This is a genomic window from Cupriavidus sp. 96C5-1 (assembly GCF_057798855.1).
Window position 1 is genome coordinate 1 of record NZ_JBYOJU010000004.1, and the last position, 56,730, is coordinate 56,730.

Annotated in this window: 52 protein-coding genes and 1 pseudogene (1 of these 53 only partly in view); 24 read left to right on the forward strand and 29 right to left on the reverse strand. The window is 65.4% G+C overall.

The window, feature by feature from the left end:
• The 3 genes from prpC to prpF form a co-directional block, all read left to right on the forward strand.
• A partial coding sequence (gene prpC / locus AC3FOF_RS06750; RefSeq protein ID WP_488726122.1) for a bifunctional 2-methylcitrate synthase/citrate synthase occupies nt 1-1,136 on the forward strand: 1,136 nt, incomplete at its 5' end.
• A gap of 109 nt (nt 1,137-1,245) precedes the next feature.
• Entirely contained in the window at nt 1,246-3,843 is a 2,598-nt protein-coding gene (gene acnD / locus AC3FOF_RS06755; RefSeq protein WP_488726123.1) for a Fe/S-dependent 2-methylisocitrate dehydratase AcnD, read from the forward strand.
• Between the two features lie 77 nt (nt 3,844-3,920).
• Complete coding sequence (prpF, locus tag AC3FOF_RS06760) at nt 3,921-5,111, forward strand: 2-methylaconitate cis-trans isomerase PrpF (RefSeq protein WP_488726124.1); 1,191 nt, start codon at nt 3,921-3,923, stop codon at nt 5,109-5,111.
• Nucleotides 5,112-5,264: 153 nt separating this feature from the next.
• On the opposite strand, the gene AC3FOF_RS06765 is transcribed toward prpF, so the two are convergent.
• Nucleotides 5,265-5,723, reverse strand: coding sequence for a GNAT family N-acetyltransferase (locus AC3FOF_RS06765; RefSeq protein ID WP_276268351.1), 459 nt, complete (start codon nt 5,721-5,723; stop codon nt 5,265-5,267).
• A 231-nt stretch (nt 5,724-5,954) separates the two neighbouring features.
• On the opposite strand from AC3FOF_RS06765, the gene AC3FOF_RS06770 reads away from it, so the two are divergent.
• A complete protein-coding gene (locus AC3FOF_RS06770; protein WP_276268350.1) occupies nt 5,955-7,076 on the forward strand; it encodes an asparaginase in 1,122 nt (373 codons plus the stop codon).
• Nucleotides 7,077-7,364: 288 nt separating this feature from the next.
• On the opposite strand, the gene AC3FOF_RS06775 is transcribed toward AC3FOF_RS06770, so the two are convergent.
• From AC3FOF_RS06775 to AC3FOF_RS06785, 3 genes are all read right to left on the reverse strand, one after another.
• Nucleotides 7,365-7,709 (reverse strand): hypothetical protein, encoded by a 345-nt coding sequence (locus tag AC3FOF_RS06775; protein ID WP_017225944.1) that lies wholly within the window; start codon nt 7,707-7,709, stop codon nt 7,365-7,367.
• 406 nt (nt 7,710-8,115) lie between these two features.
• Nucleotides 8,116-8,544, reverse strand: coding sequence for a PaaI family thioesterase (locus tag AC3FOF_RS06780; protein ID WP_488726125.1), 429 nt, complete (start codon nt 8,542-8,544; stop codon nt 8,116-8,118).
• Between the two features lie 60 nt (nt 8,545-8,604).
• Nucleotides 8,605-9,066 (reverse strand): PaaI family thioesterase, encoded by a 462-nt coding sequence (locus AC3FOF_RS06785; RefSeq protein ID WP_488726126.1) that lies wholly within the window; start codon nt 9,064-9,066, stop codon nt 8,605-8,607.
• A gap of 122 nt (nt 9,067-9,188) precedes the next feature.
• Between AC3FOF_RS06785 and AC3FOF_RS06790 the strand changes: the two genes are divergently transcribed.
• Nucleotides 9,189-9,791: a TetR/AcrR family transcriptional regulator gene (locus tag AC3FOF_RS06790; protein WP_276264466.1), complete on the forward strand. Its 603-nt coding sequence runs from the start codon at nt 9,189-9,191 to the stop codon at nt 9,789-9,791.
• Nucleotides 9,792-9,898: 107 nt separating this feature from the next.
• Here AC3FOF_RS06790 and AC3FOF_RS06795 read toward each other — a convergent pair whose 3' ends face one another.
• Nucleotides 9,899-10,384 carry a PaaI family thioesterase gene (locus tag AC3FOF_RS06795; RefSeq protein ID WP_488726127.1) on the reverse strand — a complete coding sequence of 162 codons (486 nt, stop codon included), beginning with the start codon at nt 10,382-10,384 and terminating at the stop codon, nt 9,899-9,901.
• Nucleotides 10,385-10,692: 308 nt separating this feature from the next.
• On the opposite strand from AC3FOF_RS06795, the gene AC3FOF_RS06800 reads away from it, so the two are divergent.
• The 3 genes from AC3FOF_RS06800 (at nt 10,693) to rrtA (ending at nt 14,454) form a co-directional block, all read left to right on the forward strand.
• Complete coding sequence (locus tag AC3FOF_RS06800; RefSeq protein WP_488726291.1) at nt 10,693-10,851, forward strand: DUF1289 domain-containing protein; 159 nt, start codon at nt 10,693-10,695, stop codon at nt 10,849-10,851.
• A 554-nt stretch (nt 10,852-11,405) separates the two neighbouring features.
• Complete coding sequence (locus tag AC3FOF_RS06805) at nt 11,406-13,865, forward strand: ExeM/NucH family extracellular endonuclease (protein WP_488726292.1); 2,460 nt, start codon at nt 11,406-11,408, stop codon at nt 13,863-13,865.
• A gap of 1 nt (nt 13,866) precedes the next feature.
• The gene (gene rrtA, locus AC3FOF_RS06810; RefSeq protein WP_488726128.1) at nt 13,867-14,454 is read left to right on the forward strand and encodes a rhombosortase; all 588 of its coding nucleotides are present in this window, start codon (nt 13,867-13,869) and stop codon (nt 14,452-14,454) included.
• A gap of 16 nt (nt 14,455-14,470) precedes the next feature.
• Here the strand turns inward: rrtA and AC3FOF_RS06815 are convergent, their stop codons facing one another.
• The 3 genes from AC3FOF_RS06815 to AC3FOF_RS06825 all read right to left on the reverse strand — a co-directional run bounded on the left by AC3FOF_RS06815 (nt 14,471) and on the right by AC3FOF_RS06825 (nt 19,659).
• On the reverse strand, nt 14,471-15,178 hold the full coding sequence (locus AC3FOF_RS06815) for an MOSC domain-containing protein (RefSeq protein ID WP_488726293.1): 708 nt from the start codon (nt 15,176-15,178) through the stop codon (nt 14,471-14,473).
• Nucleotides 15,179-15,425: 247 nt separating this feature from the next.
• On the reverse strand, nt 15,426-17,894 hold the full coding sequence (locus AC3FOF_RS06820) for a penicillin acylase family protein (RefSeq protein WP_488726129.1): 2,469 nt from the start codon (nt 17,892-17,894) through the stop codon (nt 15,426-15,428).
• A gap of 331 nt (nt 17,895-18,225) precedes the next feature.
• Nucleotides 18,226-19,659 carry an aldehyde dehydrogenase family protein gene (locus AC3FOF_RS06825; protein ID WP_017224555.1) on the reverse strand — a complete coding sequence of 478 codons (1,434 nt, stop codon included), beginning with the start codon at nt 19,657-19,659 and terminating at the stop codon, nt 18,226-18,228.
• A 205-nt stretch (nt 19,660-19,864) separates the two neighbouring features.
• Here AC3FOF_RS06825 and AC3FOF_RS06830 point away from each other — a divergent pair, with 205 nt between their 5' ends.
• Complete coding sequence (locus tag AC3FOF_RS06830) at nt 19,865-20,458, forward strand: hypothetical protein (RefSeq protein ID WP_488726130.1); 594 nt, start codon at nt 19,865-19,867, stop codon at nt 20,456-20,458.
• Between the two features lie 267 nt (nt 20,459-20,725).
• Here AC3FOF_RS06830 and AC3FOF_RS06835 read toward each other — a convergent pair whose 3' ends face one another.
• Complete coding sequence (locus tag AC3FOF_RS06835) at nt 20,726-21,625, reverse strand: LysR family transcriptional regulator (protein WP_488726131.1); 900 nt, start codon at nt 21,623-21,625, stop codon at nt 20,726-20,728.
• A gap of 430 nt (nt 21,626-22,055) precedes the next feature.
• On the opposite strand from AC3FOF_RS06835, the gene AC3FOF_RS06840 reads away from it, so the two are divergent.
• Nucleotides 22,056-22,898 (forward strand): NHL repeat-containing protein, encoded by an 843-nt coding sequence (locus AC3FOF_RS06840; RefSeq protein WP_488726132.1) that lies wholly within the window; start codon nt 22,056-22,058, stop codon nt 22,896-22,898.
• Nucleotides 22,899-23,205: 307 nt separating this feature from the next.
• Here AC3FOF_RS06840 and AC3FOF_RS06845 read toward each other — a convergent pair whose 3' ends face one another.
• From AC3FOF_RS06845 to AC3FOF_RS06915, 15 genes and pseudogenes are all read right to left on the reverse strand, one after another.
• On the reverse strand, nt 23,206-24,816 hold the full coding sequence (locus AC3FOF_RS06845) for an ABC-F family ATPase (protein ID WP_035806471.1): 1,611 nt from the start codon (nt 24,814-24,816) through the stop codon (nt 23,206-23,208).
• A gap of 239 nt (nt 24,817-25,055) precedes the next feature.
• Nucleotides 25,056-26,030 carry a muramoyltetrapeptide carboxypeptidase gene (gene ldcA, locus AC3FOF_RS06850; RefSeq protein ID WP_276264873.1) on the reverse strand — a complete coding sequence of 325 codons (975 nt, stop codon included), beginning with the start codon at nt 26,028-26,030 and terminating at the stop codon, nt 25,056-25,058.
• On the reverse strand, nt 26,027-26,689 hold the full coding sequence (tadA, locus tag AC3FOF_RS06855; protein WP_276264872.1) for a tRNA adenosine(34) deaminase TadA: 663 nt from the start codon (nt 26,687-26,689) through the stop codon (nt 26,027-26,029). Before tadA ends, ldcA begins: the two co-directional genes overlap by 4 nt.
• Nucleotides 26,690-26,716: 27 nt before the next feature.
• The gene (gene queD / locus AC3FOF_RS06860; protein WP_017228512.1) at nt 26,717-27,193 is read right to left on the reverse strand and encodes a 6-carboxytetrahydropterin synthase QueD; all 477 of its coding nucleotides are present in this window, start codon (nt 27,191-27,193) and stop codon (nt 26,717-26,719) included.
• A 25-nt stretch (nt 27,194-27,218) separates the two neighbouring features.
• Nucleotides 27,219-27,866 (reverse strand): 7-carboxy-7-deazaguanine synthase, encoded by a 648-nt coding sequence (gene queE / locus AC3FOF_RS06865; protein WP_276264871.1) that lies wholly within the window; start codon nt 27,864-27,866, stop codon nt 27,219-27,221.
• Nucleotides 27,867-28,036: 170 nt separating this feature from the next.
• Nucleotides 28,037-28,714 (reverse strand): annotated as a pseudogene (locus tag AC3FOF_RS06870) (LysR substrate-binding domain-containing protein); the annotation flags it as partial.
• A gap of 49 nt (nt 28,715-28,763) precedes the next feature.
• Nucleotides 28,764-29,960, reverse strand: a complete 1,197-nt coding sequence (locus AC3FOF_RS06875) for an MFS transporter (RefSeq protein ID WP_488726133.1) — start codon at nt 29,958-29,960, stop codon at nt 28,764-28,766.
• Nucleotides 29,961-30,168: 208 nt separating this feature from the next.
• Nucleotides 30,169-30,750 (reverse strand): TetR/AcrR family transcriptional regulator, encoded by a 582-nt coding sequence (locus AC3FOF_RS06880; RefSeq protein WP_035813909.1) that lies wholly within the window; start codon nt 30,748-30,750, stop codon nt 30,169-30,171.
• 149 nt (nt 30,751-30,899) lie between these two features.
• Complete coding sequence (locus tag AC3FOF_RS06885; RefSeq protein ID WP_035813907.1) at nt 30,900-31,406, reverse strand: DUF1993 domain-containing protein; 507 nt, start codon at nt 31,404-31,406, stop codon at nt 30,900-30,902.
• Between the two features lie 155 nt (nt 31,407-31,561).
• A complete protein-coding gene (locus AC3FOF_RS06890) occupies nt 31,562-32,176 on the reverse strand; it encodes a PqiC family protein (protein WP_017228506.1) in 615 nt (204 codons plus the stop codon).
• Entirely contained in the window at nt 32,173-33,774 is a 1,602-nt protein-coding gene (locus tag AC3FOF_RS06895) for a PqiB family protein (RefSeq protein ID WP_488726294.1), read from the reverse strand. Before AC3FOF_RS06895 ends, AC3FOF_RS06890 begins: the two co-directional genes overlap by 4 nt.
• A gap of 49 nt (nt 33,775-33,823) precedes the next feature.
• Nucleotides 33,824-34,567, reverse strand: a complete 744-nt coding sequence (locus AC3FOF_RS06900; RefSeq protein ID WP_488726134.1) for a paraquat-inducible protein A — start codon at nt 34,565-34,567, stop codon at nt 33,824-33,826.
• Entirely contained in the window at nt 34,564-35,175 is a 612-nt protein-coding gene (locus tag AC3FOF_RS06905) for a paraquat-inducible protein A (protein WP_017228503.1), read from the reverse strand. The genes AC3FOF_RS06900 and AC3FOF_RS06905 overlap by 4 nt, the downstream gene beginning before the upstream one ends.
• 297 nt (nt 35,176-35,472) lie before the next feature.
• Nucleotides 35,473-36,138 carry a DUF3313 domain-containing protein gene (locus tag AC3FOF_RS06910; protein ID WP_488726135.1) on the reverse strand — a complete coding sequence of 222 codons (666 nt, stop codon included), beginning with the start codon at nt 36,136-36,138 and terminating at the stop codon, nt 35,473-35,475.
• Nucleotides 36,139-36,661: 523 nt separating this feature from the next.
• Nucleotides 36,662-37,255, reverse strand: coding sequence for a TetR/AcrR family transcriptional regulator (locus tag AC3FOF_RS06915; protein WP_488726136.1), 594 nt, complete (start codon nt 37,253-37,255; stop codon nt 36,662-36,664).
• Nucleotides 37,256-37,557: 302 nt separating this feature from the next.
• Between AC3FOF_RS06915 and AC3FOF_RS06920 the strand changes: the two genes are divergently transcribed.
• On the forward strand, nt 37,558-37,905 hold the full coding sequence (locus AC3FOF_RS06920) for a hypothetical protein (protein ID WP_017228499.1): 348 nt from the start codon (nt 37,558-37,560) through the stop codon (nt 37,903-37,905).
• Between the two features lie 422 nt (nt 37,906-38,327).
• A complete protein-coding gene (locus tag AC3FOF_RS06925; RefSeq protein WP_488726137.1) occupies nt 38,328-38,729 on the forward strand; it encodes a hypothetical protein in 402 nt (133 codons plus the stop codon).
• Between the two features lie 346 nt (nt 38,730-39,075).
• Here AC3FOF_RS06925 and AC3FOF_RS06930 read toward each other — a convergent pair whose 3' ends face one another.
• The 3 genes from AC3FOF_RS06930 to AC3FOF_RS06940 are packed head-to-tail and all read right to left on the reverse strand — an operon-like array spanning nt 39,076 to nt 40,772.
• Nucleotides 39,076-39,489: a putative toxin-antitoxin system toxin component, PIN family gene (locus tag AC3FOF_RS06930; RefSeq protein ID WP_276263358.1), complete on the reverse strand. Its 414-nt coding sequence runs from the start codon at nt 39,487-39,489 to the stop codon at nt 39,076-39,078.
• Nucleotides 39,479-39,928, reverse strand: a complete 450-nt coding sequence (locus AC3FOF_RS06935) for a type II toxin-antitoxin system Phd/YefM family antitoxin (RefSeq protein WP_488726138.1) — start codon at nt 39,926-39,928, stop codon at nt 39,479-39,481. Before AC3FOF_RS06935 ends, AC3FOF_RS06930 begins: the two co-directional genes overlap by 11 nt.
• Nucleotides 39,897-40,772 (reverse strand): LysR substrate-binding domain-containing protein, encoded by an 876-nt coding sequence (locus tag AC3FOF_RS06940; RefSeq protein WP_017228495.1) that lies wholly within the window; start codon nt 40,770-40,772, stop codon nt 39,897-39,899. Before AC3FOF_RS06940 ends, AC3FOF_RS06935 begins: the two co-directional genes overlap by 32 nt.
• A gap of 100 nt (nt 40,773-40,872) precedes the next feature.
• Between AC3FOF_RS06940 and AC3FOF_RS06945 the strand changes: the two genes are divergently transcribed.
• From AC3FOF_RS06945 to AC3FOF_RS06965, 5 genes are read left to right on the forward strand one after another with little or no spacing between them, the layout of a single operon-like run.
• Nucleotides 40,873-41,751: an HpcH/HpaI aldolase/citrate lyase family protein gene (locus AC3FOF_RS06945; protein ID WP_488726139.1), complete on the forward strand. Its 879-nt coding sequence runs from the start codon at nt 40,873-40,875 to the stop codon at nt 41,749-41,751.
• Between the two features lie 36 nt (nt 41,752-41,787).
• Nucleotides 41,788-42,792, forward strand: a complete 1,005-nt coding sequence (locus AC3FOF_RS06950; RefSeq protein ID WP_276263355.1) for a tripartite tricarboxylate transporter substrate binding protein — start codon at nt 41,788-41,790, stop codon at nt 42,790-42,792.
• Between the two features lie 25 nt (nt 42,793-42,817).
• Complete coding sequence (locus AC3FOF_RS06955; RefSeq protein WP_488726140.1) at nt 42,818-44,014, forward strand: CaiB/BaiF CoA transferase family protein; 1,197 nt, start codon at nt 42,818-42,820, stop codon at nt 44,012-44,014.
• On the forward strand, nt 44,007-44,897 hold the full coding sequence (locus AC3FOF_RS06960; protein WP_488726141.1) for an amidohydrolase family protein: 891 nt from the start codon (nt 44,007-44,009) through the stop codon (nt 44,895-44,897). The genes AC3FOF_RS06955 and AC3FOF_RS06960 overlap by 8 nt, the downstream gene beginning before the upstream one ends.
• Nucleotides 44,898-44,922: 25 nt before the next feature.
• The gene (locus AC3FOF_RS06965; protein WP_488726142.1) at nt 44,923-45,888 is read left to right on the forward strand and encodes a tripartite tricarboxylate transporter substrate binding protein; all 966 of its coding nucleotides are present in this window, start codon (nt 44,923-44,925) and stop codon (nt 45,886-45,888) included.
• A gap of 111 nt (nt 45,889-45,999) precedes the next feature.
• On the opposite strand, the gene AC3FOF_RS06970 is transcribed toward AC3FOF_RS06965, so the two are convergent.
• Both AC3FOF_RS06970 and AC3FOF_RS06975 read right to left on the reverse strand, forming a co-directional pair.
• Nucleotides 46,000-46,821: a sulfite exporter TauE/SafE family protein gene (locus AC3FOF_RS06970; protein ID WP_035813879.1), complete on the reverse strand. Its 822-nt coding sequence runs from the start codon at nt 46,819-46,821 to the stop codon at nt 46,000-46,002.
• 383 nt (nt 46,822-47,204) lie between these two features.
• Nucleotides 47,205-48,449, reverse strand: a complete 1,245-nt coding sequence (locus AC3FOF_RS06975) for a sigma-54 interaction domain-containing protein (RefSeq protein ID WP_488726295.1) — start codon at nt 48,447-48,449, stop codon at nt 47,205-47,207.
• Between the two features lie 439 nt (nt 48,450-48,888).
• On the opposite strand from AC3FOF_RS06975, the gene AC3FOF_RS06980 reads away from it, so the two are divergent.
• The 7 genes from AC3FOF_RS06980 to oiaK all read left to right on the forward strand — a co-directional run.
• The gene (locus AC3FOF_RS06980; protein WP_017227524.1) at nt 48,889-49,755 is read left to right on the forward strand and encodes an MBL fold metallo-hydrolase; all 867 of its coding nucleotides are present in this window, start codon (nt 48,889-48,891) and stop codon (nt 49,753-49,755) included.
• Nucleotides 49,756-49,852: 97 nt separating this feature from the next.
• Complete coding sequence (locus AC3FOF_RS06985) at nt 49,853-51,529, forward strand: bifunctional protein tyrosine phosphatase family protein/NAD(P)/FAD-dependent oxidoreductase (RefSeq protein WP_488726143.1); 1,677 nt, start codon at nt 49,853-49,855, stop codon at nt 51,527-51,529.
• Nucleotides 51,530-51,695: 166 nt separating this feature from the next.
• Nucleotides 51,696-52,424: a transcriptional regulator NanR gene (locus tag AC3FOF_RS06990; protein WP_017227523.1), complete on the forward strand. Its 729-nt coding sequence runs from the start codon at nt 51,696-51,698 to the stop codon at nt 52,422-52,424.
• Between the two features lie 377 nt (nt 52,425-52,801).
• Complete coding sequence (locus tag AC3FOF_RS06995) at nt 52,802-54,157, forward strand: MFS transporter (protein WP_017227522.1); 1,356 nt, start codon at nt 52,802-52,804, stop codon at nt 54,155-54,157.
• A gap of 48 nt (nt 54,158-54,205) precedes the next feature.
• Nucleotides 54,206-55,036, forward strand: a complete 831-nt coding sequence (gene apnO, locus AC3FOF_RS07000; RefSeq protein WP_017227521.1) for a D-apionate oxidoisomerase — start codon at nt 54,206-54,208, stop codon at nt 55,034-55,036.
• A 68-nt stretch (nt 55,037-55,104) separates the two neighbouring features.
• The gene (locus AC3FOF_RS07005; protein WP_488726144.1) at nt 55,105-56,349 is read left to right on the forward strand and encodes a ribulose-bisphosphate carboxylase large subunit family protein; all 1,245 of its coding nucleotides are present in this window, start codon (nt 55,105-55,107) and stop codon (nt 56,347-56,349) included.
• On the forward strand, nt 56,346-56,730 hold the 5' portion of the coding sequence (gene oiaK / locus AC3FOF_RS07010) for a 3-oxo-isoapionate kinase OiaK (protein ID WP_488726145.1). It continues 995 nt past the right edge of the window; 385 of the gene's 1,380 nt are visible here — the first part of the coding sequence; the start codon lies at nt 56,346-56,348; its stop codon lies beyond the right edge, outside the window. The genes AC3FOF_RS07005 and oiaK overlap by 4 nt, the downstream gene beginning before the upstream one ends.

Below are 56,730 nucleotides of genomic sequence, written 5' to 3' on the forward strand. Positions count from 1 at the left end.
CCGCCCCGAAGCCGAAGAAATCCGTCGCCCTGTCGGGCGTGACCGCCGGCAATACCGCACTGTGCACGGTCGGCCGTACCGGCAACGACCTGCACTACCGCGGCTACGACATCCTCGACATCGCCGAGACCTGCGAGTTTGAAGAGATCGCCCACCTGCTGGTGCACGGCAAGCTCCCCACCCGCGCCGAACTGGCCGCCTACAAGGCCAGGCTGAAGGCCCTGCGCGGCCTGCCCGCCAACGTCAAGGCCGCGCTCGAATGGGTGCCCGCCAGCGCCCACCCGATGGACGTGATGCGCACCGGCGTGTCCGTGCTCGGCACCGTGCTGCCGGAGAAGGACGACCACAACACCCCGGGCGCGCGCGACATCGCCGACCGCCTGATGGCCAGCCTCGGCTCGATGCTGCTGTACTGGTACCACTACAGCCATAACGGCAAGCGCATCGAAGTCGAGACCGACGACGACTCCATCGGCGGCCATTTCCTGCACCTGCTGCACGGCCAGAAGCCGTCGGCGCTGTGGGAGCGCGCCATGCAGACCTCGCTCAACCTGTACGCCGAGCATGAATTCAATGCCTCGACCTTCGCCGGCCGCGTGATCGCCGGCACGGGCTCGGACATGTACTCGTCGATCTGCGGCGCCATCGGCGCGCTGCGCGGCCCCAAGCACGGCGGCGCCAACGAGGTCGCGTTCGAGACCCAGAAGCGCTACGACAGCCCGGACGAGGCCCAGGCCGACATCACGCACCGCGTGGAGAACAAGGAAGTGGTGATCGGTTTCGGCCACCCGGTGTACACCACCGGCGACCCGCGCAACCAGGTCATCAAGGAAGTGGCGCGGCGCCTGTCCAAGGACGCCGGCTCGATGAAGATGTTCGACATCGCCGAACGGCTGGAAACCACGATGTGGGACATCAAGAAGATGTTCCCCAACCTGGACTGGTTCAGCGCGGTGAGCTACCACATGATGGGCGTGCCGACCGCCATGTTCACCCCGCTGTTCGTGATCGCGCGGACCTCGGGCTGGGCCGCCCACATCATCGAGCAGCGCATCGACAACAAGATCATCCGCCCCAGCGCCAACTACACCGGGCCGGAGAACCTGAAGTTCGTGCCGATCAAGGATCGCAAGTAATCTGCCCGGCTGCCGGTTTGCTCCCCTGTACCGCCCGTGGGAGAGGGGGTAGCCGGCCGCAGAGCACGGCCGCTACCCCCTGATCGTCACTCTCTTTCTTCCCTACAAAATGAACACTGCAAACCGCAAACCGCTGCCCGGCACCCAGCTGGATTTCTTCGACACGCGCGCCGCGGTCGAGGCGATCCGGCCGGGCGCCTATGACAAGCTCCCGTACACCTCGCGCGTGCTGGCCGAGAACCTCGTGCGCCGCTGCGACCCAGCAACACTGACCGATTCCCTCAAGCAGATCATCGAACGCAAGCAGGAGCTGGATTTCCCCTGGTTCCCGGCACGCGTGGTCTGCCATGACATCCTTGGCCAGACCGCGCTGGTCGACCTCGCCGGGCTGCGCGATGCGATCACCGCCCAGGGCGGCGATCCGGCCAAGGTCAATCCGGTCGTGCCGGTGCAACTGATCGTCGATCACTCGCTGGCCGTGGAGTGCGGCGGCTTCGATCCCGACGCGTTCGCCAAGAACCGCGCCATCGAAGACCGGCGCAACGAAGACCGCTTCGACTTCATCAACTGGACCAAGAAAGCGTTCAAGAACGTCGAGGTGATCCCGCCAGGCAACGGGATCATGCACCAGATCAACCTGGAGCGGATGTCTCCGGTGATCCACGCGGTGGACGGCGTGGCCTACCCGGACACGCTGGTCGGCACCGACAGCCACACGCCGCACGTCGACGCCCTGGGTGTGATCGCGATCGGCGTGGGCGGACTGGAGGCCGAGAACGTGATGCTCGGACGCGCCTCGTGGATGCGGCTGCCCGACATCGTGGGCGTGGAGCTCTCCGGCAAGCGCCAGCCCGGCATCACCGCCACCGACATCGTGCTGGCGCTGACCGAGTTCCTGCGCAAGGAAAAGGTGGTCGGCGCCTATCTCGAGTTCCGCGGCGAGGGCGCCTCGAGCCTGACGCTCGGCGACCGCGCGACCATCTCCAATATGGCGCCCGAATATGGCGCCACCGCGGCGATGTTCTTCATCGACGAACAGACCATCGATTACCTGCGTCTCACCGGCCGCGACGACGCCCAGGTCAGGCTGGTGGAAACATATGCCAAGGAGGCCGGCCTGTGGGCCGATACGCTGAAGCACGCCGAATACGGGCGCATGCTGCAGTTCGACCTGTCGTCGGTGGGCCGCAACATGGCGGGCCCGTCCAACCCGCACAAGCGGCTGCCGACATCCGAGCTGGCCGAACGCGGCATCGCCGGCAAGTGGGAGGAAGTCCCCGGGCAGATGCCGGACGGCGCCGTGATCATCGCCGCGATCACCAGCTGCACCAACACCAGCAACCCGCGCAATGTGATCGCCGCAGCCCTGCTGGCACGCAATGCCAACGCGCGCGGCCTGACGCGCAAGCCGTGGGTGAAGAGCTCGCTGGCGCCGGGCTCCAAGGCCGTGCAACTGTACCTGGAAGATGCCAAGCTGCTGCCGGAGCTGGAACAGCTCGGCTTTGGCATCGTCGCCTTCGCCTGCACGACCTGCAACGGCATGTCGGGCGCGCTGGATCCGGCGATCCAGAAGGAGATCATCGAGCGCGACCTGTATGCGACGGCCGTGCTCTCGGGTAACCGCAACTTCGACGGCCGCATCCACCCCTACGCCAAGCAGGCCTTCCTCGCCTCGCCGCCGCTGGTGGTCGCGTACGCCATTGCCGGCACCATCCGTTTCGACATCGAGCGCGACGTGCTGGGCACGGACCAGGACGGCAAGCCGGTCCGGCTCAAGGACATCTGGCCGAGCGACGAGGAGATCGACGCGATCGTGGCCCAGAGCGTGAAGCCCGAGCAGTTCCGCAAGGTCTACGAGCCGATGTTCCGCTTCACCGTCGACAACGGCGAACAGATCAGCCCGCTGTACGACTGGCGTGCGCAGAGTACCTACATCCGCCGCCCGCCCTACTGGGAAGGCGCGCTGGCCGGCGAGCGCACGCTCCAGGGCCTGCGCCCGCTGGCCGTGCTGGGCGACAACATCACGACCGACCACCTGTCGCCGTCGAACGCCATCCTGCCGGACAGCGCCGCGGGCGAGTACCTGGCGAAGATGGGCCTGCCGGAGGAGGACTTCAACTCCTACGCCACGCACCGCGGCGATCACCTCACGGCGCAGCGCGCGACCTTCGCCAACCCGACGCTCCTCAACGAGATGGCGGTGATCGACGGGAAGGTCAAGAAAGGCTCGCTGGCCCGCATCGAGCCGGAAGGCCAGGTCGTGCGCATGTGGGAAGCGATCGAGACCTATATGGACCGCAAGCAGCCGCTGATCATCGTCGCGGGCGCCGACTACGGCCAGGGTTCCTCGCGCGACTGGGCCGCCAAGGGCGTGCGCCTGGCCGGCGTGGAAGCGATTGCCGCCGAAGGCTTCGAGCGCATCCACCGCACCAACCTGGTCGGCATGGGCGTGTTGCCGCTGGAGTTCAAGCCTGGCGTGAACCGCGCCACGCTAGGCATCGACGGCACCGAGACCTACGATGTGATCGGCGAGCGCAAGCCCAGGGCCGACCTCACCCTGGTGATCCATCGCAAGAACGGCGAGCGTGTGGAAGTCCCCATGACCTGCCGCCTCGATACCGCGGAAGAAGTGTCGATCTACGAAGCCGGCGGCGTGCTGCAGCGTTTCGCGCAGGACTTCCTCGAATCGTCGAAGGCCGCCACGTAAGCACGTACAGGCGTACCGTGCATCGTGTTCGGGCGGTACGGTGACGTACCGCCCGCTTTCACCAGGACAATATTTCCATGGCCCACGTACCCCAGATCAAGATTCCCGCCACCTATATCCGTGGCGGCACCAGCAAAGGCGTGTTCTTCCGCCTGCAGGATCTGCCCGAAGCCGCGCAGGTTCCGGGCCCGGCCCGCGATGCGCTGCTGATGCGCGTGATCGGCAGCCCGGACCCCTACGGCAAGCAGATCGACGGCATGGGCGCCGCGACTTCGAGCACCAGCAAGACGGTCATCCTGTCCAAGAGCAGCAAGCCCGGCCATGACGTCGACTACCTGTTCGGCCAGGTATCCATCGACCAGCCGTTTGTCGACTGGAGCGGCAACTGCGGCAATCTTTCCGCTGCCGTGGGGCCCTTCGCCATCAGTGCCGGGCTGGTCGACGCCAGCCGCATCCCGCACAACGGCGTGGCCACCGTGCGCATCTGGCAGGCCAATATCGGCAAGACCATCATCGGCCACGTGCCCATCACCAATGGCGCGGTGCAGGAGACCGGTGATTTCGAGCTCGATGGCGTGACCTTCCCCGCCGCCGAAGTGCAGCTGGAATTCATGGACCCGGCGGCCGAGGAAGACGGCGCCGGCGGCGCCATGTTCCCCACCGGCAACCTGGTCGACGACCTGGAAGTTCCGGGTGTCGGCACGCTGAAGGCCACCCTGATCAATGCCGGCATCCCGACCATCTTCCTGAACGCGGAAGCCATCGGCTATAAGGGCACCGAGCTGCAGGACGCCATCAACGGCGATCCCAAGGCGCTGGCGATGTTCGAGACCATTCGCGCCCATGGCGCGGTGCGCATGGGCCTGATCAAACACGTCGATGAAGCCGCCACCCGGCAACATACGCCGAAGGTCGCCTTTGTCGCCAGGCCGGCCGACTACATTGCGTCCAGCGGCAAGCAGGTTGCCGCCGGCGACGTCGACCTGCTCGTGCGCGCCTTGTCCATGGGCAAACTGCATCACGCCATGATGGGCACGGCTGCCGTGGCCATCGGTACCGCCGCGGCGATCACCGGCACGCTGGTGAATCTGGCGGCCGGCGGCGGTGCGCGCACCGCGGTACGCTTCGGCCATCCCTCGGGCACCTTGCGGGTGGGCGCGGAGGCCAGCCAGGTCAACGGCGAATGGACCGTGACCAAGGCCATCATGAGCCGCAGCGCCCGCGTGCTGATGGAAGGCTGGGTGCGGGTGCCCGGCGACGCGTTCTGACCAATGCGTGCACAAAGGTGGGAACCTGCCTCCGGCCTGCGTGTAGTTCCATTTGATCCTATGTGTTCTGGCGACGCGTCATCTGCCAGCCCTTGAGGCTGCCACGTGGCTGACCGCATTGGCACGGCCCGGCTCCTGCCGGGCCGTTTTCGTTCAGGCTGCGGCAGGCGCCTTGACCACGAAACCCCGCTCGCGGTCGCCATCGAAACCGGCGGCCAGATAGAGCCGGTGCGCATCGTCGCGCTGCGCACCGGACAGCAGCATCGCCTTGCAGCAACCCGCCTGCCACGCCAGCGCCAGCACATGGCGCAGCATGGCCAGGCCGATGCCGCGCCCACGCCAGGCCGCGGCGGTCACCACATGCTCGAGCAGGCCGATGGGACGGCCCTGCAAGGGCAGGCTGGGAATGACGGCCAGCATGCAGGTGGCAACAAGCTGGTTTTCGCACTCCGCCACCACCAGGCGCACCGCCTCGCTCCCCAGCACCTGCGCTAGCGCCAGCGCTGCCGGGGAACCGTCGAAGTCCGGATCGCCGGGCCGGAGTTCCCGGTAAAGCCGCAGCAAGGCATCCAGGTCATCGTGCCGCGCGAGGCGAAAGATCGTGTTTGTCATGGCAGGCATTTTCTCCAGGGCTGGCATAGTTTGACCACCTTGTCGCGCAGCCCACCCTCGGGAAAACCCCATGTGCTCAATTGTCGACACATTTGCCCGCCCTCTCGTATAGTGCTCGGTCCGCCGGACTGGCACCTGTAAGACAGCACCTGTACGGCGGATTGCGTAGACCCGATAGACGACGCAGACACCCAAAAGGTGCTGCCCAGTCGTGCCTGTACGAGGAGAATCATGAAGCGTTTTGCCCGTCTCACCACCCTGAGTGCCCTGCTGCTCGCCGCCAGCCTGACCACCGGCGCCGCCCATGCCCAACTGGCGCCGAGCGCCGCCGCGCCGGCCCAGGCCAGCGCCCCCAGCGAAGCCCGCAAGGCCAATATCGTCATCATCGGCACCGGTGGCACCATTGCCGGCGCCGGCGCTGCCGCCACCAACACCGCGGCCTACCAGTCGGCCGTGGTGCCGGTGGACAAGATCATCGCCTCGGTGCCCGAGATTTCGAAGATCGCCAACGTCAAGGGCGAGCAGATCTTCCAGATCGGCTCGGAGAGCTTCAACAACGAACGCCTGCTCAAACTCGGCAAGCGCGTCTCCGAACTGCTCAAGCAGCCCAACGTGGACGGCATCGTGATCACCCACGGCACCGACACCATCGAGGAAACCGCCTACTTCCTCAACCTGACGCTGAAGAGCGACAAGCCGGTGGTGGTGGTGGGTTCGATGCGCCCGGGCACCGCGCTGGGCGCGGATGGCGCGCTCAACCTCTACGACGCCGTGCTGGTAGCCTCCAGCCCCGAGTCCAAGGGCAAGGGCACGCTGGTGGTGCTGAACGACGAGATCCAGACCGGCCGCGACGTCACCAAGAGCAACACCTTCAAGACCGAGACCTTCCGTTCGCCGTTCGGCCCGCTGGGCTACGTGGTGGAAGGCCGCACGCTGTACTTCCGCCTGCCCGCGCGTCCGCACACCATGCAGACCGAATGGGACATCGACAAGATCGACAAGCTGCCTGAAGTTGCCGTGGTGTACGCCTATGGCAACGTCAACCCGGCCAGCGTGGAAGCGGCGGTAAAGAACGGCGCCAAGGCCATCGTCTATGCCGCCACCGGCAACGGCAGCGTGGGCGACTACATGGTCGAACCGCTCAAGGCCGCGCGCGCCAAGGGCGTGCAGATCGTGCGCGCTTCGCGCACCGGCAGCGGCGTGGTGGTCCGCAATGCCGAGCAGCCGGACGACAAGTACGACTGGCTGGTGACCGACGACCAGCTGCCGCAGAAGGCCCGCATCCTGATGGCACTGGCGCTGACCAAGACCAGCGACACCAAGGAACTGCAGAAGATCTTCTGGAAGTATTGAACCAGGACGAGTACCTCGCGGAAGGCGGCCGCACCATGCCGCCCCGCGCTGACGGCTGGCCGGTCGCATGGCGACCTGCCAGCCGTTTTCCATTCAAGCCGGTCCCCTGCAAGCCAGGCCATCGTCGAAGCCGTTGCCTGCAATGAACCGAAATGGCTTGTGACAGGGAGTTTTGGTGTTGGGTCTCAAAAAATGGCGGTTAATTGCATTAGAGCCATAAACGACAACCTGCCGTCGCGGTGATCGATCGTCATGAGCGCAATCCCGGCCCCAGGCTTCACCGCGCGGTCATCGCTGACCCGCCAGCGCCAGAAGGAGCTTCTGCAGTAACTGCTCATGCTTCTCCAGCGCTTCGTCAAGCGTGTCGGCTCCATAGCTCTCGTTGCCTTCCGCCACCCGCCCGACGACACGCGTCACGAACAATGGGGTGTCCCTGGGAGGGGGTTCGGAAACCCCGCGAAAGCGGGTTGTGATCGCGATGCCAAAGTCTTCCAGCAGCGTGCGACGGAATAACACGTCGTTTTCGGCCATCCAGCGCGCCCACTCGGTCTGGTCCGATACCTGCACGGGCTGGTTCTTTGCATCCAGGATATAGAAGCGAGCCCATTTGGGCGACGCCGGTCGGGATCTCATACGGATGTCTGGCCAGCAGCCGGCTCAGCCTCGGGCGATCCGCTCCGCCATGCGTTCCGGCAAATCGCGCCGAACGGAAGTCAGACTGAAGTCCATCGTCTTGCCTCATCTTCTGGTTAAGCCGATGCGGTCATTTTGCACCGTCCCGGGATCCGAAGACATCTCGCGCGGCTTGGCGAGCCATTCCCGCGCCAACGCACTCGCCTGTGGTTGTCCGGACCCACCATGGGTAGCCGCGCCGCCGCCCGCACCAAGCCAGACCGGCTTCCCTGCAAGCCGTCCCATCTCCGGCGCTTTCCCCTTCATTTGGCGGCAGCGCCGGAGACAGGCAACGTATTGCCGCAGGTGGCAAGATCTGGCCGTTAATTGTATTAATACCGTCGAAACGGAGACCGCATTGCCCGGATTATTTGGCCTCCGGACGCTCGGCCGGAACCAGGATGACGTCTCCGCTAGCCACCAGCCGAAGCTCGCCGTCGCGCTGCGCAAACACTTCCGCCCGCGCGAACACCTGACGCTTGCCCGCCCTGGTCACGCTGGCGCGTGCCACGAAAGCCTGCCCCACGGCGGGCGCCATGCAGTTGACCGAGTAATGCGAGGCCAGCACCGGCCCCACTACCGTCGTGGCCGCGTAGCCGCAGGCCGTGTCGATCAAGGCGCCCAGCACCCCCGCATGCAGGAAGCCCGCGTATTGCGTGGCCTCTTCCTGCCAGGGCATGTGGAGTTCCGCCTCCCCCGCTTCCGCGCGAATCACCTCGAAGCCAAGCCAGCGATTGAAGGCAGCGGTCTGATTGACTGTCCTGAGCACATCCAGTGAATAGCCATGGGTCGTCATTGCATCACCTGAAAGAGTGGAAAAACCAAAAACAAAGAAAGCCGGCCGGGCCGGCGACGATCACTGCAGGGCGCGGAATGTCGCGTTGGCCCGGGCGCATGCCACGCCATCGGCGGTTACGAAGGCCTGCGCAAAGCACAAGGTGCCGCCGACCTTGGTGAAGGCGGTTTCAAAATGCAGCCATTGTCCGATCCTGGCCACACTGAGGAAGTCGATCGACAGATTGACGGTGACCAGACTGCGCGGCTCGGCAAATTGCATGCCGCATGACAAGCCCATGGCGTTGTCGGCCAGGGCCGTGATCAGTCCGCCATGGGCAAACCCGCGCGCATTGGTGTGTACCTTGTCGAGCTTGACGGCCAGCACGATGGCCTGGTCCGAGCGGCTGGAGAAAAGCGGCTCCCACGGGTCCGTCAGCGGGCTGCGGCGGAAATGCCGCGTGAAGCCATCGGGTACGTCATCGGGTACGTCATTGGGAACGACGGCGGGAACAATGGCTTGCGTATCGGCATCGCCTGGCATCTGACTGTCTCCTGATCGGACTACGAGCCTGAATTCGGTTTCCGGCCCTGTTTTTAATGTAGACCAGTCTATATAATTCAGCCTGAATAGCAACCCCCTGCGACAACCGAGGACATCGACAGATGGCAGCCCAAGCCAAGCATCGGGACAAGATCGTCCGCTCCGCCGCTGTACTCTTCCGCCGCTACGGCTATGCAGCAAGCGGCACCAACGACATCGTCGCGCTCAGTGGCGCGCCCAAGGGCTCGCTTTATCACTACTTCCCGAGAGGTAAGGAGCAGATTGCCGAGGAAGTGATAGCGTACGCCGGAGAACTGGTGCGTTCGACGCTAGCCAGGCTGTGCGACGAGCATGATTCGCCGGGGGCCATCGTGCGCGCCTATAGCGCCTCGCTGGCGGGTTGGATGGCGGAATCCGGCTATCGCGACGGCTGCCCGATCTCGACCATCCTGCTGGAAATCGCTATCGAAGCCGAGGGCGTGGCGCAAGCGGGCAAGGCCGCCTTTGCCGCCTGGGAGGACGTGCTTGCGACGGCGTTCGAAGCGCGGAAGATCCCCCGCGCACGCGCCGTCGAGCTGGCCGGCCTGGCAGTCTGCTCCTGGGGGGGCGCCCTCGTCGTTGCCAAAGCCGCGCGCAGTAGCCAGCCTATCCAGCGCGTCGCCGAAACGCTGGCACGGCAACTCGATGATGCGGTGCGAGACGCCGGGCCGGAACAGACGGATTAAGGCGCGGCCCGGCTGATCGCAATGAACGCAAGCCGGTAGCGGCACCGCGCGCCTGCCCGGAACGGCCCGGGACCCGTTCGGAACGGCTTGAAACTGCCGGGAACAGATCAAAACAATGTGCTGCTCATCAACGCCTTGGCCACCAGTCCGGCCTCATCGGTGCCTTCGGCGTATACCGACACCTCGCTGACCACCTGGCGGCGCCCGCGCCTCACCACATTCGCCACGGCACGCAGGCTGACCGCGCGGGCGGCTTCGAGAAACTGGATGTTGAGCGAGCTGGTAGCGCCGCCGCGCAGATTGCCGGCATCGGCGCCGGAAGCGGCGGCGGCCGCGCCCGCCACGTCGATCAGGGTAGCAATCACACCGCCGTGGACGACGTCTCCCACCGTCACGTTGGCCGCGCTGAACGGCAGCAGCAACTCGACCTGATCGACGGCCAGTACATCCAGCCGGATGCCAAGAGCCCGCGCCACGGGGGAGCCCATCAGCACCTGCTCCACGGTTTGACGAATGCGCGCATCGACAAAAGCCGCGGAAGCGGCAACAGCAGCGCTAGCGGCGCTGGACAAGGCGGGAAACAGCGACGACATTGTGGGCTCCGGCTTGGAATGGTCATGACAGGCCCAGCTTAGGCGCCCTGCGGCAAGCACTCAATTACCTCGCAAGTCATTGGCGCGCAGCACGCGCAAGGAGGGGCATCGCCAGTCGCTGCGCCGTTCCCGGGCCATCGCCGGCAGCCGTTTATAATGTGCGGCCATCAGCCCCGCCTTCCCGCCGCATGCCGTCAAACCCGCAAGACACCAGCCAGCCAGCCCCCCGATCCAGCGCGCAGCCGGCGTCGCAAACCGATGCGCAAAGCGGCGAAGAAGGCCTCTTCGACCGCCCGGACAGCCCCTGCATCGGCATCTGCTCCACCCTGTTCGACGAGATCTGCCAGGGTTGCGGCCGCAGCGCCATGGAGGTCAGCAACTGGGTCTTCATGAACGACGCGGAAAAACAGGCGGTGTGGGAACGCATCACGCGCGAAGGCACCGCGCGGCGCTTCCGCCAGGACTGAACCGCCGCCGGCCGTCCTCAATCGCCAGCCACGGAAATGTCCCCCTCACGGGACCGGACAACCGCTAGCGCCCCCAGCGTGGTGCCGGCCGTGGAACACGCCGTATCGGGCACCTGCCCACGCCCCACTGAACGAAAAACCCAAAGCCCCCAGATGGCCTGTCCACTTGGACAGCGGGGCCTCCATCGTCATTGGCCCGATCCCAGGAGCCAACGCAAGCTCATCGGCCAATCTGCGCCGGTGACGCATCGAAATCTCCCCATTCGCTATCAACGGCATTGATTGTCACAGTATCCCGGCAAACTGCGTAAAAGCCCGAGGCGCGTGGAAGTGATGGTCACATCATGGCGAGCGCGCCGTCGGCCCGCCCCGGGCCGCGTGGCGGGCGCTGCCGCAAGGCTGGCGAATTTCAGAACCGGCTCAACGCCCGGCCGGTCCCACGCCTTCAGTCTGATGCAAGCAGGCCAGTCAAATGTATGCCAGCCAGTCATGAAGACGTCACTTCCGGCCCATAGCATCTGGCGCTTTGCAAAACCACCAGAGTGACCCACCCCATGCGCCTGTCCATCCTGAGCACCGCCCTGCTTGCCGTCACCATGCCCGCCCACGCCGACCTGATCATCAGCGAATACGTGGAAGGCACCTCCAACAACAAGGCAGTCGAGCTGTACAACCCCGACGCGACACCGATCGACCTGTCGCAATACAAGCTCCAGCAGTACAACAACGGCGCCACCGCGCCCACCACTTCCTTTGCGCTCAGCGGCACGCTGGCGCCCGGCGCCGTGTACGTGCTGGCCCATACGAGCATGGCAGCAACGCTCGGCAGCCGCCTGAACCAGGTTGCCGCGTTCACCTTCAACGGCGACGATGCGCTGGTACTCACCCGCGGCAGCACCGTGGTCGACCGCTTCGGCCAGGTCGGCGTGCAGCCTGCCGGCGGCGCCTGGGGTACAGGCACCTCCACCACCAAGGACAACACGCTGCGCCGCAAGGCCGGCCTGACCACCGGCGACACCGACAGCACCGGGGCCTTCGATCCGGCCCTGCAGTGGGACGGCTTCGGCACCGATGTCTTCACCGACCTCGGCTACTACAACAACATGCCGGCGCCGGTGCCTCCGGCCACGGCACAGTGCGGCGCGGCTGCCACGCTGATCGCGGATATCCAGGGCGCGGGAGCCGCGTCCCCGCTGGCCGGGCAGACGGTCGAAGTCGAGGCGGTGGTGACCGCCGACTATTCCGGCGCGGACGGCTTTAGCGGATTCTTCGTCCAGCAAGCCGACGCCAAGCGCCAGAACCGCCCCGGGGTATCCGAAGGCCTGTTCGTGTACGCGCCTTCGGCAAACGCCCGCGCCGGTGACCTGGTCCACCTGATCGGCAAGGTCGAAGAGAAATTCGGTCAGACACAGCTGACGCTCGGCAGCGCCGTGGCGGTTTGCGCGAGCGGCCAGTCGGTCAAGCCCGCAGAGATCTCCCTGCCGGTGAAGACCGCGCAATCGCTCGCGGCCTACGAAGGCATGCTGGTGGAACTCAAGCAGACCCTCACCGTCAGCGAAACCTATGAACTGGGCCGCTATGGCAGCGTGCTGCTGAGCAACGGCCGCCTGCCGATTCCTACCAATGTGGCACTGCCCAAGGACGGTGCAGCGGCCCAGGCCGCGGCCAATGCACTGAATCGCCTGGTGCTCGACGACGGCTCGAACAAGCAAAACCCGGCCGTAGTGCCCTACCCGGCGCCGGGCCTGAGCGCATCCAATACGCTGCGTGGCGGCTATACCGTCGGCTATGTGCAGGGCGTGCTGGAGATGCGCTATGGCGGCTGGCGCGTGCAGCCAGTGCCGGGCGCCGCCGCACCCGCCTTCCAGGCAACCAACCCCCGCACCAGCGCGCCGGCGCGCGACGCCCAGGCCGACATCCGGGTGGCTTCCTTCAATGTGCTGAACTATTTCAACGGCGACGGCAAGGGCGCGGGCTTCGACGACCCCAACAATCGCGGCGCCAAGACGCTGGCCGAATTCGAGCGCCAGGAAGCCAAGATCGTGGCGGCCCTGAAGGCCCTGAACGCCGACGTCGTCGGCCTGATGGAAATCGAGAACGATGGCTATGGCGAATTCAGCGCCATCAAGCGGCTGGTCAGCAAGCTCGGACCCGACTGGCGCTTCGTCGACCCGGGCGTGGACAAGCTGGGCGGCGATGCCATCAAGGTAGCCCTGATCTACAACAGCCGCACCGTGGAACCCGCCGGCAAAGCCGCCACGCTGGCCATCGACGACAAGAACCGCCAGCCGCTGGCCGGCACCTTCCGCATGATTGGCCAAACCCGCAAGATCACGGTCGTGGTCAACCACCTGAAGTCCAAGGGTTGCACCGGCTCCACAGGCGCTGACGCCGACCAGGGCGACGGCCAGAGTTGCTGGAACCCCACCCGCCTTGCCGCCGCCGGCAAGATCGCGGACTGGCTCGCCACCTCGCCCACCGGCGTCGCCGATGACGGCAAGCTGCTGATCGGCGACCTCAACAGCTATGCCAAGGAAGACCCGATCCGCCTGTTTGCCGACAAGGGCTACGGCGACATGGTCGCGAGCTTCATCAAGACCAGCCCCTACAGCTATGTCTTCGGTGGCGAAGCCGGCTATATCGACCATGCGCTGGCCGATGCCACCGCTGCCAAGCGCATCAAGGCAGTCCATGAGTGGCACATCAATGCCGATGAACCCATCGCGCTCGAATACTCGGTGGCCTTCAAGAGCGCGGAGCAGCAACAGTCGTTCTACGCGCCGGACGCGTATCGCTCCTCCGACCACGATCCGGTCCTGGTGGACCTGGCGTTGCGCGACGACAGCGCCAGCGTCAAGCCCGACGGCGAAAACACGGGTACCGGCAGCACGGGCGGCACCACCGCCAGCCAGGGCGGCGACACCGGCGGCGGCGCGTTCGATCCGTGGATGCTGCTGATCGCGGCAGCAGGCGCAACGGCGGCAGCGGCACGGCGCCGCTTCGCGCGGCGCTGAAATGAAGCCCGGCGGGCAGGCGGACACGGCCGGCTGGCTGCTGCTTGCGCTGGCCATGCTCGCCTTGCAGGCGGCGGGACCCGCGCTCATGCAGGTCCTGCGCTTCGACCGCGAGGCCATCCTCGCGGGTGAAGCATGGCGCCTGCTGAGCTGCCATTTCGTGCATCTCGGCTGGGCGCATTGCCTGCTCAACGTGGCGGGCATGCTGATGCTGGCCGCATTCCTGCCGGCGCGCCTGCGCGCCTGGCAGGTCGTCCCGCCGCTGGCAGCGATGACAGGCATCCTGCTGCTGGCCGGCGAGCCCGGCCTGCAGCGCTATGCGGGATTCTCCGGCATCAACTATGGCCTTGCCGTGATCGCGCTGCTGCCGCTGGCATGGCGCCGCGACGGCCTCGCGGCGATCCTGCTGCTGGCGATCGTCGGCCGTGCCGGCTGGCAGATCCTGGCCGGGCCATCCACCGTGGCGGCCGCCTGGCTGGGCGGCCCGATAGTGGCCAGCGCGCATGGGTATGGCATCGCCAGCGGCTTGCTGCTGATCTGGCCTGGCGCGCGCGCGCTGGCCGCGCTGCGCCACGGCCCGGTCCGCTGACCGCGGCAGGCGGGATTCAACCTCCCGCCAGCCGCCGCTCCATATCTTCCACCTCGCCCCGCTCCAGCCGCTGGCGCGCCAGCTTGCGCCAGCCCTCTGCCAGCGACGGCAGCGCCGCCATTGCGGCCAGCGCGCCGGCATCCAGCCGCTCCACATACAGCACGTGCAGCAGCCGCTGCAGGCTCCAGCCCGGGCAAGGCCGCTCGACCAGCACCAGGCTATCGCCACGGCTCAGTTCGCCCTCTTCCAGCACGCGGTAATACCAGCCGGTGCGCAGGCTTTGCTGGACCGCGCGCGCCATGCCGGCGTAGCCAAAGCGATGGTTCAGCTTCCAGCAGGGCTGGCGTGCCTGCGAGACTTCGACCAGGGCCCGTCCCAGGCGAAAACGATCGCCAATGCAGACGTTGGCTTCGGTCAGTCCCCCGCTGCTCACGTTCTCGCCGAATGCACCGGGCCGGGCGAGCACTTCGGCAGCCTGGCCGGAGAGCGTGCCCAGCTCCCGGCGCCAGGCCGGGTAGTGATCGAAGGCATAGTGATGAATGGCCTTTTCCGGGCCGCCATGGTGCCTCGGGTCACCCTGCCCGTCACCGGCCAGGCCCTGCGTAGTGACACGCACGGCGGATTCGACAGCCTGTTTGTCGATGCCGCTGGGTACGCCCTTGGGGCCGAAGGGGCGCACCTCGCCCAGCAGCACGCTCTCGATACGGGTGGCGAGCGGCGGCATCGCAGCCGCCGGCTCGCCGCTGCCGTTCGGCTGCGGGCGTGGTTGGTGCGGGGAAACGGAACGCGAGATGGAAGTCGGCATGGCGGCACGCATCCTGGTGGATCGATGCAAAGCGCCGATGTTAACGGCAAGCGGCCAGCCATGTACACCTTGTCCGCGCCAGGACCGGCCCGGAACCCGGAAAGCGGGCATGCCGGCGCAATCAATCACGCCGTGATGCATGCCCTTCCCTGCCCCGCGCCCGCCGCTATCGGCGCTTGCCAGCGGCCGGCTTCAGCACCAGGGTATCGAAGACCTCGTTGCCTGGCGCGCGGCGGCCCGGCGCCATGGTGATGTACTGCACGGCGGCCCATTTGTCGGTCCAGTCGCGGTAATGCGTGGACATCACGTTGCCCGACTGGCCGGTCGAGTCCATGAAGCGGGACTCGGACAGGTCGGACAGGTCGTAGATGGCACGCAGGCTGGCCGCGTGCACGCTCTCGAACGGAGCAGCCTCGTCGCGCAGGTTATGGCGCCCCGCGTTGATCGTGTAGGTGTCGCCGCCGCTGGGCACCTTGACGTTGAACAGCCCCGCCAGATAAGGCTGCTTGCCAAAGGGCTTGTGCTCCGAACGCGCGGCGTGGGCCGTACCCCAGCGCCAGCGCTCGGACTTGTCGCCGTAACGCCGGTCCAGGCCGGCGATGGCTCGGCGCCATGCGGTGCCGATGGCATCGTCGCAATCTTCCTGCGCGGGAGTCGTGCTGTCGTCGCACCAGAAAGCGCCGAGTCCGGTGGGATTGCGCAGCACATTCAGCATGGGCTGCTGCACGTTGCGCTGCTCCCACAGGCTGTTGAACAGGGCATCGCCCACCTTGTCCTGGAACAGCACGCGCGACAGCTCGCGCAGCCATGCGGTGGCGACCAGCGGCTCGGCCCGCTCGGGCAGCATATTGCCGTCCCATTTGCGCAGCGACTCGATCAGCGCGCGCTCGCGCGGAGCCAACGCCGGGTCCCTGGTAAACGACGCTGACAGCAGCAACGGCAAGGCGTCTCGCACGGCCAGCGACAGCGTGTCTTTCTGGATCGCGCCGAAGCTGTCCATGGTGTGCTGCGCGGTGGCGTCCAGCAGTGTGCGGATGCGCTGGTAGCGGTACGGCACGGTCCATTCGCTGGTGAGGAAGTAAGGATAGTCGTCTTCGACGATCTTCTGGTTGGCGGTGGCGATCACGCCCTCGGGCGGATTGAAGCTGCGCGGAAGCTGGTCGAACGGGATAAAGCCGGTCCAGTCGTAGCGCGCATCCCAGCCAGGCGCCGGCGCCAGCCCCTTCAGGTCGTTGTCGGCGCGCCGCAGCGGAACGCGGCCGGGCGCGATAAAGCCAATATTGCCATCCACGTCGGCGTAGACGATATTCTGCTGGGGCGAATGAAAATCGCGCAGGGCTGCCAGGAAACTGGCCCAGTCGGTGGCGCGGTTCAGCGCCAGCCCGGCTTGCAGGGTATGGTCATCCGCGCGCAACGCGGTCCACTGGAAAGCGATGACGTATTGCGCCCCGAGTGGCGCCGCCGCGGTCGCCACGGGTTCCGCCGCGTCGGAGATCACCGGGCCGTGGCGTGACTCGCGCACGCTCAGGACCACGTCGGGTGCGCCCTTGACATGGATGGTCTCGCTGCGCGTGGTGAAATCGGCCCAGCCGTCCGGGGTCTGGTAACGCTGTGTGCTGCCCGGTTGCAGGCGTTCGATAAAGAGATCCTGCACATCGGGCGCGGTATTGGTAAAGCCCCAGGCGATGCGCTGGTTATGGCCCAGCACCACGACCGGGGTGCCGGGCAGCGTCGCCCCGCTGACGTCCAGTCCCGGTGCCTGCAATTGAGCGAAATACCATAGCGCAGGGGCCTGCAGCCCCAGGTGCGGGTCGTTGGCCAGCAGCGGCTTGCCCGAGCGGGTGTGCGCGCCCGACACTACCCAGTTGTTCGAGCCCATGCCCTCCACATAGCCAGCCGGCGCCCGTTCTTCGACACGGGCCATGGCGGTGGCCAGCGGCGCCAGGTGCCGGTACAGGCTGCCATAGTCCATGGTGTGAACCGGCCGGTCGCCGGGATACGGCGCCAGCAACTCGTTGATGCGCGACACCGGCAATACCTGCGCCAGGCGCATGCGCAGCGTCTCCTGCGTCCAGTTGCCGCCCAGGTCCCAGGCCATCATCGTCTGCCAGCCTAGCGTGTCGGCCGGCTCCCAGTGCTCGGGCTCCGTGCGCAGGATCAGGAATTCCGGCGGCAAGGGCCCCTTGCGGCTGTCGATATAGGCGTTCACGCCGTCGGCGTAGGCCTGCAGCGCGGCGCGCGTTTCGGGTGAGGACCGGGCAAGGATGGCTTCGGCATTGCGCCGCACGCCCAGGGTGCGCAGGAAGCGGTCGGAATCGAGCGCGGCCGGGCCCAGGATTTCGGCCAGGCGGCCGGCCACGATGCGCTTGTTCATCTGCAACTGCCACAAGCGGTCCTGCGCATGGACGAAACCGAGCGCGAAATAAGCATCCTGCGCACTGGCCGCCTTGATATGCGGTACGGCATGCCGGTCGCGGACGATCGATACGCTCTCGCGCAGCCCGGGCAGGTTGAGCGTGCCCGCAGTCTGGGGCTGCGATGCCTGCCGATACCAGACGTAGGCGCCAAGCGCGCCCGCCGCCGCCAGTACGGTCAACATCAATACCAGCCAGGCCAGCCGTTTGAACCAGCGCATCGATCCCTCTCCCCGCGTGGCGACATGGCGCGCCCGCGTGTTTGTTTATAGCTTTGTCCCGTGTCTCTTGCGTCGCGTCCCGCGCCCGCGGATTCGCCGCACGGCTGTGGCTGGCGACGGGCGTCCGGAACCCGGGCATTATCGCCGAAGCCGCTGGCACGGGCTATCGGCGGCTGTCGCGGCGGTGGCGGCGGTGGCATTCCGGCCGGATGAAGCTGCGGCCCAAGGCAGCGAAAAAGCACTGGCGGCAGGCTGCGCCGCCCGGCGCCCCGGCAAGAAAAATGCCCGGACCAGCCGGGCATCGTTCATGGTACGGGAGCGGCTACCGGCCTCAGGCGGCCGGCTTCTTCAATTGCAAGGCCTTGTACTCGAGGAATTCCTCCAGCCCGTACTTGCCGGCTTCGCGTCCGTTGCCGGACTGCTTGTAGCCGCCAAACGGCGCCTGCATATTGAACGGCCCGCCGTTGATATCGACCTGGCCGGTGCGAATACGCCGCGCCACGCGGATGGCGCGGGCTTCGTCGCCGGACCACACACCGCCACCCAGCCCGTAGATGCTGTCGTTGGCGATGCGCACGGCATCTTCCTCGGTGTCGTAGCAGATGATCGACAGCACCGGGCCGAAGATCTCTTCCTGCGCCACCGTGGCCCTGGGATCGACGTTGCCCAGCACCGTCGGCTTGACGAAGAAGCCCTTGTCCAGCCCTTCGGGGGCCTCCGGTCCGCCAGCCACCAGTTCGGCGCCCTCGTTGATGCCGCGCTGGATGTAGCCGGTCACGCGATCCTTCTGCGCGGCGGAGATCAGCGGGCCGAGGCGGCTGGTTTCCTGCAGCGGGTCGCCGACGGTGAAGCTGTCGGCCACCTTCCTGGCGATGGCCTTGACCTCGTCGTAACGCGCGCGCGGCACCAGCATGCGGGTGTGCGCCGAGCAGGTCTGGCCTGAATTCAGGAAGCAGGCGCCGATGGTGCCCTTGACCGCCGCTGCCAGGTCCGCATCGTCCAGGATCACCGAGGCGGACTTGCCGCCCAGTTCCAGCGCCACGCGCTTGACGCTCTGCGCGCCCAGCTCCGACACGCGCTTGCCCGCCCGCGTGGAACCCGTGAACGACACCATATCGACTTCAGGATGGCTGGCCAGTACCTCGCCCACCACCGGGCCGTAGCCGGTGACCAGGTTGAACACGCCCGGCGGCAGCCCGGCGGCTTCGATCACCTCGGCCAGCACGAAGGCATTGAGCGGCGCCACTTCGGACGGCTTGAGCACCACGGTGCAGCCCGCGGCAAGCGCCGGTGCCACTTTCAGCGTGATCTGGTTGAGCGGGTAGTTCCACGGCGTGATGGCCGCCACCACGCCTACCGGCTCGCGCAGCACCAGGGAATTGCCGACCTCTTCCTCGAAGGGAAAGGTCTCGAGCAGCTTGGCGGCCTGCGCCCAGTTATAGACCGGGCCGCCCACCTGGATGGCGCGGGCGAGCTTGATCGGCATGCCGACTTCGCCGGCGATCAGTTGCGCCAGCTCTTCGCTGCGCTCCTTGAGGCCCTCGGCGATCTTGCGGATATAGCCCGCGCGCACGCTGGGCGGCGTCGCCGACCAGCTGTCGAAAGCGGCACGGGCCGCCTGGATGGCATCCTCGGCATCGCGCGCATGGCCCTCGGGAATGCGACCCATGACCGCTTCGGTCGTCGAATGGATCACGTCGATCAGTCCGGTGCCGTGCGGGGCAACCCACTTACCGTTGATAAAGAGTTTGTCTCGTTGTTGCATGGCCACAGTTTTCAGTTGGGTGAATAGGCGGGTGCAAATTTTGTTACTTTTATGGTGCACCACATTGTAGAGCGGATTGGCGCCTCGGTTTTTTTGCGGCGAGCAAGCTCGCCTAACAACGTGGCGATAATCGGCCAGCGAGTCGCCTTGAGCCCAGTGCGGCATACCGCACGGTACTGCCCGGCCCATAACAACGGAGCGAGACATGACTGACCCGGTTTTTCATAAGACCGAGCGAGGCCAGGACGAAATCCGCACGCGCGCGCGCAAGCTGGACCACAAGTTGCGCGCCTTGCTGCTGATCGTCAATGGCGAACGCCGGCGCAGCGAACTGCTGGCCCAGACCGGCGGCATGGGGGTAGGCGCCGAGGCCATTGAAGCTCTGCTGGAAGCTGGCCTGATTCGCGCGGCAGAGCAAACGGACCCGGCCCAGCCGCCTGCCGGATCGGACTCCAGCCCCGCAAACCCTGCGCAGGCCAATGTTCGCAGCACCGGCGACGGCAAGGCCGACGCCGCCGTAGCGCCTGCGCAAGACCTGCCTTCGTCCGCCGGTGGGCAAGTCCGCGGCACTTACCAGCAGCTCTATCACTTCTACACGGACGTCATCGGCCATCACCTGGGCCTGCGCGGCTACCTGCTGCAGGTCAAGGTGGAAAAAGCCGGCAGTCCGACCGAGCTGGCGGCGCTGCGCGACCCGCTTTACACGGCCTTGCACAAGGCCAAAGGCGAGATCACCGCCGGCGCCATCATCGGCCAGCTTGACAGGCTGGTGCGCGACGGCGGGCATGCATCGGCCTGAGTGGACGCGAGCCGTGGCCGGATACAAAAACGAGAAGGGCCGCACATGGCAGCCCTTCTCGTTGGCTCGACCGGCGCTTGCTGGAGCGGCTGAATGCGCCGGACGTGAAGATCTCCACTTCCACGAGTTGCGACACGAGGCAACGAGCCGCGTGGTGCGGATGCTTCCGCGGTACACACCACCAGAAGACGCCTCGCTTCGCCTTATGCTCATTGCGGGCGTAGTTGAAATGGTAACGGGCATCTGCCATGCGCCCTCGCTGACTCGCTAGACGCCAGGGCGAGCTTTGAGGATTCCAATCAAGCTGGTGACGGCTTCCCTGTCCTCTGCCAGGCGATACGCGATGCCTACGCGGATGCGAAGCTGCTGTCCTTCCAGCAACTCCTTGTAGACGATCCCCTTCCGCGTCATGGATTGCAGTGAGTGCGGAACCAGCGCAATACCTTGTCCGCCAGCGATCAAACTCAGCATGACGTGATAGTCGTCGGGCTCCGCCATACGCTCCGGGTGGAATCCCTTGCTTGCGAATATTCGCTCGCAGTGATCGTGATAGGCCGGGTTGAGCTTTCTGTCGAACCAAAACAGCCGGTCATGTTCCAGGTCAAGGAGAGAAAGCTTCCGCCGAGTCGACTCGGAATGATCCGATGGAATGCACGCGACCATCGGCTCGTCCAGCAGATGCTCGACGGTCAAGCCCTCGGTGCGCGACGGCAGTCCTATCACCGCCACATCCAGGTTCCCTCGATTCAGGTCGTGGACCGATCGCGCAGTGATCTGCCGCTTCACGTGCAAACGAATGGACGGAAATTGTGCCGCGAACGCGTCCTCGATCCAACTGAAAAGGCTTGCATCGATCACGGTAGTGATGCCGAGGTTCAACTCCATGCGGACTTCCGGAGAATCCGCAGCGAACTGTTTCGCCAATTGCTCCGAGTCATGCACCAGCGTCCGCGCCTTCTCAAGAAAGCGTTCCCCGGCTTCGGTGAGCCGCGTGCTTTGCCCGCCCCGAACGAACAGCTGTACCCCTAGGTTCTCTTCTAGCAGCTTGATCTGGCGGCTTAAAGGCGGCTGAGTGATGAACAGCCGCTTCGCCGCGCTGCGGAAACTCAGTTCTTCCGCCACCGCGATGAAGTACTCCAACTGCCTCAGCTTGAGCGAATTGCTCATGTCCATCTCCCTATCCCCACCGCGAGTCCCCAAAGGTATCAGCGAAGAAAGAAATAGCCAAGGTATTTGAGAATCATTACGGTTGAAACGTGGACAACAATGCAACGTCCATACGCATCGCCAGCCAGTGTCGGTGGCACGCGCGAGCGGATAGTGGAAACCATGTTCATGTTGCCGTCCCCGTGACGCTCAACGCGATGCTATCTGCCGAGGAAGTGCTTGCAGCACGGGCGAATGAGCAAGTAGTTACGGTTCTGCAGAACCTCTGCGCACCCACCAGCGCTTCAGGTGTAGGCGAATCTCCGGCTCACCGGCAGGCATTGCATTTTCTTTTGCCAACCCCTGGATGGCGGTGCATTCACGTTACACCCCAAGCCCCTCCCGGGCGGGATCATACGGCGACTGTGAAGTCGTCAGGAGCAATGCCAAGATGAAGCGTCGAACTCTTCTGCTCTTTCTCGCAACGAGCCCTTTCCTGTCTCCGCTGGCGCGCGGCGCATCGGCCGCCAAAGGGATGCTCTGGCAACGCGAGCGCACTGTTGCCTCCGGGTTGTCCTCGCCGGTAGGCATGGCATTGGATTCCGAGGAGCGCTTGCTGGTGGCCAACTGGAGCGCTGGAACTATCATCCGGGTCGAAAAGAGCGGCCAGGTCACGACGATTGCCTCTGGATTGAGCGGTCCTTCTGGTCTGGCGATTGCCGCAAACGGTGACCTATTCGTTGCCTCGTACAGCTCGGATTTGGTTTGGCGGATCAAGGATTCCGGTAAGCCCGAGGTATTCGCACGCGGGTTGGCAACACCAGCCGGCCTTTCATTCGACAACCAGGGGCGCTTGTTGATCGCCAACCGACGAACCAATCAGATCCTTGCCGCCGACCCGGCAGGCAAACTCTCGGTGGCCGTGGAAGGTGAGCTGCAAACGCCGGTCGGCGCCGTCCAGATGCCGGACGGTGGCTACTTCATTTCGAATATCAGCGGAGGCGTATCGTACGCTGCGTCTGACGGCCGCGCGCGTACCGTCTCGCGAGAGTTCTCGTCTCCGGGGCCGGGTATCGCAATCGCGGATGCCGAATCGGTCTACGTAGTGGATTACGGCGGGTCCGAGGTCAAGCAAGTCCATGCCGATGGCCGTACCCGCGTGGTCGCCAACGGATTCCGAAGCCCTGTGGGCCTAGCCATCTCGGCGGATCGGCGCAGGGCCGTGGTGGCGGACTGGGGCAGCAATACCGCGTATGGGCTCGTCATAGGCAGCGCCGCCACGGCCGCTGGCTGATCCCGCTCCGTCTCGCACTGAAGGCTGCGTGGGCCGCGAGTACGCGGGATCGCGCCGCGGTCGCCCTGGATCGCCTTCGCAGTGAAGGACGGCTGGATCCAAGGTACTTCTTGAAGCGTAAGCGCTAATTTCACCGCACCGGCAACGAGATGAGTTCGAACGGGCGCGGGGGCTGCAATCAGAACGCCGATGTCGTCGAATTCAGGTGCCCCCGCCAGTCGGTACTGCAGGTTCTTCAGCGAGCTGCATAAAGAAACAAAAAGGGCCACCCGAAGGCAGCCCCATTTGTTTGCGGAGAAGTGACCGCTTAGCCGTCGATCCCCTGCGACTCCAGGTACTCGTCATACGTACCCAGGTAGTCCGTCAGCGTGCCATCGTTGCGCACTTCGATCACGCGCGTGGCCAGGCCGCTGACGAACACGCGGTCGTGCGAGACGAAGATCAGCGTGCCGGTGAACTTGTCGAGCGCGATCTGCAGCGACTCGATCGATTCCATGTCCATGTGGTTGGTCGGCTCGTCGAGCGCCAGCACATTGTGCCGGCCCAGCATCAGCTTGCCCCAGATCATGCGGCCCTTCTCGCCGCCGGACAGCACCTTGACCGACTTCTTGATATCGTCGGCGGAGAACAGCAGGCGGCCCATGGTGCCGCGCAGCGACTGGTCGTCGTCGCCGGCCTGGGTCCACTGGCTCATCCAGTCGATCAGGTCGCGGTCGACGGGGAATTCTTCGAACGTATCCTGCGGCATATAGCCGACATTGGCGTTCTCGGCCCACTTGATGGTGCCGCGATCGACCTCGACGCCGCCCTTGATGCCGTTGCCCAGCAGGCTGCGCAGCAAGGTGGTCTTGCCGGCGCCGTTCTCGCCGATGATGGCCACGCGCTCGCCGGCCTGGATCGCCATCGACAGGTTGTTGACGATCTTGCGGTCGTAGGTCTTGGTGATGCCTTCCGCTTCCACCGCCAGGTTGTGCAGCTTCTTGTCGAACTCGAAGCGGATGAACGGGTTCTGGCGCGACGACGGCTTGATGTCCTCGACCTTGATCTTGTCGATCTGCTTCAGGCGCGAGGTGGCCTGGCGCGCCTTGGACTTGTTGGCCGAGAAGCGGCGCACGAAGTCCTGCAGCTCGCCGATGCGCTCCTTGGCGCGGGTATTCGCCGCCAGCTGGCGCTCGCGCGCCTGCATGGAGGCTTCCATGTAGTCGTCGTAGTTGCCCGGGTAGACCTTGAGCGTGCCGTAGTCCATGTCGGCCATGTGGGTGCACACGGAGTTCAGGAAGTGGCGATCGTGGGAAATGATGATCATGGTGGAATTGCGCTCGTTGAGCACTTGTTCCAGCCAGCGGATGGTGTTGATGTCGAGGTTGTTGGTCGGCTCGTCCAGCAGCAGCACGTCCGGGTTCGAGAAGAGCGCCTGCGCCAGCAGCACGCGCAGCTTCCAGCCCGGCGCCACGTTGCTCATGGTGCCCTGGTGCTGGTCGGTGGGGATGCCCACGCCCAGCAGCAGTTCGCCGGCACGCGCCTCGGCCGTGTAGCCGTCGTACTCGGCGTACTTGGCCTCGAGCTCGGCAGCCTTCATGTAGTCTTCGTCGGTGGCTTCCGGGTTGGCGTAGATGGCGTCGCGCTCGGCGGCGGCGGCCCACATCTCGGTGTGCCCCATCATGACCACGTCCAGCACGCGCATGTCTTCATAGGCGAACTGGTCCTGGCGCAGCTTGCCCAGGCGCACGCCCGGCTCCAGCATGACGTTGCCAGCGGATTGCTCGAGATCCCCGCCGAGGATCTTCATGAAGGTGGACTTGCCGCAGCCGTTCGCGCCGATCAAGCCGTAGCGGTTGCCCTCGCCGAACTTGACCGAGATATTCTCGAACAACGGCTTGGGGCCGAACTGCATGGTGATGTTTGCGGTAGAAAGCACGTCTGGGACCTTGTATGAATGATGAGGCGCGGGACTAGCGCGCTTGCCTCGGGCTGCCGCCAGCCAATTTGCAGGGCAAGAGCGGATCGCCTGGCAATATGCCGGGCGCCTGGCGGCGTGGGCGGCATAAAGCCAGGCATGGCGACCTGGCTGTGCGTTGGCGCGGGGGCCCGGGCAGGAAATTCGGGAATCAGCCCGCGATTTTACCATCCGCGGGCGAAGTTACGAAGCGGTACGGCTTAGATGTGGGCGGATGCCGCCGCTTTCAACACCGGATAGCCCGACAGCGACAGCGAGAAACCATCCGCACGTGCGCGCAACTGCGCCTGCCCACCTACAGGCAGGGTCAGTTTCTGCGGGCAGTGGCCGAATGGCAGGCCGGTGAGCACCGGCACCGGCAGGCGTTCCTGCAGGTAGGCCACCACGGCTGGCAGGTCGTAGCCGTTGTCGTAGTCGGTCACGCGATAGTTGGAAAAGTCGCCCAGCAGGATGGCGCGCTGCGCGCCCAGGACGCCGGCCTGGTCCAGCTGCAGCAGCATGCGCTCCACCCGGTACGGTGGCTCGTTGACATCCTCGAGGAACAGGATGCCGCCTTCGATGGCCGGCATGAACGGCGTGCCCAGCAGGCTGCACAGCATCGCCATATTGCCACCCCACAGCGTGCCGGACACGCTGCCGCTGAACGGCTGGCCGCCGGCCTGCGGCGCCGCCACCTCGATGGCATAGGCCGGATCGCGCAGCACGCCGTTGAAGTGCTGCCACATGAAGGGTTCCACCACCTCCGCGCCGAAGTCGGCCAGCAGCATCGGGCCGGCAAAGGTCACGCCGCCGGTGGCCGCCAGGTAGGCCAGCTGGAAAGCCGTGAAATCGCTGTGGCCGACGATCGGGGTCTGGCTGGCCCGCGCCTGCTCGGCGATGCGGGCGAAGTCCACCCGTTCCAGCAGCCGCGCGATGCCGTAGCCGCCCCGCACCGCCAGCGTCAGCTCGTGCGCCGCGCCGGTGCCGATGGCGTGCAGGTCGGCCAGGCGCTCGGCATCGCTGCCGCCGAAGCGCAGGTAGCGGCGCGCCAGCACATCCGGATTGCCGACGTGGAAACCATGCCCCTTGAGCCAGGCGCAGCCACGCGCGGCGATGGCCACATCGTGCGGATAGCCCGAAGACGCGATCAGGCGGACTTCGGTGGGCGGCGTGTGCATCGTCGTGGGCTGGCTCATGCGTCGGGGCTTCGGCTTGGGTCGGAGTTGGTGGAATTTACAGCGGCGGCGGTGGCGGCCGGGCTGCAGTGGGCGCAGCCGGGCACGGCATCCTGCGTGTCGTTGCCGGCGACGGCGCCCGCGGCTTCCTGCGCCGCCTTCTGGGCGGCCTTCTGGGCACGGCGCCTGGCACCGAAGAAATCCTTCAGCATGCGCGAGCAGTCGTCGGCCAGCACGCCGCCGGTGATCGTGGTCTGGTGGTTGAGCTGGGCCTGCTCGAACAGGTTGAGCACGCTGCCGGCAGCGCCGGTCTTGGGGTCGGTGGCGCCAAACACCACATGCCGGATGCGCGCGTGCAGGATGGCGCCGCTGCACATCACGCACGGCTCCAGCGTCACATACAGCTCGCACTCCGGCATGCGGTAGTTGCCGATCACCAGCGCGGCGGCGCGCAGCGCCTGCATTTCGGCGTGGGCGGAGGGATCGACCGAGCGGATCGGCAGGTTATGCCCGCGTGCGATGATCTGGTCGTTCCACACCACCACCGCGCCCACCGGCACTTCGCCGGCTGCCTCGGCCTTGCGCGCTTCGTCCAGCGCAGCCTGCATATAGCGGCGGTCGCGCTGCAGGGCGGGATCGGGGCTGGCGTCGGCCGGTTGCGGCAGGATGGGTTCGCTCATCTCGGCTGGCATGCGCTCGGAGCCGCCTCAGTCCTGCGCGGGCAGGGTGAAGGCGGCGCTGACCTCGGCCCAGCAGTTCGGGGTCTCGAACAGCACCAGCCGCGTCAGCTGCAACTGGTGGCCGAAGCAATCCTTGAACACCGGGGCAAGCATGTCGAAGGCGATCTGCGCCAGGTTCTCGACGGTGGGAATGGCGTCCAGCACGACCGTCTTGTGCCCTTCCATGGTCTGCAGGAAATTCAGCAGCGCGGTATCGCCGCGATGGATCAGGAAGGCGTGGTCCCACTTGGAGACCAGGTGCTCGGTGGCGAGCGCCTTGATATCGCTGAAGTCCAGGATCATGCCTTCATCCGAGGCGCCTGCGCGATGCAGCACCTCGCCTGACAACGTCAGGTCCAGGCGATAGCGATGGCCATGGATATTGCGGCACTGGCCGCCATGGTTGGGGATACGGTGGCCGGAGTCGAACTCCAGCCGGCGGGTAATGGAAACTTGCTTGTTCATGGGTGCCGATGAGTGCCGGAGCGATTTACCGGATGCCTAGCATCTTGTGGGTTTGCAGCGAGAGGCGCCAGCGCGGGCGGCGCTGGCAGAACGCCACCGCCAGGGCGGTATTTTGCCGTGCCAGCGGGCCATCCATGGCCTGCACCAGGAAATGACGGAAATCAAGGCGCTCGTATGCGGCGAAATCCTGGCCATCCTGCGGGATCACCACCTTGAGCTCGTCGCCGTGCGTGACCACCAGTTCGGCGCCCATCTTGGGGCTCACGCAAACCCAGTCGATGCCCTCGGGCACCGGCAGCGTGCCGTTGGTCTCGATGGCGATCTCGAAGCCGCGCGCGTGCAGTGCCGCGATCAGCGGCGCGTCGAGCTGCAGCAGCGGCTCGCCGCCGGTACAGACCACCAGCGGCCGCCCCGCGCCGCTGCCCTCCACGTCTTGCGGCCACTGGGCCGCCACCATGTCGGCAAGGGCCTCGGCGGTGCGGTACTTGCCGCCCTCGGTGCCGTCGGTGCCGACAAAATCGGTGTCGCAGAACTGGCAGACCGCGCTGGCACGGTCTTCCTCCCGGCCGCTCCAGAGATTGCAACCGGAGAAGCGGCAGAACACTGCGGCACGGCCCGCGTTGGCGCCTTCGCCCTGCAGTGTGTAGAAGATTTCCTTGACGGCGTAAGTCATGCTGGCTGGTAAAGCGATAGGTGATGCTGTGGGTAATGCAGTAATAATACGGCCAGTCATCGTGCGAAGCGCGCCGGCATGACGCCCCGGCGGGGGTGGGTCCCGGCCGGCGCGCGGCGAATGCCGGATGGACAACTGGCGGCTGATGGCTAAAAACTGCGGCTAACCCGCTATTTTCGCACAGGAGCGCAATCGGCTCCAGACATCGGCCCGCCCCACCGCCTGGCCTGGTTCTCCGCCCACCCTGCCTGGCGCAGCCGCTCGCCCGCGAAATCCAGGAAACTGGCGATGCGGGCCGAAAGCTGGGTGTCAAGGTAATAGACCGCGTTGATCGACTGCCGTTCGTCGATGGTATCGCGCGCCAGCACCTGGACCAGGTCGCCGCGCCGCCGGTCCGCATCGGTCATGAAATCCGACAGGCAGACCAGCCCCTCCCCGGCCAGCGCCAGCTGGCGCAAGGTCTCGCCGCGGGAGGCCGACAGATGCGGCGTGATCCGCACCTCCTCTCCCATGACGCCGCGCAGGGGCCAGCGATTGAGCGAATCGGGCTGGTTGAAGCCGAGCAGGCTATGCCCGTCCAGGTCCCCCACGGTCCGCGGACGGCCCCGCGCCTTGAGATAAGCCGGGCTGGCCAGCGGCCGCGCATGGAGCGTCGAGTCGCGCAGCGCGCCGATGCGGATGGCCACGTCGGTGCGATGTTCCAGCAGGTCGATGATCTGGTCGTTGGTATTGAGCTCCAGCTCGATCTCGGGATAGTCACGGCGGAACGCCGCCACCAGCGGCATGATCGCATGGAGCATGAAAGGTGATGCCGCATTCACCCGCGACCGCCCGGCCGGCCGATGCCGGCCGGGCGGTTCCATCCTGTCGGACCAGCGGCCTTGTTTCACCGCCGCATCAGCACAGGGAATCCGGCGCCGGTCGCGCCGATTCCAGTGCCGGCACACCGCCCCTTCGCCTTGATCCCAGGTAGGGCAAAAGACTGAGCAGCCCAACCACCGCCAGGCCAACACCGACCCACAGCGGGGAGCGCAATCCGTAGCCGGCGCCGATACCGAGTCCGCCCATCCACGATCCCACCCCAAGGCCGATATTGATCACCGACGTATGCACGGTATTGACCAAGGGTCCGGGATGCGCGGTCCTGATCACGCGGGCGATCATGGCAGGATTCATCGGCACGCCGGCCAGGCCGATCAGGACAAACCCGGCGACGGCGACGATCTTGTTGTCCGCGAAGCCCGCGAACACCGCCAGCGTGGCAGCCAGGACGGTCAGCCCGCCAAGCAGGATCGGGATCGCATGCCTGTCGGCAAAGCGCCCGACCACGGCGTTGCCCACCACGTTGGCCGTGCCATAGACGGCCAGCAGGACCGGCACGGCGGCGGCGGAGAAGCCGGCAACCTGGGTCGCAATCGGCGCGAAGTAGCTGAAGGCCGCAAAGGTGGCGCCGATAATCAGCGCGCTGGTGGCGAAGGCCGCCCACAGGTGGCGGTTTCCAAAGGCCGAGAGTTCGGCGCCGAGGCTGACCGCTTCCGCCTTGCGCGACGCCGGCACCATGGCGGCAATGACGCCGCCGCACAGGACGGTCAGCGCCACCACCAGCCAGAAACTGGCACGCCAGCCGAAATGCGCGTCGACCACCGTGGCGATCGGCACGCCAAACACGGTGGACAGCATCAGGCCGCCGAGGACGATAGAGGCCGCCCGCCCTCCCGACGCCGGGCCGACGATGTCGGCGCAGATCGCCAGCGCCACGCCAAAGCAGGCCGAGCCGGCGACCCCGGTGACCACCCGCGCCGCCGCCAGGGTCCCGTAGCCGCTCGCCATGGCGGCAAGGGTCCCACCCACGGCATAGATCAACAGGAGCCAGAGCAGCGCACGTTTGTGCGGAATATTCATCCGCAACAGGCCGAAGGTCAGCAACGGCCCGCCGATCACCATCCCCGCCGCGTAGAGCGAGATGAGATAGCCGATTTCGGTCACGGTGACGTGGAACGCGGCGGTCAGGGACGGCATCATGCCGGCCACCATGAACTCCGAGGTGGTAAGCGCAAAGATCGTCGCGCCCAGGACGTAAATCACGATTGGCATCGGAACACTCCTTGAGGAAACCCGTGGAAGCAGCACGCCCGCCGAACCTCGGCCAGCCATTAAGGCAACGGCCCGGCTCGACATTATTTACTGATCAGTACAAAATAAAGCAAAGAAAAGCGGCCACATAGACCGCAGAGCGACAAAGACCTTCAACTTCCCATCAAGCCGGAAATCGCCGCCCCAACCACGTTCGGGCCGCGCCCGCCTACAGCCTGGCCAGGGTCCCCTCCAGCACGTCATGCAGCAGTTCGCCGTCCGCCATGGATTGCCCGAGCACGCGCAAGCCGTAATAGCTGCTCATGAAGGCCCGGGCCTGTTCCAGCGCCGGGCGCCCGGCGGAAAAATCGCCCGAACGCTGTCCCAGCGCGAAAACGTGACAGAGCATGCCCTCGAAGCGGGCGCCGTACTCGTGCGTGATCTCCCTCACGGCGGGATCCTTGCGGCCGCGCTCCATGGCGGCAAACAGCGCCATGCAGCTGCGCGGGTGGGGACCCGCAAGGTCTTCCCCGATCCCCCACTCCAGCAAGGCGCGCAGCCGCTCCCTGGGCGTGCCCGGTCCGTTCAGGATGCCGGACTGGATCTGGATGCCACGCTCGTGATAGAAGCGCAGCGCCTGCAGATAGAGCGCCTGCTTGTTGCCGAAGGCGTTATACAGGCTGCCGCGGCCCAGGCCGGTACGTTCGCACAGCGCCTGCGTGGAGCTGCCCTCATAGCCGTGCGACCAGAACACGTCCATGGCCGCCTCGATCACGTCCTCACCCTCGAACTCGCGGGGCCTGCCGCTCATGCCTTGCTTCTCCATGGTGGTTTGCGCGTGCCGCCGGAACGCCGGCGGGACACCTCGCGGGAGGCGGCTCAGGGCCGCCTTGCGGATGATATGCCAGTTTATTTGTACTGAACAGTAAAATATTCAGGCCGATGCACCGCCGCGCCGGCTCACGACAGGCCGAGATAATCGCGCTTGCCGATCGGCACGCCCTTGTGGCGCAGGATGTCGTAGGCCGTGGTCACGTGGAAATAGAAGTTTGGCAGCGCGAAACCCAGCAGATAGGATTTGCCGTCGAAGGTGACCGGATTGGGCCGCAGCTTGAGTTCGATGGTGCGGGTTTCGCTGCCGTCGAGCTGGGCGGGCTGGATGGTCTTCAGGAACGCGACCGTCCTGGCAATGCGCTCCTGCAACTCGGGGAAACTGGTCTCGGTATCGGCAAAGGACGGCATCTCGATGCCCGCCAGCCGCGCCGCGCAACCCTTTGCGCTGTCGCTGGCACGCTGTACCTGGGCCGGCAGCGGGTCCATGTCCGCCACCAGCCGGGTCTGGATCAGGTCCGCCGGATCCATGCCCTGTGCCTGCGCGAACGCGGCGCCCTTGTCCAGGATGGCCGACAGGTTGTCAAATGCCCGCAGAAAAGCCGGGATCGATACTTCATACATGGAGAGTGACATGGGGGTGTCCTTGTGTAGGCTGATGGCTGCCGGAATGGCCGGACGCGCATCCTGCCGCCGTTCGCGTTCCACGCTAGGACAGCGGATCCGGCAATCATCGATGCGCGACATGGGGAGGATAAACCGTTCCGTCAATCTTGCTCAAAATCCATCCATCACGATCGCAGTGAGCGCACTGCCGCCGAGATGTCGGCAGCGGTGTTGATCACGACCTGCTGATAGGCGGCTACAACGCCATCCACGCCGCCTGCGGCGGCCAGGTCCGCTCGTGTGTGGCCCACCGTCACCTTGCCGTCGGGCAATCGGCGTACGGTCCAGTTGACGATGGCGCTGACGCGTTCGTCGATCTCGGCATCGATCTGCACCACTTCGGCACTGACGCGATAAAGCGACGCCACCCCGGACCTGCCATGCTGGTAGGTATCGACGGCGCCCAGGCTCACTTGCAATCGCTGGGACAGCGCGTCGCGGAATTCATCCGGAAACGATACCGGCCAGCGATCTTGCTCCAATAGCCTGAGCCTGCCACTGCTGTTGCTCAGAACAAGATTGGCCCGGTTGATGCGTTCCGGCACGCGCACGGGTGCCACTTCGATCCATACAGGCTCCGGAGCCTGGCTGGGCACTGGCGTGGTCGCTGGACGAACCTCCGCCGCCGGTGACAACGTGTAGTAGCGCGCCTCGGGCGACGCGCAGCCGGCCAGCCCAGCGGCGGCGGACACGATCGCCAGAGCCGCAGCCGGCTGTAGCAGATTGAGGCGTCCGGTCATGGTTTCTCCTGATCCGTTTTTTTGCCGCGTACCACCGCTTCCGGATGCCCTTCCAGATAGTCGGTCAAGGTACGCAGCGAGATGGCGGTGCGCGTCAGCTCCTGCATCATGCGGCGCGCGTCTTGTTGCATCGGCGCGTTTGTGTCCAGCGCGCCGTTGGCCGCGTGCAGCGTCTTGCGTGCGTCCTGCAGCGCTACGGTGACTTGCGGGATCACATCGCCGTTGAGCTGGGCAGCCAACTTGTCGGCATTGCTCAACATCTTGTCCAGCGACGCCATCGTGGTCCGGACGTCCTGGCCGATCTGCTCGAATGGCACCTTGTCCAGCCTGGAGACGATGTTGCCCAACTTGGTCTGCAGCTCGTCGAACGTGCCGGGCATGGTGGGGAGCTCGGGCACGGGGTTGTCCAGGCTGAGCTTTGCCGGCGGCGCGTTGGCGAAGAAATCAAAGGCCACAAAGACCTGGCCGGTCAGCAGGTTGCCGGTGCGCAGCTGCGCCCGAAGGCCGCGCTTGTTCAGTGCATCCGCGATGCCCCTGGCGTAGTGCTTATCCGCGAGGTCGCGCGCGCTCAAGCCAATGCGGGAAGGATATAACTCCACTACGACGGGCATGCGGAAGGCCTTCTTGTCGCGCTGGTATTCGATGCCGATCGATCTTACCTGCCCCACCGCGATGCCGCGAAAATCCACCGGAGCGCCAGGAGACAAACCGCGCACGGACTGGTCGAAGTAGAGCACGGCCAGCGCCGGCGCAAGTTCGTCGGAAGCCTTGAAGGCGCTGGCCTGGTCGCTGGCGAGCATGAACTGGGTGTTGTCTCCCGCCACGGCAGTGGCCTTGGAATCGTCCGGTGCCTGGAAAGCAACGCCACCGAGCAACATGGTGGCAAGCGACTGCGTGTTGAGCTTGAACCCACCCGAGTCAAGCTTGATATCGACGCCGCTGGCGTGCCAGAAGCGCGCATCCGCGGTGACCATCTGGTCGTAGGGTTTGTTGATGAACACCCGAACCGACAGATCCCGGCCATCGGGATTGAGCTGATAGGCCACCACCTGTCCGACCTGCACGCGCCGGTAGTAGACCGGGGAGCCGATATCGAGGGAACCAAGGTCGGCGGCGCGCAGCACGAATTGCTTGCCGGAGGCATCGGTGGTGACGACAGGCGGCGCTTCCAGCCCGGTGAAAGCGCGTCTGCGCACCTCGGACCTGCCGGCGTCCACGCCGATATAGGAGCCGGACACCAGCGTCTCCAGGCCCGAGATGCCGGAGACGGCGATCCTCGGGCGCACAACCCAGAAGCGGGTGTCCCGGGTCGAGAAACGCTCGGCATCGCTAGTCAGCTCGACGGTGGCGACGACATGCGAACGGTCCGGCGCCAGGTGCAGTGACTTGACAAGGCCGATATCCACGGCCTTGTAGCGCACCGGGGTCTTGCCGGGAATGAGTCCTTCGGCGGAACGGAAGCTCACGGTGATCGTCGGGCCGCGCTCGACCAATGCGTGGATCAGCAATGACAGCGCGATCACGGCGGCGACAACGGGGATCAGCCAGACGATCGAGGGCAGCCAGCGCCCGCGCTGCCGGCGCTCCGGCCCGGGCATCGGCGGCAACGGCGGCACGGTGGAAAAAGACGGAAGGGGCACGGATGCCTCAGGGTCGGACATGTCTTGCATCCAGCGAATCCCACAGCAGGCGTGGGTCAAAACTCAGTGAAGCCATCATGGTGAGCACCACCACGGCGCCGAAAACCATCGCCCCGTCTCCGGGGACAATGGTCGCCAGCGTGCCGGCCTGTACCAGCGAGGCCAGTAACGCAACCACAAAGATGTCCAGCATCGACCAGCGGCCAATCAGTTCAACCAGGCCATAGAGGCGGGTCTGCTGGCGGATGCGCCAGCTTGAGCGGAATTGCACGGTGAGCAGCAACAGGGTAAGGATCGTCATCTTCAGGAGCGGCACAACGATGCTCGCAATCAGTACGATGATGGCGAGCAGATTGGCGCCTGACATCCACAGATAGATAACGCCGGAGAAGATGGTGTCGCGCTGCGTGCCGAGGATGGATTGCGTCACCATCACTGGCAGCAGGTTGGCAGGGATATAGAGCATGCAGGCCGCCAACAGAAAGGCCCATGTGCGGGTCAGGCTCCGCGGTTTGCGCTGATGCAGGGTGGCGCCGCAGCGGTGGCAGGGTTTGCCCTCCAGCTCGCGCCGGCTGAGCGCGGCGCAGGCGTGGCAGGAAAGAAGACCCAGTGAGGCAGCCGTGCGCGCCCTGGGCTGCGGCTTGCCCCCGTCACCGGCCACCTCTGCGGCGAGCCGGCGCGACCGTGCCAGGGAGGCGCCGGAATCATCGTCATCTGGCGCTGCGGCTGCTGTGGCGGCAGCGCTCCTCATCGCGGCGGCTCCTCTTCCAGGTACTGCCAGAGGTCGCGCGGGTCGAAGGAAAGCATCACGGCGAGCACGATCGTCAGGGCAGCGAACGACCACAGGGCGACGCCCGGCAGCACCCGGGCAATGGTCGAGAGCTTCACCAGCGTGACCAGCACGCCGATCATGAAGACCTCGAGCATGCCCCACGGCCTGGTCCGCTGGATGGCGCGGACCAGGCGGCCGAATCCCGGAGGCATGCGGCGCAGGGCCATCGGCACCAGCAGGTAGAGCATCATCAGCATTTCGGCAAGAGGAAACAGGATGGTGGTGGCGAACACGAGGATGGCCACCGGCATCATATGGCCAGCGCAGAGGGCCTGTAGCGCGCCCCACAGCGAGGTCTCGGTGCGCACGCCCTTGAGATCCATCTCGACGATGGGCCAGGCGCTTGAGAGAATGAACAGGATCAGCGCGGTCACCATTAGCGGCAACTGGCGCTGATAGGCGCGCTGACTCTCGCGATACAACAGGCCGCCGCAACGCAGGCACAGCGCTCGCTCGCCTTCGGCGAGATCAGCTTGCTGATGAACGGCGTCGCAATATGTGCAGGCGATCAGGTGCGGGAAGCTCATAGGGTGAGCCGAAGCGTCCCGCTTCACGAAGGGGGGCATTACGATACCTCACAGGCGCAAAGCAGGCTCGCGCGTCGCAAAGAGAAACAGGACGTGTTGTCCTCGGCTACGCTGATTACGGCATCGCAAGCCACTGCGCCATCTGGCCGGCTATCCAGCCGGAGCCAATGCAGAGCGCCACCCAGGCAGCGACAATCGCAGCACAGCTTCTGAGGTCCATGACTCAACTCCGACTGGATGCCGCTTGCTGCTCAACATAAGGGCAGCCAGCAAGCGGGATGCGCGGCAGCGACGTGGTCACCGGAGTTGTTCTAGGAGCGCGTCCGCACCTTTATCGATGCCAGTCTTGGACGCAGTCAATGCGCCGAAATTCGCGACCACGTTCATTGCATTGGGGTATTGCTTGGTGATGTATGCCTTGAGAAGCCGATTGCTCTGCGCATCGAATATCTCGACGGCGTAGATGACATAGCCCGTCATCGCGCCCTCTCGCCCCCGGATTGCCTGCACCCCGTTGTAAAGCCCGCCAGCAATATCGAAGCGCAACAATGGCCCGAGGACAGGTGTGGTGGTATTCGCACCGGTCAGTGTCAGCTTCAGGCGCAACGTATCCCGGGCCGGGCTGTTCACTACAGCAAAGCGGGTTTTAAGTCTTTCGGAGAATTGCGATTGCATGTAGCTCGCAAGCGCAGATTTGTCATCAGCGGACATATCTTCGAACTGATGGTCCCGGCCTTTGTAGATCTCGACCGGGTCAACGATGATAGCGGTGTATTTCCGCCAGTCCACCGTCGTCGCATAGCTATACGGCATACGCCCGGCTTCCTCTTTGGCGTTGGTTGTCAGCACGGCTGACGATGAGATTCCGGAATAGGCCACAGGCCTGGTGCTCGCGCAACCTGTCATGACAGCGGCAAGTAGTGCGATCACCAGAAATCGTTTCGCTTTATTGGAGGCGAGCATTTGAAATCCCTTCATTTTTTACCCGACGGACCACTTTCGCTATTGAGCGGTGGTCGGAGGCCATTTAATTGATGGATGAGCCATGCTTGCTGATCCAAGCAATGGTCGACTCTGGATCTATTCCTTGGACCGTGAAACAGCCCCTGCAAACGGGCGCACGAATCCACGGCGCCAAGAGGCACCAATGTTTCGCGTTATCCATGGAAGCGCAGGACTCTGACGTAACGAGCACTGCCTTGGGATGCGAGTATAGCGTCTCGCCTTCAATTTGCAAACCATATAGTTGGTTTGTTTTTAAGAAGACAAGTGACTGAAGGCAAACAATGGTTGGACGTTGGGGACGCGAGACGGGAGGGAGAGACGGGCAGACGGAGCCTGCGCGGTGCCACCCGAGCTTGCGTTATATCGGCAAGCCCCGGGGCTCCTGCTTCAGATCAGACGCATTGCGCGTCCGTCGGCGACAACCTGGCTGCCGCCCGGGCAGATATTGCCAACGCCTTGCCACGCACCGTCCGTACGCGGATTACTTTCTTTTCGTGGACTTCGGCTTCGGCTCGGGCTGCGTTGACCAGGCCTGGCTGTCGAGCAACCGGTCGAACAAGCGAGCGCGCTCCTCCGGCGCAAGCGGGCAGAGCCCCAGCATCGATGCGAGCATCATCCCCCGGGCGGCATGCCAGCGCAGCAGCGCCAGATCGGGATCCGCAGCCTCCTCCTTGATGCGTACCACCTTCTCGACCGTCTTCTCCCTCACCACCGACAGCAGTTCGGGGTTTTCCGCAATGGAGCCAAGGATGGCAACGACGAGCGAATGTGGATGGGAGATGGATTCACGAAACGCCAGGATCTGCTCGGACAACTGAGCCTCGGGATTCCCGGCGCCGGCAGCGGCAAGGTAATCCTTCTCGAACTTGTCGAAGTACTCGATCTGATGCTCCAGCAGGGCCTCCACCACGGCAGCTTTTGTACGGAACTGGTGCATCACCCGGCCCTTGCTGATCCCGCCCTCTTGCGCGATGGCATCGATCGTGAGCCGGCCGGGGCCCTCGCGCGCGATAATGGCGATTGCCGCGTCGAGGATAATCTGGCGGGATCGCTCCGAGCGTACCGCATTCTCCATAGTCCATCTCCTCTGCGGAGGGCTGCCCCCCCTATCGAACCCGCTAACATAACCGCAATCCCGCCCATAAACAATATTTTTATATTGTTTTTTGCGACTGCCGCCCCCTGCTGCACGCAGTTGCGCAAGCTGCGAACGCAGCGCGGCACATCACCAAGGACCGCCACCCGGCCACCTTCCAGGCTATCCGCTCGGTGCCAGCCACAAGATCAAGCAGAGTCTTTCCCTCACAAAGGGGGTATTTGCGCCCCACGCCTGCGCGCTAGGATGCCAGCGGGATAGCAGAGACCGGGAGGCCCCATATGAGACTGATTTCCTTTCTTGCACTGGTGCTGGTATCCGGCGCCGCCAATGCCCAGCTGTACGGATACAAGGCTGCCGGCAGCACGGGCTACGGCGGCTATGCCAGCAGCTCACAGCAGCGAAGCAGCACCGCGTACGGCTCGTCGGGGCAGAGCCAGGGAACCGCCTCGCTCTCCGGGGTGAACGGTGCCATCACGCAGCGCTATAGCAACGCAACCTCCGGGCATAAGTTGAGCGATATGTCTTCCGCGGAGGATGGAGACAGTGCGCGGCGTTACGGCGGTTACGGCAGCACCGCCCGTTCGGGCGCGTCGACCGGCGACGGAAGCGCCCAGTCGCACAGGTAATACGTAATACGGCTATCCCTCGCACCGCCATTGCAAGAATACCCCTCGCCTTTGGGGCAGATTGCAGCGCAGATGTATGCCACATTTCGTGCGGGCGGTTTAAGCGTCCGCCCGACGTCACTTCTCCCCGTGGGGGTCTCCCCTACGGGGCTTTTTCGTTTGCCGAAGGTGAGCGGCTGGCCTGGACGGGCCGCGCCGGATGTGAGGTCAAGCGCTAGCAGGGGGTCAATGCCGGCCGCAATAAAGCCGAGCCCCAAGCCTCTTGGCCTGCCCTTTCCACGCCGCAGGACAATAGCGTGAGCCATGACCGGCCTGATTCCCGAACTCGCCGAAGGAAGGGGGCAACGGGATCTTCGGTGGCGTCCTGACTTAAGATACCGGATACCTTCTCCGGCTGAGGTGCGCATCGCCTCGATGACGACATGAACGCCCCCTTTCCGATTCGCAAAGCCTGTCCGCCTGGCGCCTGCATATGCGGCCAGGACGCCCTGCTGAAAGACCAGCACGCCGACATGCGGATCTTGAGGCTAACCACGGAAGAAGAGAAAAAACTGATCGCCCGCCTCGAGAGCCTGTCCAGTCTCTCCGACCTGAAGCACATGGAACAGCGCATGTATGCACAGTTGGGCATCGTGCTGACGATCGCGCCCGGCATCCACGAAGTCCGCACGATGCGCGGCATCCGCATCCAGGTGGAAGAGCAGCCGGGCTTGTGCCGCAAGACCCGGCAGGCGATTCCCGCGGCCATACGCCGCTGCCTCGAGAAACACCCGGATATCGCCTACGCGATCCTGAACGAGCGCGACCTGCTGAGCGGCACCTGAGGCCTCAGCGGGCGCCCGGTGGTTCGCCTTCACCGTGGCAACCGGCGAGACGAGCGGCCTGCCCGAAGATTTTCCGGTCCGTGCCAGGTCCCGGAAATGAAGCAGCCCGCACATGACAGCCCTTTGACCGGTTTTCAGCGTTGGCTTACAACAACATGTGGATTAGGTATCCCCTATATCAGATATTAGTATGATTTAATTCTCGCCTCGCAGCGTCGCTGCACCAATTATGCGCACGCTGCGCGAAACCGGAATGGGCCCCCCGCGCATTTCCGGTTTTTTTTCACCTGTTCCGGCTGTTCCACCCGCGCAAGCCCGGCATGAAGAAATCGCCCGGAGGCGGTTGCTATGGCCGTGTGAGAAAAGCTGCCGGACTCACGATATCGACGCCATGGAAAGGATGCAGAACCAGCAAATCCGCATCCCCCGCTACGATGGCTTCGGCCTCGCCATTGAGCGCGACATGGAGAAATTTGTCATCCTTGGGATCGCGGCATGCCGTCACCCGATGGCTGATCGGGACAACCCGGGCAACCCCTCCCAGCAGCCGCAAGAAATGCTGGCGATCCGCGATGGAAACGTACCGGTCGAACTTGGGCCTGGCCAGCACCGCCGCCAACTCGCCTAGCGTTTCCTCGGACAACAACAGTACGCCGGACACCAGCGCATGGTCCACCGCCCTTGCCGCCACACCGGAGGGAACAAGCAATCGGCTGACCAGCGCGTTGGTATCCAGTACAAACCTGCGATCAGTCGTCACTGGCCAGTAGCTCCGCCAGCCTTCCCTCCGTCATGCCAGCCGCGGCTGCCGAGGCGCCGACGACATCGCAAAACCGCTGGAACTCGGCCACATTCAGTTGTGTCAGGCGCCGATATTCCTGCATGGACATGACCACGGCAACGTCGCGCTTCTGCCGCTGAATAACGACCGGCTCGCGGGCTGCTGCTTCGATCACACTAGCAAGGCCCTGCTTGGCCTCGCTGGCCGTTACGGTCCGCATGGGCACCTCCAATCTGTACGTTTTGTACAAATTGTACTTCAGACCACCACTAGCACCAAGCGCAATCATCCAAAGCATGGATTGCCGCCTCTGTGAGCGGTAGCGCACAGCCATGCCGGCAATCCGAAGCGCGGCTTCTTGTGTCTCTATCCGGCACACCGCCTGATCACAATCGGGCAGCAAGGCGAGCCTGCTCAAGGAACGATCCGATCAAGCTTGCGCGGGACGAGGTCCTGCGCCATAGCACGCCGAAGCGGCGTGGTTCCGGCTCCGACGGCAGCGAAAGCTTGGCAATGTGCAGCGCCGACGTCAGCGGAGACGCGATATCCGGAACCAGCGAGACCCCCAGGCCACGATCCACCATCATTGCGATCGCGAGCAGGGAGCTAAGCTCGAAGCGCTCCTGCGATGGGGAAATACCGGCCTTGCGCAGGTAGGCATCAGCCTGCTTTCCGCCACCGAGAGTCCGGTCATATCGGATCAGCGGCCTGGTTCGCAGAAGCTCGTGGGGATCGGCCTTCCTGTCGCGCTCGGCGGCGAGCACGACCAGCGGTTCCTGGCGAAGCAGTTCCCATGCGATCGCTTTCGGCATCGGAAAAGGCGGATGCAGGCAGACGGCGGCATCGAGCTCCGACCGTTTGACCGCGTCATACAACTCGCCCGACATCGCCGACTGTATGTAGACCGACACGCGCGGGTGTTCGGCCGTGAAGCGCGCAAGCGCATCCGGCAGCAGGCTGTGGAGCGCCGTATTGATGGTCCCGATGCGCAGCTCGCGAATCTCGTCGGCCTGATTTACCCACCCCCTCAGGCTGTCGACTTCCCTGAGCAGTGAAACGCAGCGCTCTGCGAGACGGCTCCCTGACTCGGTGGGCGCCACCGTCCTGCCGGCCCGCCCGAGCAGCTTGGACCCGAGTTCTCGTTCAAGCACCTGAATCTGCTGGGAGATCGCCGCCGGCGTGACGTCGAGCCGCCTCGCCGCCTCGGCCAGCGAGCCTGTCTCGACGACCAGGGCAAACGCCTTGAGGTAGGCGGTTTCCATAGATTCTCTATTGAGCGAAGGTAGAAAAGCATAGTTTATCTTTTCTATGGATTGCCCGACACTGCACCGCATCCCACCGACACAGAGCCAGGTACTGACCATGAGAAGCAAGCTGTTCGTCCCCGCTTCGCGCCCCGAGTTTTTCCCGAAAGCGCTGGCAAGCGACGCGGACGGGCTGTCCTTTGACCTGGAGGACGCCGTCGCCGAAGACAGGAAAGCCGAAGCCAGGTCCCTCCTGTCGCATCTCCTGCGATCCACCGAAGCACGGGCGGCGTCCAAGACGCTCATTGTTCGCGTCAATGGCATCGCCTCGGGGCATTTCGAAGCAGATCTCGCCGCCGTCGTGGTACCGGGCCTGCACCTGGTGAATGTGCCGAAACCGGAGACCGGCGACGACGTCCGGCGTGCGGCGGCGGCAATCGAGCAGGCGGAGCGGGCCAACGGCTTTAGGGAAGCCGACGCCAAAGTCCGCCTGCTGCTCAATATCGAATCGCCGGTGGCACTGCGCCGCGCCGCCGAACTGGCAGGCGCGCACCCGCGCGTCGCGGGTCTTCAGCTCGGGCTTGGGGACCTGTTCGAGCCGATCGGCATTCACCGGCGCAACCCGGCGGCCATCGCGGCGGCCATGTTCGCCGTGCGGATGGCCGCGGGCGAGGCCAACGTCTTTGCCTACGACACGGTGTTCGCCAACCTTCGGGATGCCGAAGGCTTCCGCGCCGAGGCAGAGATGTCCAGGCAGATGGGTTTTCTCGGCAAGAGCTGCATCCACCCGAGCCAGATCGCGCTGGCCAACGCGGTCTATCGGCCGTCCGACGAGGAGATCGCGCATTCGGTGCGCGTCGTGGAGGCCGCCGCCGAGGCACAGGCCAGGGGGATCGGGGCCTACGTCGTCGATGGGAAGATGATCGACCCGCCCTTCGTCCGGCGTGCGCAGGCCATTGTCGAGATCGGCAGGCGGCTGGGGCTGATCGCGGCCTGACGCGGCCCTGCACAGAATAATGACAGGAGACAGAGCATGAATAAGACCACCAATACCTTACCGTCACGTGGGGCCGCGGGATGCTTCGCGCTGATCGCCGCTGCCGGCGCGCTGGCCGTATCGCCTCATGCGGGCGCGGAGAACGCGTATCCGTCCAAGCCCATCACCCTCATCGTTCCCTATCCGCCCGGAGGCTCGAATGACATTTTCGCGCGGATCGTGGCGAAGGAAATCGGCGAGGACCTGAAACAGCCGGTGATCATCGACAACCGGCCAGGCGCGAGTGGCAACACGGGAACCGCCATCGTGGCCAAGGCTGCGCCGGACGGCTATACCCTGGTCGCGGTGTCCTCAAGCATGACGACCAACGCTGCGGTGCAGGGCAAGCTGCCCTATGACGCCATCAAGAGCTTCTCGCCGGTCGCGATGCTGGCCCAGGGGCCCTTCATCGTGGCGGTCAGCAATGACTTCCCTGCCAGGACGCCCCAGGACCTGATCAACGCGATCCGGGCCAATCCGGGCAAGTTCAACTATGCGTCTTCCGGGCCCGGCAGCGTCAATCAGTTCGGCACGGAGTTGCTCAAGGCCAAGGCCGGCAAGCTCGCCATCACGCACGTACCCTACCGTGGCATGGGCCCGGCCATCACCGACCTGATCGGCAACCAGACGCAGGTGCTGATCTCGAGCGGACCGTCGCTGCTGCCGATGGTCCGGGCCGGCAAGGTGCGGGCGGTGGGCATCACCAGCCTGAAGCCGAGCCCCATCGCGCCGGACCTGGTGCCGATGGCGAGCGCGGTCCCCGGTTACGAGTTCGAGCTCTGGTGGGGGTTTCTCGCGCCGGCGGGTACGCCGCCAGCGGTCATCACGAGACTCAATGCTGCGGTGAACCACGCGTTGGCGAAGCCATCCGTCAAGGAAGCGATCCTCAGGGAAGGCGCCGTGGCGAAGCCCGGCACCCCCCACCAGTTCGCCGAGACGATAGCTGCCGATGTGGCCAGGTGGAAGGCACTGGCCAGGCAGCAGAACATTGTCGCTGACTGATTTCCTAGCTGATTTCGGAGTCTGTATGCAAATCAACACCACTGCCGGGGACGGCGTATTCGGCGCAACCCGGACGGGACAGCCAGGACCACTGAGCGGTGTGCGCGTGCTGGACCTGAGCGCCTACATCGCGGGGCCGTACGGTTGCTCGCTGCTCGCCGACCAGGGTGCGGACGTCATCAAGGTCGAGCCGCCCGTGGGCGACAATCTGCGCAAGTATCCCTCGACGCTGGAGGCCGAAAGCCGGGCCTTCCTGGGTGTCAACCGAAGCAAGCTGGGCGTCGTGCTCGACCTGAAGCGTTCGGCCGACCTGGAGCGGCTGCTGGCGCTGGTGCGCAACGCGGATGTGCTGGTGCATAATTTCCGCCCCAGCGTGCCGGGCCGGCTCGGCATTGGCTACGAGCAGCTCAGCGCCGTCAATCCGCGCCTGATCTACTGCGCCGTGACCGGCTACGGCGAGACGGGCCCGCTGAAGGACAAGGCTGGCTACGACCAGGTGCTGCAGACCATGACCGGCATGTGCGCGCTGCAGGGCAAGCACAGCGGTCCGCCGGAGATCCTGTACGGCTCCGTGGTCGACTACTATGCCGCGGCGCTGGTCGCCGGAGCCGTTTCCTCGGCGCTCTACGAGCGCGAGAAGAGCGGCACGGGGCAATATGTGGGTGTGTCGCTACTGCGCGCGGCCCTGACCATGCAATCCGCCCGCATGGTATGGGCCGATTCGGAACCCCGGGATGTCGGACGCGACATGCGCTCCGGCGGGATCACAGGCATCCATCCTACCAGGGAAGGCTATCTCTACATCTCCGCCAACACCCCGCATTTCTGGCGAGCGCTGTGCGCGAAGACCGGCCTGGCCGATCTCCTGTCGACCGATCGCTACGACAGCGTGCGCAAGCGCGCCGAGCATCATGAGGAAATCGTACCCCGCCTGCACGCGGCATTGCAGCAGCGTTCGGCGCTGGACTGGGAAGCCGTGTTCGGCGAGGAAGTGCCGTGCGCGGCCGCCCGTTCGGTGGAGGACATGTTCGACTTTCCCCAGGTTGCCGCCGAAGGGATGGTGACAACGTTCGAGCACCCGGTCGTGGGCCGCTATCGAGGCTTCACGCGTGCGGTCAAGTTCGGCCGCACGCCCGGCCCGGAGCCGTTCGCCGCACCCGTGCTCGATCAACACGGGGACATGGTCCGGGATGCCGCGGACAGGCTGGGGCGGGATGCCTGATTTCACCCATGGCGGCGCGGCCACGCTGGTGACGAACAGCTCGGCTACCGCCGCGCCGCACAGCGCGGCAGTAGCGCACGCCTGCGACGCCCATCTGCATATCTACGACGCGCGCTTCGCGGCCATTGCACCGCTTGTGGCGGATGCGACCGTGGAAGACTACCGCGGCATACAGGCGCTGCTCGGCACGAGCCGCGCGGTCGTGGTACAGCCGCGATGCTATTGGACCGACCACAGCTGTACGCTCGATGCGATCCAGCGGCTGGGCCCCGCCAATACCCGCGGCATTGCAGTGGTACGCCCGGATGTGACGGACGAGGCGTTGCACGCCCTCCATGCGGGAGGTATCCGGGGCATACGCTTCTCCCTCTATACGGAGGCGCATGCCGTCGTCGGCTTCGAGATGGTGGAGCTGCTCGCCAACCGCGTGGCCGAACTCGGCTGGCACCTGCAGCTGCATTGGACCGCCGACCAGATCGCCGCGCATCGTGGCCTGCTGTCGCGGCTGGGCACGCCGCTGGTCTTCGATCACCTGGCCCGCATGCCGCTCCCCGGAGGAACGGCACACCCGGCGTTTGCGGTCGTGTCCGAGCTGCTGGATCGCGGCAAGGCCTGGCTGAAGCTGTCTGGCGCCTACCTCGACTCCCTGGCGGGCGCCGCCCGGCATTATGCCGACGTCGATCCGGTGGCGAAGGCATGGGTGCGGGCCGCCCCGGAACGGCTCGTCTGGGGCAGCGACTGGCCTCACCCCACCGAGACGCGGCACAAGCCCGACGACGCCCTGCTGTACGACTTGCTTGCCCATTGGGCAGGTACCCGGGAGGCCCGCCGCAGGATACTGGTGGACAACCCTGCCTTGCTGTATGGATTCGAGGCCGCGTAAGCCGGCCAGACCAAAAGGAGACAATATGAGAAAGACCTTGCTGGGCCTTTGCAAAGGCCTGACGATCATGGCTGCCCTGGTGCCGCTCGGCGCCATCGCCTTCCCGGACAAACCGATCCGCATGGTGGTGCCCTATTCGGCTGGCGGCGGCGCCGACAATACGGCGCGCATCGTGGCGCAGAAAATGGGGGAAATCCTTGGGCAGACCATCGTGATCGACAACAAGCCGGGCGCCGGCGGTGTCATCGGCGCCGACGCGGTGGCGAAGGCCGCCCCTGACGGCTACACCGTGCTCTACGACGCATCGGCATTCGCGGTAAACGGTGCATTGCGCAAGCTGCCATTCGATCCGCTCGGGGACTTCATTCCGGTCTCGCTGGTGGTGACAGCGCCGCAGATCCTCGTGGTAGCCGCCAATGCCCCCTACAAGACGGTCGCAGACTTCATCGCCTCGGCGAAGAAGACGCCCGGCAAGCTGACCTACGCATCCGCCGGCGCCGGGACAGGATCGCATCTTGCCGCGGAGATGTTCAACGAGCAGGCGAAGATCGAACTGCTCCACATCCCATACAAAGGTGGCGCGCCAGCGCTCACCGATGTGATGGGGGGACAGGTCGCGACTTATTTCGGCAACTCGGCATCCACGCTGCAATACGTTGCCGGCGGCAAGCTCAAGGCGCTCGCGGTGACCTCCAGGAAACGGATACCGGGCTTGCCCAATACGCCAACCCTTGCGGAAAGCGGCATGCCGGACTATGAAGTGCTCGAGTGGAACGGCGTGTTCGTCCCCAAGGGCACGGCGCAGGATCGCGTGCAGGCCATCGCGGCCGCCGTGCAGAAGGCGGTCGCCGATCCGGGCGTGCGCGCCAAGCTGCAGCACACCGGCGTGGACCCGGTCGGAAACGCTCCGGAAGCCTTCAAGCGCTTTGTGCAGGCCGAATCATTGCGCTGGCACGCACTTGTCAAGGCACGCGGGATCCGGGTCGAGTAGGACCGGCCCCGCCGGGCGGCATCGTGCCGGCTGGCGGGGACTCATCGCCGCCCTGCCGCGCACGTTCGCTGGCCCCCTGCTGCAACGATAACTGCAGCGCCGGAATGGCAGTCAGGCGCCGCCAAACAGGGCCTTGGCCACCATGCCGAAGGACACCAGTCCGGCAACGACGGCGAAACCTTGCTGCAGCCGGGGCCCGCTGACGCGGCTGGAAAAAACGCGGCCGAGCAGCATGCCGCCGAGGGCGCCAAAGGCGAACGGCAAGCCGACATGCCAGTTCATGCGCCCAGCCAGGGCGGTGGAAATGACGCCGGAGGCGGACACCAGGGTGATCACCGCGAGCGACGTTGCCACGATCGCGTGCATCGGTGCATTGGTTGCGCGCTTCAACGCCGGTACGATGACAAAGCCGCCACCGACGCCCAGCAAGCCGGACAGGAAGCCCGCGCCGATGCCGGAGGCCGCCAGTGCCCGCGTGCAGGCCGCGGTCCAGATGAAGCGGCCGCTCCCGCTGTCGAGCTGGCAGGGCTGCGGCGGCCCGGACGGCGCGGCGGCCTGGAGGGCTGGCGCGCTGGCTTGCCTGAGCATCCGCAGGGATACGAAGGCAAGCACGCCGGCAAAGAGCAGCGTCAGCGGCCGGTTCGGCAATCTATGCGCCAGCCACAGGCCCAGCGGCGAACAGATGGTGCCCGCCACCGCCATCAACGCGGCGGCGCGGTAGCGCACAATGCCCGCCCGCAAGCCGATCACGGCGCCCAGGGCTGCCGACACGCCGACCGCGAGCAACGCGATCGGACCCGCCTCGGCCATGCCGAGATGCAGCACGAACAGCAGCAGCGGAACGGCAAGAATGGCCCCGCCCGCGCCGGTCAGCGCCAGGATCAGCCCGACGACGCCACCCAGCACGGCACTTGTTGCAACGACACTCTCCATTCCTCCATCCTTCCAATATGGCCCCTGGCCTGAATCTGTAAGGGCGCTCCCGCGCATCACGCGATAAGCCCAACCGGTGTAGAAAACAAGGATGGGCATGAAGATCGGCGTTGCCCGGAAATCCAAAGCCAGAGCGCCGCCAGCACAGCTCCTTCACTGCAATGACCGGCAGCAGTATGGCGCGGGAGCCGACGATCATCCGGGTTCAGGGCCATGAACCTATCAAGAACCGTGCCAGAGATCGCATCCGAAAAAAAGCACATCGAATCAGCGACTTGGCCTGCCCCCCTTGCCGCGCGGCAGGGCGCCGCCTGGCAGTGACTGGCAGCGCCTGGCAGTTTGGCAGACGCACTGGCAGGGCGCGGACCGCCTGGCCGGCGCGCTCAGGCCAGTCCGAGCGATTTCAGGCGGCGGTACAGCGTGCGTTCGCTCAGGCCGAGCGCCGCGGCGAGTTCCCGCCGCGTTCCCCTGAAGGCGGCGGCCTGCTGGCGCAACCCGGCTTCCGTGAGCACGGCGGCGGCGGCCGGCAGAAGCGGCGCCGGCGCCAGGGTCTGCCCTAGCCCGGGCGGCAACGCATCGGTGCGGATGACATCGCCCTCGGCAAACAGGCGGGCGCGCTCGAGGACGTTGCGCAGTTCGCGGATATTGCCGGGCCAGCGGTGGGCCTGCAGGCGGGCCATGGCCTGGGGATCGACGCTCAGCCGGTTCCTGGAGGCAACGCCGCGCTGGAGGATGGATTCCACCAGCATGGGGATATCGCCCAGGCGGTCGCGCAGCGGCGGCAGGTGCACGGGGAACGCGCTGATGCGGTAATACAGGTCCTGGCGGAACTGCCCTTCCTCCACCATCCGTTCCAGCGGCTTGTGCGTGGCCGCGACCAGCCGGAAATCGGCCCGCTGGGTATCCACGCTGCCAACGCGGCGGAACGTGCCGGACTCGATCAGCCGGAGCAATTTGACCTGCATGGACAGCGGCACGTCGCCGATCTCGTCGAGAAACAGCGTGCCGCCCTGCGCGGTCTCGACCAGGCCCTTCTTGCGCGCCATGGCCCCGGTAAAGGCGCCCTTCTCGTAGCCAAACAACTCGCTTTCGAACAGGGTCTCGGTCAGGCCGGAACAATCCACCACCACGAAGGGCCCGCTGGCGCGCTCGCTGGCTTCATGCACGGCGCGGGCAAACAGTTCCTTGCCGGTGCCGGACTCGCCAAGCAGCAGCACAGGCAGCATGGACGGGGCGACGCGCTGCACATCGGCCAGCGCGGCATTGAACACCGGCGAGCGCCCCACCAGGCCGTCCGCGCTCGGTTGCGCCGAAGCATTGCGCACGGTGCTGAGCCGCTCCACATAGGCCACCACCTCCCCTGCGCCGTTCAGGATGGGACGCAGTTCCACATCGACATGCGCGGGACCGCGCGGCGTGTGGTGGATGTGCAGCACGCGGTTCGGCCCTTTGGTCTCATGCGCCCGGCGCATGGGGCAGTGCTCGCCGGCCAGATCGCACGGCATGTCGTACTGGTGCGAGACGCGATAGCACTTGTGGCCGATATAGGGCCGGTCGACCGTAGCGAACTGGCGCTGGTAGGCCGTATTCGCCGCCAGGATGTTGTAGTCCGGATCGAGCACGATCATCGGCTGGGCGTCGTGCTCCAGGAAGGAAATCAGCGCCTGCACCTGGGCAGAGGAACGCAAGTCGCCGACATCGGAGATCGAAGCGGCTGCGTTTTGAGGGCGGGGGTTCTCTGGCATGCGAGGCGGATTCCGGGGGGGCGTATCGCGCGAATGGTATCAGGCACTGCCAACGCTGCCAATTTGGCAGTACCTGCTGCCGCCACCGCCTGCCACCTGGTGGCACGCCTGGCGGCGGGCCGCTGGAAATACCACATCGCCAGTAAAAAGACCTTTCGATTCATGGGCTTGCGGGAAACCAACGGGATTCCCACAGGGTGGCACGATTCTTGTTCCGTTATGTCCGCAAGCGTCGCGACAGCCACCTGACAGCGGTCCCGGCGCCACCCCATTTGCCCCGATCCCCGCCGCCCTGGAGACATCCGTGCCGCCACGACCCCGAATGCACATCGAAGGCTTCTTCGACCCTCACACCAACACGATCAGCTATCTCGTGCTTGACCCGTCCACCGGACAATGCGCGCTGATCGACAGCGTGCTGGACTACGACGCCAAGTCCGGCCGCACCACCACCACCAGCGCCGACCGGCTCGTCGCGCGGGTACGGGAACTGGGCGCGTCGGTGCAGTGGATCCTGGAAACCCACGTGCATGCCGACCACCTCTCGGCCGCGCCGTACCTGAAGCAGCAGCTTGGCGGCCAGACCGCGATCGGCGCCAACATCCGGATCGTGCAGGATGTCTTCGGCAGCCTCTTCAATGCCGGCACCGAATTCCGCCACGACGGCAGCCAGTTCGACCAGCTCTTCGACGACGGCGCTGGTTTCGGCATCGGCACGCTGCAGGCCACCGCCATGCACACGCCTGGCCATACGCCGGCTTGCATGACCTTCGTGGTCAGCGACGGCGCCGGGACCGCGGCCTTTGTCGGCGACACCCTGTTCATGCCCGATTACGGCACGGCACGCTGCGATTTCCCCGGCGGCGATGCCCGTACGCTGTTCCGCTCGATCAACAAGGTGCTGAGCCTGCCGGCCGCGACGCAGCTCTATATGTGCCACGACTACCCGCCCGGCGGCCGCGAGGTGCAATTCGTCGCCACTGTGGCCCAACAGCGCGAGCAGAACATCCACGTGAAAAACGGCATCAGCGAAGACGAGTTCGTCGCGATGCGGCAGGCCCGCGACGCGACGCTGAGCATGCCGGCGCTCATCCTGCCGTCGGTCCAGATCAATATGCGGGCGGGACAGATGCCACCGCCCGAAGCCAACGGCACCCGGTATATCAAGATCCCTCTCAACGCCCTCTGACCACGCCAGCCACTGATTTCTGATCAAGCTCCCGCCAGTCCCGGCCCCACAAACTGACAGACGCCGCTGGACAGGCCGCCCCCAATGGAGAGTATTCATGGAAATCCGTTTCCTCACCGGCGAGTTATCCGTCTCGCCACAGATCGCCAGCACGGATATCGAAGCCATCGCCGCCCAGGGTTTCAGGGCCCTGATCTGCAACCGCCCGGACGGCGAAGGACCGGACCAGCCCGGATTCCAGGAGATCGAGCAGGCGGCACGGGCTGCCGGACTGGCGGCCAGCTACCTGCCCGTCGAGTCCGGCAAGGTGACCGACGCGCAAGGGGAAGCATTCGGCGCCTTGATGGCCGGGTTGCCCAAGCCCGTGCTCGCGTATTGCCGCACGGGCATGCGCTCCACCACCATGTGGGCCTTGTCGCAAGCGCGGCACATGCCGCTGCCAGAGATCGTCGGGCATGCGGCCGCAGCCGGCTTCGACCTGAAAGGGGTGGTGCGCCGCCTCGTCAACGGCGGCAAGACACCCGTCGAAGTCGCCGATGCCAGCCATGAAATCGTCATTATCGGCGGCGGCGCCGCCGGCACCGCGGTGGCCTCCAGCCTGCTCGCGCGCCAGCCCGGCCTGGATATCGCCATCATCGATCCAGCGGACATCCACTACTACCAGCCCGGCTGGACGCTGGTGGGCGGCGGCGTGTTCGATCCCCGCATTACCGCGCGCACCATGGCCTCGGTACTGCCCCATGGCGTGCAATGGATCCGTGCGGCGGTAGCCGCCTTCGAACCGGAACACAATGCCGTGATACTGGATGGCTGCCGCGTCATCAAGTACCGGCAACTGGTGGTATGCCCGGGGCTGAAGCTTGACTGGGGCGCGATCGAAGGCCTGGCCGACACGCTGGGGCGCAACGGGGTGACCTCCAACTACCGCTATGACCTGGCGCCTTACACCTGGCGCATGGTGCAGCAACTGTCGCGGCAGGGACAGGGCCGCGCGGTGTTCACCCAGCCGCCGATGCCCATCAAGTGCGCCGGTGCCCCGCAGAAAGCCATGTATCTCTCCGCCGACCAATGGCTGCGCGAGCGCATGCTCGACAAGGTCGACATCCAGTTCTGCAACGCCGGCGCGGTATTGTTCGGCGTGCCCGACTATGTCCCGGCGCTGATGCACTATGTGGAGCGCTACGGCATCCACCTGAATTTCGGCGAGACCCTGGCCAGTGTCGACGGGCCGGCAGGTACGGCCGTATTCCGGCGAGCCCTGCCTGACGGCGGCATGGCGCAAGTCACGCGCGAGTTCGACATGCTGCACGTGGTGCCGCCGCAGAAGGCGCCGGACTTCATCCGCGTGAGCCCGCTGGCCGATGCGGCGGGCTGGGCCGACGTGGACCCGGCCACCCTGCGGCACAAGCGCTACGAAAACGTGTTCGCGCTGGGCGACGCGGCCAACACCAGCAACGCCAAGACCGCGGCCGCCGCGCGCAAGCAGGCGCCCGTGGTGGCCCACAACGTGCTCGCCCTGCGCGGCATGGCGCATGGCGAGGCGCACTACGACGGCTATGGCTCCTGCCCGCTGACGGTTGCGCGCGGCAAGGTGGTGCTGGCGGAGTTTCTCTACGGCGGCAAGGTCGCGCCCAGCTTCCCGAACTGGTTCATCGACGGCACGAAGCCATCCCGGGCAGCGTGGCTGTTGAAGGAACGGATACTTCCGTCCCTGTACTGGGAAGGCATGCTCAAGGGGCGCGAGTGGATGGCCCGCCCCGCCGTCGCGCGCTGACAGCAAGCCGAGGGGGCTGAGCGGTCAGCCGGGTAGCGGCGCCGGGCTTGCCCGTGCAGGCGCCCCATGAGCGACGCGGCGTGGCATCGGTTGCAAAACCACACAGCACGTGTGCCACGATATCCATGTCATCATGTGGCCTGATGACATCAGGAGTGCTTTAACCATGGCAAGCCCCGAGCCTATTCAGAGGCGGCGCCTTTACGAGGACGTGCTGGATCGCCTCACCGAACGGATCCGCAACGGCGAGATCGCGCCAGGCCAGCAACTACCCGCCGAGCGCGAGCTGATGGAGCATTACGGCGTGGGCCGCCCGGCCATCCGCGAGGCCCTGCAAGCGCTGGAGCGCGCCGGGATTATCGAGATCATGCATGGCGAGCGGGCCCGCGTAGTGATACCGACGCCAGAGCGGCTCATCCAGCAGATCGGGGCGGGCGCACAGCATCTGCTGCGCTCCGACCCGGACTCACTGGAGCACCTCAAGGGCGCGCGCGTCTTCCTGGAGTGCGGCATGGCCCAGCTCGCGGCTACTGCCGCGACCGAGGACGACATCCGCCGTCTTGCCGCGCGCCTGGAGGAACAGCGTGCCGCCCGGAATGACCCCTCGCTCTTCCTGACCCGCGACATGGCGTTTCATTGCGAGCTGGCGCGCATCAGCGGCAATCCGATCTTCCCCGCCATCGTGCAAGCCCTGTTCGAGTGGGCGCGCGAGTATTACCGCGGCATCGTGCGCGCGCCCGGTGCGGAGGAACTCACCCTGGCGGAGCATCAGCGAATCGTCGACGCCGTGGCCGCCCACGACGGCGAAGCTGCCGCGCAAGCGATGCGCGAGCATCTCACACGGGCAAACGCGCTCTACCGGACCCTGCAGGGTGCCACCGCGGATATCTCTTAGTTCTCCGCTCCCGACTCCCTGGTAACTCCCTGCGCCCACCTCCCCTCCGGCTTGCCGATCCCCGTATTGCCGCCCCGCGGGTGATGGCAGGCCGCTGAAACTCGCGGTTGGTCCAGCTCGCGCCTGCTGCCCTGGAGGCCGCCTCCTCACGCCTGACACATTCAGGTCTCCTTGCCGCGCGCCGCCGGGCCGCTCGCGCTCGCCCCTCCGCGAGCATCGATACCGCTTGCTCCACTTTTCCTTTCTCCGCACAAACCCTGAGCAAATCCTTCTTGGCATGATGATGTACTCATCATACCATTAGGCCAGACGAGCGACACCAGTCGCGTCCGACAGCGCCGGCAACCGATGACCAGGCGCGCGCCAAAGGAGACAACGTGGAAACCACCATTGCAACCGCCGCCGTGGAGCGGTCAGCCATCCGCAAGGTATCGCTCAGGCTGGTGCCGTTCATTGCGCTGATGTTCTTCATCAACTTTCTGGACCGGACCGCCATTTCGTTTGCCGGCCCCAACGGACTCACCAAGGACCTCGGCCTGACGGCCGCGCAGTTCGGCTTTGCCGCCGGCGTCTTTTTCGTCGGCTATATCCTGCTCGAGATCCCGAGCAACCTCGCGCTTCACAAGTACGGCGCACGCCGCTGGCTGGCCCGCATCATGGTGAGCTGGGGCGTGGTCGCCATCCTGTTCACCTGGGTCAGCAGCGTCGAAGGCTTGTACCTGCTGCGCTTCTTGCTGGGCGTGGCCGAAGCCGGTTTCTTCCCCGGCGCCATCCTGTTCCTGAGCATGTGGGTGCCGGCCCGGCACCGCAGCCACGTCCTGTCGTTGTTCTACCTGGCGCAGCCCCTGACCATCGTGATCGGCGCGCCGGTCGCGGCGTTGCTGATCGAGGCCCATGGACTCTTTGGCCTGGCCGGCTGGCGCGTCATGTTCTTCGGCGTGGCGGCTCCCGCCATCGCGGTCGGCGTGGTGGCCTGGTTCTACCTGGCCGACAAGCCTGCGCAGGCAAAGTGGTTGAGCCAGGCGGAGCGCGACTGGCTCACGGAGGCACTCGACAAGGAAGAAAAGGTAAAGGCCCATTCCCACGGCGTGCTCGCCGGCAAGGCCTTGCTCAACGGTCGGGTCTGGGTGCTGGCGCTGACCTATTTCGGCCTGATCTACGGTCTCTATGCGCTGGCCTTCTTCCTGCCGACCATCATCGGCGGATTCGAGGCGCAGTACGGCAGCAAGTTCAACGTGTTCCAGAAGGGCTGGATCACCGCCATCCCGTACTTCCCCGCCGCGATCGCACTGTTCCTGTGGAGCCGCGATGCGACGCGGCGCGGGGTGCGGCCTTGGCACGTGGGCCTGCCCGCGCTCGTCGGCGCGGTCAGCATTCCGCTGGCGCTCTATATGAATTCGCCCGCGGCGACAGTCGCGGTCATCACCGTGACCGCCTGCGCCATCTTCTCCGCGCTGCCGACGTTCTGGTCGATCCCGGCTCGCTTTCTCTCTGGCGCCGGGGCCGCCGCGGGCATCGCGCTGATCAATACCATCGGCAACTTTGCCGGCTTTGCCGCCCCCTATGTGACGGGGACGATCAAGGATGCCACCGGCTCCTACCAGGTGCCGATGTTCATCGTCGGCGGTTTCATGCTGCTTTCCGCGTTGCTGGTCTTCGCCATCTCGACGACGGAAAAGCGCAGCGGGAGCGAACCGGGCGGCGTGCTTGAGCCGAAGGCGAATCTGAAGTGATGTCGCGTTGCACCGGCTTCGCGATGTGTTCTCAACTGGGGAATTAGCATGAAAGAGAAAATTGCACTGTTTGGCGCTGGCGGAAAGATGGGGGTACGCCTCGCCAGGAATCTGCTCAAGTCCGACTACCGCGTCAGCCATGTCGAGGTGAGCCCGGTTGGCCAGAAGCGCCTCAAGGACGAGCTTGGCGTCGAATGTGTGGGCACCGATGAAGCACTGGATGGCGTTGACGTGGTGATCCTCGCCGTTCCGGATACCATCATCGGCAAGATTGCCGCCCAGATCGCTCCCCAGCTCAAGGCCGGCACCATGGTCATGACGCTTGACGCCGCGGCACCGTTCGCCGGCCATCTGCCCGACCGGCCTGACCTGACCTATTTCGTCGCCCATCCCTGCCATCCGCTGATCTTCAACGACGAGACGGATCCCGAAGCGCGCCGCGACTACTTCGGCGGCGGCGCCGCCAAACAGTCGATCACCAGCGCACTGATGCAAGGCCCGGATGAGGCATTCGACCTGGGCGAGGCGGTGGCCAAGGTGATCTACGCCCCGATTCTTCGCTCCTACCGCCTCACCGTCGACCAGATGGCCATCCTGGAACCGGGGCTCTCGGAGACCATCTGCGCCACCCTGCTCTACGTCATGCGCGAAGCGATGGACGAGACTGTTCGCCGCGGCGTGCCCAAGGAAGCGGCGCGTGACTTCCTGCTCGGCCATATGAACATCCTTGGCGCCGTCATCTTCAACGAGATCCCCGGCGCGTTCTCGGACGCGTGCAACAAGGCAATCGAATTCGGCAAGCCGCGCCTGATGCGAGACGACTGGATCAAGGTGTTCGACCGGGAAGAGATCGCCGAGAGCATTCGTCGCATTACCTGAGCCAGAGCGCACAAGGCCAACCATGCTGCCGGCGGGCCGGCAGCCCGCGTTTCAAACAGGAGTGAGCAGTGGGCGAACGTATCTTTGCCAGCTATTGGCTGGAAACCGGGGACGACCCCCAACGTGCCGCGGAGGTGATCGCCGGCGAACAGTCCAGCGGAACCTTTGTCGCCTTGCCGACCGAAACCCCGGAACTGAAGCAACACTCGGGTGCGCGCGTGGAGCGGCTCGAGGTGATCGAGCGGGTCAACACGCCTAGCTTGCCGGGCGGGATGCAATCGGATGTCTATACCCGCTGCGCGCTGCAGATTTCGTGGCCGGTAGAGAACCTGGGGCCATCCCTGCCCAACCTGATGTCCACCATCGCGGGCAATCTGTTCGAGTTGCGGCAGGTCAGCGGCCTGCGCATCACCGACGTGCAGTTGCCACCGTCGTTCGCCGAGGCGTATCCGGGGCCCGCATTCGGCATACAGGGAACGCGCGAGCTTGCAGGGGTAAGCTGTGGCCCGCTGATCGGCACCATCATCAAGCCGAGCGTGGGCCTTTCCGTCGAAGCGACGGCGCAACAGGTCAGGGAACTGGTTGCCGGCGGCATCGATTTCATCAAGGACGACGAACTGCAGGCTGACGGCGGCTATTGTCCGTTCGACGAGCGCGTCTCCGCGGTCATGCGCGTCGTCAATGAAGAAGCCGGGCGCAGCGGCCGCAAGGCGATGGTGGCTTTCAACCTGACCGGCGACCTGGACCAGATGAAGCGCCGACACGACCATGTGCTGGCGCAGGGCGGGACCTGTGTCATGGTTTGCCTGAATTCGGTCGGCATCGTCGGGCTGCAGGCGTTTCGCCAGCACTCCCAGCTCCCCATCCACGCCCACCGTGCCGGTTGGGGGTATCTCTCGCGCAGCCCCCACCTGGGCTGGGACTATGCGCCCTGGCAAAAAATCTGGCGGCTCGCCGGTGCCGACCACCTTCACGTCAATGGCCTGCGCAACAAGTTCAGCGAATCCGATGAGAGCGTGATCGCCGCGGCGAAGGCGGTTCTCGCCCCCGCGATGGCGCACAAGCCCATGCCCGCCATGCCGGTATTCAGCTCCGGGCAGACGGGCCTGCAGGCGGAGGACACCTATCGGGCGCTCGGTACGGCAGACCTCATCCATACCGCCGGAGGCGGCATATTCGGACATCCGGCTGGGGTGTCGGCCGGGGTCGAGGCCTTGCGCGAAGCCTGGATCGCGGCGATGAAGCACATCCCGCTGACGCAGCACGCCGTCACAAGCCGGCCGCTGAGCCAGGCGCTGGAGTTCTGGCGATGAACGCGCCGGCCCCTGCCGCCCTTCCCGCCGGCCTGCTGCTCGCCTACTACGGTGACGATTTCACCGGCTCGACCGACGCCATGGAAGCCATGGCCTCGGCCGGCATTCCCACGGTGCTGTTCCTGGAGCCGCCCACCCCCGACCTGCTGCAACGCTTTCCCGGGGTACGCTGCGTCGGGCTCGCCGGCTCCTCGCGCGGCCGCGATACCGCCTGGATGGAAGCCGAACTGCCCGCGGCCTTCGCCAGCCTGGCAAGGCTGGGCGCGCCGGTACTGCAATACAAGATTTGCTCGACTTTCGATTCGTCGCCGACCATCGGGTCCATTGGGAAGGCCATCGACCTGGGCACGCGCGCGTTGGGAGGACGGTGGACGCCCATGG

Bases quoted from the DNA above. Each gene is read 5' to 3' on its own strand.
- acnD (WP_488726123.1), top strand. From the start codon at position 1,246: ATGAACACTGCAAACCGCAAACCGCTGCCCGGCACCCAGCTGGATTTC.
- prpF (WP_488726124.1), top strand. From the start codon at position 3,921: ATGGCCCACGTACCCCAGATCAAGATTCCCGCCACCTATATCCGTGGC.
- AC3FOF_RS06765 (WP_276268351.1), bottom strand. From the start codon at position 5,723: ATGACAAACACGATCTTTCGCCTCGCGCGGCACGATGACCTGGATGCC.
- AC3FOF_RS06770 (WP_276268350.1), top strand. From the start codon at position 5,955: ATGAAGCGTTTTGCCCGTCTCACCACCCTGAGTGCCCTGCTGCTCGCC.
- AC3FOF_RS06775 (WP_017225944.1), bottom strand. From the start codon at position 7,709: ATGAGATCCCGACCGGCGTCGCCCAAATGGGCTCGCTTCTATATCCTG.
- AC3FOF_RS06780 (WP_488726125.1), bottom strand. From the start codon at position 8,544: ATGACGACCCATGGCTATTCACTGGATGTGCTCAGGACAGTCAATCAG.
- AC3FOF_RS06785 (WP_488726126.1), bottom strand. From the start codon at position 9,066: ATGCCAGGCGATGCCGATACGCAAGCCATTGTTCCCGCCGTCGTTCCC.
- AC3FOF_RS06790 (WP_276264466.1), top strand. From the start codon at position 9,189: ATGGCAGCCCAAGCCAAGCATCGGGACAAGATCGTCCGCTCCGCCGCT.
- AC3FOF_RS06795 (WP_488726127.1), bottom strand. From the start codon at position 10,384: ATGTCGTCGCTGTTTCCCGCCTTGTCCAGCGCCGCTAGCGCTGCTGTT.
- AC3FOF_RS06805 (WP_488726292.1), top strand. From the start codon at position 11,406: ATGCGCCTGTCCATCCTGAGCACCGCCCTGCTTGCCGTCACCATGCCC.
- rrtA (WP_488726128.1), top strand. From the start codon at position 13,867: ATGAAGCCCGGCGGGCAGGCGGACACGGCCGGCTGGCTGCTGCTTGCG.
- AC3FOF_RS06815 (WP_488726293.1), bottom strand. From the start codon at position 15,178: ATGCCGCCGCTCGCCACCCGTATCGAGAGCGTGCTGCTGGGCGAGGTG.
- AC3FOF_RS06820 (WP_488726129.1), bottom strand. From the start codon at position 17,894: ATGCGCTGGTTCAAACGGCTGGCCTGGCTGGTATTGATGTTGACCGTA.
- AC3FOF_RS06825 (WP_017224555.1), bottom strand. From the start codon at position 19,659: ATGCAACAACGAGACAAACTCTTTATCAACGGTAAGTGGGTTGCCCCG.
- AC3FOF_RS06830 (WP_488726130.1), top strand. From the start codon at position 19,865: ATGACTGACCCGGTTTTTCATAAGACCGAGCGAGGCCAGGACGAAATC.
- AC3FOF_RS06835 (WP_488726131.1), bottom strand. From the start codon at position 21,625: ATGAGCAATTCGCTCAAGCTGAGGCAGTTGGAGTACTTCATCGCGGTG.
- AC3FOF_RS06840 (WP_488726132.1), top strand. From the start codon at position 22,056: ATGAAGCGTCGAACTCTTCTGCTCTTTCTCGCAACGAGCCCTTTCCTG.
- ldcA (WP_276264873.1), bottom strand. From the start codon at position 26,030: ATGAGCCAGCCCACGACGATGCACACGCCGCCCACCGAAGTCCGCCTG.
- tadA (WP_276264872.1), bottom strand. From the start codon at position 26,689: ATGAGCGAACCCATCCTGCCGCAACCGGCCGACGCCAGCCCCGATCCC.
- queD (WP_017228512.1), bottom strand. From the start codon at position 27,193: ATGAACAAGCAAGTTTCCATTACCCGCCGGCTGGAGTTCGACTCCGGC.
- queE (WP_276264871.1), bottom strand. From the start codon at position 27,866: ATGACTTACGCCGTCAAGGAAATCTTCTACACACTGCAGGGCGAAGGC.
- AC3FOF_RS06875 (WP_488726133.1), bottom strand. From the start codon at position 29,960: ATGCCAATCGTGATTTACGTCCTGGGCGCGACGATCTTTGCGCTTACC.
- AC3FOF_RS06880 (WP_035813909.1), bottom strand. From the start codon at position 30,750: ATGAGCGGCAGGCCCCGCGAGTTCGAGGGTGAGGACGTGATCGAGGCG.
- AC3FOF_RS06885 (WP_035813907.1), bottom strand. From the start codon at position 31,406: ATGTCACTCTCCATGTATGAAGTATCGATCCCGGCTTTTCTGCGGGCA.
- AC3FOF_RS06890 (WP_017228506.1), bottom strand. From the start codon at position 32,176: ATGACCGGACGCCTCAATCTGCTACAGCCGGCTGCGGCTCTGGCGATC.
- AC3FOF_RS06895 (WP_488726294.1), bottom strand. From the start codon at position 33,774: ATGCCCGGGCCGGAGCGCCGGCAGCGCGGGCGCTGGCTGCCCTCGATC.
- AC3FOF_RS06900 (WP_488726134.1), bottom strand. From the start codon at position 34,567: ATGAGGAGCGCTGCCGCCACAGCAGCCGCAGCGCCAGATGACGATGAT.
- AC3FOF_RS06905 (WP_017228503.1), bottom strand. From the start codon at position 35,175: ATGAGCTTCCCGCACCTGATCGCCTGCACATATTGCGACGCCGTTCAT.
- AC3FOF_RS06910 (WP_488726135.1), bottom strand. From the start codon at position 36,138: ATGCTCGCCTCCAATAAAGCGAAACGATTTCTGGTGATCGCACTACTT.
- AC3FOF_RS06915 (WP_488726136.1), bottom strand. From the start codon at position 37,255: ATGGAGAATGCGGTACGCTCGGAGCGATCCCGCCAGATTATCCTCGAC.
- AC3FOF_RS06920 (WP_017228499.1), top strand. From the start codon at position 37,558: ATGAGACTGATTTCCTTTCTTGCACTGGTGCTGGTATCCGGCGCCGCC.
- AC3FOF_RS06925 (WP_488726137.1), top strand. From the start codon at position 38,328: ATGAACGCCCCCTTTCCGATTCGCAAAGCCTGTCCGCCTGGCGCCTGC.
- AC3FOF_RS06940 (WP_017228495.1), bottom strand. From the start codon at position 40,772: ATGGAAACCGCCTACCTCAAGGCGTTTGCCCTGGTCGTCGAGACAGGC.
- AC3FOF_RS06945 (WP_488726139.1), top strand. From the start codon at position 40,873: ATGAGAAGCAAGCTGTTCGTCCCCGCTTCGCGCCCCGAGTTTTTCCCG.
- AC3FOF_RS06950 (WP_276263355.1), top strand. From the start codon at position 41,788: ATGAATAAGACCACCAATACCTTACCGTCACGTGGGGCCGCGGGATGC.
- AC3FOF_RS06955 (WP_488726140.1), top strand. From the start codon at position 42,818: ATGCAAATCAACACCACTGCCGGGGACGGCGTATTCGGCGCAACCCGG.
- AC3FOF_RS06960 (WP_488726141.1), top strand. From the start codon at position 44,007: ATGCCTGATTTCACCCATGGCGGCGCGGCCACGCTGGTGACGAACAGC.
- AC3FOF_RS06965 (WP_488726142.1), top strand. From the start codon at position 44,923: ATGAGAAAGACCTTGCTGGGCCTTTGCAAAGGCCTGACGATCATGGCT.
- AC3FOF_RS06970 (WP_035813879.1), bottom strand. From the start codon at position 46,821: ATGGAGAGTGTCGTTGCAACAAGTGCCGTGCTGGGTGGCGTCGTCGGG.
- AC3FOF_RS06975 (WP_488726295.1), bottom strand. From the start codon at position 48,449: ATGATCGTGCTCGATCCGGACTACAACATCCTGGCGGCGAATACGGCC.
- AC3FOF_RS06980 (WP_017227524.1), top strand. From the start codon at position 48,889: ATGCACATCGAAGGCTTCTTCGACCCTCACACCAACACGATCAGCTAT.
- AC3FOF_RS06985 (WP_488726143.1), top strand. From the start codon at position 49,853: ATGGAAATCCGTTTCCTCACCGGCGAGTTATCCGTCTCGCCACAGATC.
- AC3FOF_RS06990 (WP_017227523.1), top strand. From the start codon at position 51,696: ATGGCAAGCCCCGAGCCTATTCAGAGGCGGCGCCTTTACGAGGACGTG.
- apnO (WP_017227521.1), top strand. From the start codon at position 54,206: ATGAAAGAGAAAATTGCACTGTTTGGCGCTGGCGGAAAGATGGGGGTA.